Genomic DNA, 57671 nt, shown 5'->3' on the forward strand with positions numbered 1-57671 from the left:
CGTAAAGGTTGCCCACAGGAAATTACTTACTGTCGCACTCATGAATTCACTGTCATCGCACAGAATGATCATTGGACAGGAGGAGAGGGAACCTCTCGCACGGATCGTCTCGTTTAGACGCTCCATTTCCTGCCGCACTTCGGCATAACTCGTAAAAGGGGCTCCCTGGATCGCGACAATGCCGGGCATGATCCATTTGGCTGGCGAGTATCCGGGCAGATCCGTCAAGGCTTCAGGCACCTCTTGGCACAAATCCCTTTTTTTATCCCCGACCGCCGCGAATACGACCTTGCTCCCGGTGTTAAGCCCGGTCCCGGAATAATCGAGTGTATCGATCGTAGTATTGGTCTGAAAATGGATATCCCGGTGCAGATCGATTCGTTCCAATATATAGGCCAAGAAATCCTCGATCTGATGCGTGTCTAAGGTTTGGTTCTCCTCGGCCGCTATGAACAGATACTTGGCTAAACTCAATTGGCCCGTGCCCAATATCCGATTGGCAATCGTGAGAAGCTCAGCCGGCTGTTTCACTTGTTGATAAGGGGTATAGCGTTCGCTGCCGATGGCAAAGAGCAAGGGGTGTACCCCAGCAGCGTCCACCGCATGAACCTCTTTGACACCCGGGATTTCTTGCCGGATGGCCCCGCCAGTCAGCTCATGAATCAGTTCGCCGAAGGACGTATCTTCCTGTGGAGGTCTTCCAACGACTGTAAATGGATAGATCGCCTGTTGTTTGGCATAGACCTTGTGCACTCGCATGACGGGAAACGGATGGACAAGGCTGTAATAGCCTAGATGATCACCAAAAGGACCTTCCGGCTTGGTTTCACCTGGACAGATTTCCCCTGTAATGACGAAATCCGCATCGTGGCTAATGCAGTAACCGTCAACATAGCTGTACCGGAAATGGCGTCCGGACAGCAAGCCGGCAAAGGTTAGCTCGCTCATGCCTTCCGGCAGCGGCATAACCGCTGAAATCGTATGCGCAGGGGGACCCCCGATGAAACAGCTTACTTTAAGTGGCTGCCCCAATTTATTGGCCTTCGCTTGATGGATGCCGATGCCCCGGTGGATCTGGTAATGGATGCCAACTTCCTTGTTTATTTCATATTCGTTGCCTGTGAGCTGCACCCGATACATGCCCAGATTGGAATTCATGACGCCCGGCTTCTCCGGATCTTCCGAATAGACTTGAGGCAGCGTGACAAAAGCACCGCCATCATCCTTCCAGTGCTTAATTAACGGCATATCGGAAATTTGGATTTCCTGAAATCCGGGTGGCAATGCCCCCGTTTTTTTGATAGGTAACGCGGTTTTAGCTGCTAATCCCGTCCCGATATATTTGAACGGATTTTTGAGCGCCTTCATCGGATCGTTGCGCAGCGCGATCACGTCTTGTGTGGATTCGAAGGTTTCCCGAAAAATGAATTTGCTACGCTCGATCGTACCGAACAGGTTGGAGACCGCGCGGAACCTTGAACCTTTAACATTTTCAAATAACAGCGCCGGGCCGCCTGCGGCATAGACCTTCATATGTATGGCTGCCATTTCCAAATGTGGATCAACCTCTTCATGTATACGAACCAAATGGCCATGTTTCTCCAGATCTATGATGCATTCTTCCAGATTATGATATTTCATTACATAGCTCCAATCCCTTGAAGATAGTGAATTTATTCTACTATCTACTATTATCGACAATCTCACAGCACAGGTCAATGATACCTAATATAGACGGGACGAATGGACATATCATAAAAAATCACCCTGTCCCAGAGTGTGAAGCAAAGGACAAGGCGATCTCATCATTTCAATCGAGCTCTTTATTTATTTTGTTTGAACCAGCTAACAATCATTGTTCTTGTCGCGTTCTCTGTTGTATAGCAGCTCAGTTCCTTCCAGGATAAGGTCACATCCATAGGCGGCCCCAATGCTGACAAAATTTAAATTATATCAAAAAGGGCCGCATTTACTTAATTTACTACTGTAATGTCATGTATTCCTGCAATCCCTTCGCAACATGAAAACCCGTGTAATTAGAATCTAACCTTTGGTCTAGATTCGCGATCTAATAAATATAAGCAAACTGAAAAAATCATAGAAGAAAGAGGCGAGGTTCAATTGTTATCAGAAATGGAGCAAGAGGTCGTATCGGCCCAAACGGGTGACCGTGAAGCGTTTATTCGACTCTTGCAAGGAGTAGAATCAACCCTCTATTCCATTGCCCGCTCAATGCTCAGACAAGACGAGGATTGTGCAGATGCGATTCAGGAAACGATGCTGAAAGCCTACAAAGCCATATATGGCTTGAAAAAACCTGCTTATTTCAAAACGTGGATATGTCGCATACTGATCAACCAATGCAACGAGATATTACGACAGAGAGCTCGTACCCAAACGATGGCAGACATTCATGTCCTATCTTCCGATGTCAAAGAGTATGAAAAAATCGATTTGCGCGAAGCAGTTGATCAGCTGGATGAATCCCTTCGAATTGTCGTCGTACTGCACTATCTACAGGATATTCCCATTAAGGATGTCGCCCACATCCTCGACATATCAGTAAACGCCGTAAAAAATCGCCTGTATCGGGCTCGCAATATCCTTCTTGCATCGTTAGATCAATCTCGGGAAAGGAAGTTGAATTATGGAGCGTTTTGAAGTCGAAATGGAAACCTTGAAACGGAAGGAACAAAGTCAAATGCCCGAAATGGTTCGAAACCGGATCGACGAGACGTACCATACCATCGTCAATATGGAGATGCCTGCAAGACGCCGCTATATAAGGAGAGAGAGAGGCCGGGGAGTTAAAATCGCTTTGTTATCCGCTTTGACTGTTGCCGTTCTGGGGTCGACCGTCATCGCATCCGGGTTCATTTCACCAGCCCTTGCGCAATCTCTCCGGCAAATCCCCTTGATCGGCAGTATATTTCAAAATCAGGATGCCGGCTTGCAGACTGCTGAAAGTCAGGGGTTCGTTACGCCGGTCGACATCAAGGATACGCATGATGGGGTTACCATGAAAATTACGAATGTCATATATGACGGAGTACGGGTAGCGATGGTGGCCACCCGTGAATCGAGCAAGAACTTCGAAGAGCCTCTGTATGAACCCATAAGGCCCGAGGGTCATTTTTTTTCATCTCGGGGAATTGAACATTATTACATGGAATATCAAGGAGAGACTCTACCAGCTGGAATGAGCGCTACGGGGGAAAAAGATTCTGTACTGATCTTTACGGAGGATTTGAGTTACGCCGAGGAAAACGCCCCATTCCCCGAAACGTTCCATTTGTCTGTAACATTGATAATTAAAGGAATCAAAGAACCTTTCAATTTCAACGTGCCTGTTGTTAAGAACACATCGAATACCTTTTATGTCGAGGACCCGGGTTTATCCAAAACGCATGACAACCTGAAGTTAACGATCGAAAAAATTGGACTTACTCCCATTACGACTGAAGTAGTTATCAATGTAAAGGCTGACCTAAATCTTGTTCCTGAAAAATATTTGACTACAGGTTTTCTGAATATGGAATATGAACTGGTGGATGATCAAGGTGTTTCCATGAAACCAATCGGTGCCAGAGGCAGCTCCAAGGACCCGAAGAAATACGGCATCTATTCAAAAACAATGTATGAGCCGTTTACACACATCCCGAAGGCAATAACCATAAAGCCTTATATCAGCAACACAAAAAACGGGTTTAAGAAGGAATATATTAAGGAATTAGAAATAACCGTGCCTGTTGAAACCAAAGCTGTAGGCAAAAAATTGAACAATGATTAGCATTTGAATAAATGCAAAACGAAAGAAAGGCCGGTCTACTAGACTCGGCTTTTTCTGTTTCTAACTACACTTGAAATTCCCCTGTAACGGGGGGGATAATCCGAGCATTCGATATGATGCTCATCTTTGTTGGAATAAGCAAAGTCGCACCACGAACAGCGTTGATATGTTTATAATGAGAAATAGCCCCCACCCATGATCTTGGTGTTACTTTTCTTTCTTGCTGTGATTACGCTTTGCAATGTCAGTCTGGCCAAGTATGTAATCAATGCTTACGTCATGGAAATCCGCTAGTTTGATCAATACTGAGCTAGGTACATCCAAATTTCCACTTTCGTATCGAGAGTATGTGGTTTGAGAAATGTGCAAATAATTCGCCATCTGCTGTTGTGTCAGATCTCTGTCTTCGCGTAGTCCTCGAATTCGTTTATACATCATATATCACCCATGCAAAGTTTAGTTTATGCGAAAATTGCATATTGATATTTATGCGTTTTTCGCATAAAATTTATGAGGAAATGGTTGAGGAGTAAAGAAATCTTAGATGGAGAAAAAAACGAAGGCAGCTGATCCCAAAGGGAAGTTAATGATTGATGTTATTCTAAGATCAGAAATTATCGTAGATAGTTATGGGAAACTAACGTATGCAATTAAGGAAGCTATCTCTGTTGGCGAAATAGAGAAGCTAAAACAACTTCATTCCAAGTATCTGTATTTTTTTGAAAATTCACTTAAACGGTTGAATAAGTCTGAGAAGGAATTTATTCGGCGTTGGATCGATGACAAGAAAGGAGCCGTACATGAGCGAATTAACGAGAGCGCAGATCGTTGATCTGGTGACAAGACTGTATAATGGAGAAGGCAGCGAAGAAGAGGTGGAGGAATGGATCGAATTGCTGCAGCGGAATGTACCCCACCCCGACATCAGCAATTTGATTTTTTGGCCGGAAAAAGATCTGACGCCAGAGGAAATCGTTGAAGAAGCTTTCCATTACAAACCGATATACATAAATACATACAGGGGGGACCGCGAATGAGTTGGTTGGACCGGAAAACAGCGGAAGAGTGGCGCGCGGAAGGCAAACGTTATGCCGCCGACGTTAATGAATATGTACGCATAGGGATGGAGACCTATTGGCAGGAGGAACCGCCTGCGATCGAAGAGGATCGGCGCCAGGCCATGGCCCAAGAAGTGGTTAAGATGATCGCTTCCGCCAATGAAGCCGGTGAAACGGCTCTGCTTCGCGAAGAGCTGCCGCCCGCGTCCTGGCCATTGACAGGAGAGTTCAAGGAGGAGACACAGGCGGTGAAGCCCGTATATGCATGGGAAGATGGTCACGTGCTGCTGCAAACTGGAGCTTCATGGGAGCGACGGTTCGCCTATGTCGTAGGTAATGATGGCATAACCGAGTTAACGGGAATCGGCTGTGCAGGAAGTTCCGCAGATGGACAGTACTTGGCAGTAGCCGATGAGAATGGGGTGCGGACGATATTTTTGCCGGATACTTCCTTGAACGGGCAATTGGTTGCGAAGTTTACATGGGAGGATATTTGCAGCCGCCTGAAGGCTGATCTCAAGGATCTTGAATCACTGGCTGACGAAGAGAGACCTTATGATATTCTCGATGAAATCATTCCGTTCAACGATGGGCGGCAGGTTCTGCTCGTTAGCGCGTATGGCATTTACCTGCTGGGAGACTCGAAGGCGCAATTAATGCATCCGGATGCCGGGGAGCTTCGAGAGGACGAGCTTGAAGATACCAGAATCGATATGGCTCACGGCGCAATCTCGCGGGATGGCAGGTGGCTGGCATATGGCAGCCAGTCCAGCGAGCATCTACTGATGGACCTGGAAGGGAAGCAGTTGTACAGAATAGAGCCGCATTCCAGTTATCCGCATTATAGCCTGTTCACGCAGGATGGTCGTTCCGTGTGGTTTAATGCCTGCCATTTTTACAATGGGGATACGATATCTGTACCGCTGGATGCTGTAGAAACGGGAACCTTTGCAGAAGGACTGCCGATAAATGAAGAAATGCGCGTGTACGCCGGTGTCGCGCTGAAGGAGGGAGGCATTCTTGGCGATGCCTATGGATACCTCCGTTATATCAATTATGAGGGTAAAGAAATATGGCGTTACTTTGTAGGAAGTACAATTTCCGGGCTGATCGCGACGCCGGATGAGAATTTCCTGCTGGTCGGCACCTATGGCGGTATGCTGCACCGGATTAACCTGGCAAGCGGCGTCCGGGATGAGTACAGTATTGGCACAGCCCCGATTTGTGAAACCAACCGCTGGATATTCTGGAAGAACTCAGAGCCCTTGTCTTGGTAAGATCGTAAACAATCCTGCGTCATTTACGCGGCTCCAAAAGGGGGAAGAGATGTCCAATATGCTTACGAAACAAGAAATGATTGATCGAATCCTTCATCTGCTTCATAAGACTTCCATGTATGATTCTGAATACGAGAGAGTGGCCACTCTACCTTTTGAAGAAGGTTATATAGGTGATTTGAGTCCGGTTGTTCGGGTTGGAGAGCAGGACTATGAGCTCGCTATGTATGAGAGAGGCGTGCAGATGCTCAGCAAGAGGACCAAGGATACCGATGAAGTGATCTTCTGGATCCTGGAGGATACCATTCATACGATTGCCCATATTAAGCTTCTGCAAAAATACAAGGTGGATAATGTAAACACCCATTTGAAGTATACCAAGGATGAAATCCAAGAAATGACGGATATGATCCATGAATCCTTCCTTCAGATCGGTGGACAGTATGAGGAATGGCATAAGGCGGGCAAGCGGAAAGAGCTGGAGTCGCCTAACCCGGGCAGAAACACAGGCAAAGGCACTGAGCGAAGCTAATGATGCGTGCGTATTGCTCGTATGATAAATAGGAGAGGGGCGCAATATTATTGAAGCGCTTTTCTTGGACGGAACCTTTGCGCGCTGTACGAACTGATCCTATTATTTGTAATCAAAGAGCAGCCGCTTCGCATAGTAGCGAAGCGGCTGCTTTATCGATTCATCAGGTTATTGCTGAACGATGGCAATAATTTCGTCTTCCAGCTCAAGTCGTACTTGTTCGCTGTAAGCGCGGATATTGTACTCGGAGTACAGGTAGCGGAGAATGGCTTCGATGAGGTTAGCCTCAATCAAATATTGATTCCTACCGCTGACCCATACTTCACCTGTATATCCGGTATCTTCATCCCAGCTAAGCTCAAGCGATACATCGGTTGGTTTGACGCCTCTGCGCTCCGCCTGATGAAGGCAGACTGCATTGACGATTTCGTCCATGCTCAAAATCATGGATTAGTACCGATTATTGTTATTGTTGTTGTCGCGAGGTTCGTTTTGTTTACGACGATTCTTCACGGAGCGTACAACAGCCATAACGATCATAATCAAAGCCCAGATAGCGATCAGGTTAATGAGGAGTCCCATGATTTCGCCCATGAAGCCCATACCCCCGAACATGCTGCCGAAGAGCAAACCAGCTAGACCACCGATCATAAGTCCTTTCATCAAGCTGCCGCCGCTGAAGAATCCGCGTTTTGCCGTGCTGCCGGCCGCCCCTGTCGTATTGGAACGGTTGTTCGATTGTTGAACATTATTGTTATTATTCTTTTTCGGAGTGCTGTTGTATGTCTTGGTCCCGGATTTGAAACCTCCGCCGCCTCTGCGGGCATCTGCGGAATCAGGTGTCAGTGCTACAAAGAACAATGTAATCGCTACAAGAATAGTCAATACTTTTTTCATCGTGTTCTGTCGAACCTCCCAGTAAATTTAGAGTAATAAAGAGTAATACGGACGAGTCACGATAAGGTTTCAAAATTTGTACGACCATGTTTTGAGGCTGTTGTGTGCTGCTGCTGTCTCAGTAATTCCAGTACCCAATCACACCATTTCAGCTCGGTCTCAGCCATCATCAACCCTTTGGTAGCGAGTACATAATTGCTGAAAGCCTTGCTTCCAATCTCGCGAGTATCCTCCGGAATTCCCTCTAAAATCTGCTCATAATAACGTTTTTTCTCCAAATACCCAATTCTGCGGTCCTCGAAAATATCGACGGCGATGCCGATCTCCGTCAGCCACAGGCAAAAGGTCCGAAGAGAAAGCTCATCCTTGGTGACTGCAGGCGCGATAGGTTGGTACATCCATTCACGCAGCTTCTGCATGCCTTTTTCTGTAATCGCATAGATTTTCTTGTCCGGTTTATCACTTTGCTGGACCCAGTGCGAGGACAATAGCTGCTTCTCCTCCATGCTGGACAGCAAGGGATAGATTTGACTGTGTTTGGCTTGCCAAAAGGGCTGTATTCGAAGCATCAAATCATATCCTGATGATTCTCTTCTTGCTAGTAAGCCTAACAAGCCGTATGACAACGTATTCATGGACATAACTCCCTTTGAAACGCATATCGTGGACGCTAAAGCGTGGATGGTCATTCGCCTATCGGTCCGGTTGTTAAAAAGTGTACACTGAAACTGTATGGTTTGACAACCGGGGGAGGGGGCTTTCTCTCTGCTTTTGGCAAAATTGTGACTAAAAAAGCACAAACGCGTAAGCGCTTGTGCTTCCATTTGACTTTGATTGAGTTATTCGTTCTCGTAACCTTCTACGACCAGATCCAGCGCGCCGGTGTTGGGGTCGATGACCATGCCATGAACGGGTACGTTTGGAGGAAGAAGTGGGTGATTTTTGATCAGGTTTACGGTATTTTTTACGCCGTCCGTAATGTTATCGAATCCGCGAAGCCATTTGGATAACCGGATGCCGGAGTTTTCCAGCGTGGATAACACTTCATCGGATATGCCGCGGTCTCTCATATGCTGGATCATGTCCTCGGCGTTCAAGGAAGCCATGCCGCATTCGTAGTGACCCACTACGATGACTTCTTCGGCGTGCAGCTCGTACAGTGCAACCATGACGCTTCGCATCACACTTCCGAAGGGCTGTGAAATGATCGCGCCGGCGTTTTTAATGATTTTGACATCACCATTCTTGAAATTCATCGCTTTAGGTAGCAGTTCAACCAATCGTGTATCCATACAAGTGATAATGACGAGTTTCTTCTCAGGAAAACGCCCTGTCAGGTAGGATTCGTACTCTTTATTCTCTACAAAGCTGCGATTGTGTTCCAGAATGCTGTTAAGGTGTTTTTCCATCGATTTTCTCTCCTTTGTATCTATTGTTTATTTGTTGTTCTTATGCTCTGGCATCTAATACTTGAATGTTGGTACCGTAGTTCTGTCCGCTGCTGTCCAGGCGAAAGGAGTAGGTGGCTGGATCGGCGTCGAGCCTCATCTTCTCTTCGAAAAAAACGGCCTGCTTGCGGTTCATGATAAACGGCACCGGGCTGCCTGTCTCGACAGCGATATCTTCCATCGTCGGCTCATCCACAATACGCAGGCCTGGGAAGCCGTTGACGGCACATCCGCATCCCTCCGTGTCATAGATCAGCCTGATTGCGCCCGGTTTGTCCCCAAGTTTCTCCTTCAGCTTCAGCTCTGCTTGCGGGGTGAGTTGAATATTCACGGCATCCTGACACTCCTTTATATGTATATTGTTATTTATTCTTTCTGGAAGTTGATTATATACCTTGTAAAAAGTATCATCAATAGAGTATAGAAGAATCCTATTATTAAAAAAAGAAGGTGTGCCGGAATGGTAGTACAACATTTACCACAATGGGAACAATTTGATCGATTGGTTCGCAAAATCATGAGTTATTACGAAGCTATTGGCCTACTTCACTGGGATTTACGGACGGGTGCTCCACGCAAGGGAACCGAAATCCGTTCGGAAACGATCGGGGTTCTATCCACAGAGGCATTTAAACTGCAAATATCGGAAGAGATGGGACAGCTGTTATCGTTTTTTGCGGAGCCGAAACAGGCAGAACAGCTCGATGACCGCAAACGCCGCATGATTGCCGAAGTACGCAAGGTGTACGATCAGAGCAAATCCATCCCGCCTGAACGCTTCCAGGAGTATTCCATTCTCGCCGCCCAATCTGAAACGAAGTGGGAGGAAGCGAAGAAGAACAACGATTTTGAAGGCTTCGAACCTTACTTAACGAAGATTGTTGCGTTCAAGCAAGAGTTTATTGAATATTGGGGCGTGAAAAATACCAGATACGACACACTCCTTGACATGTACGAGCCGGATTTAACAGTGGAAAAGGTGGATGCCATCTTCGAGCGCCTGAAAGCACGTCTGGTACCGCTAGTTCACGCGATTCAGGAATCGCCCTTCAAGCCGAAAACGGACTTCTTGAAACAGCTGTTCCCGAAAGAACAGCAGGAGAAATTCAGCTTGTTCCTGCTGGAGCAAATGGGCTACGACTTTGAAGCGGGACGTTTGGACGAGAGCGTGCACCCGTTTGCGACGGGCCTGAACCCGGGTGACGTACGCATCACGACCATGTATCTTCCGGATGATGTGTTAAGTGCGGTATTCAGTTCTTTGCATGAGGGAGGGCATGCCCTTTACGAGCAAAATATCGATAAGGAGCTTGCAGGTACGCCGCTCTCCGGTGGTACTTCGATGGGCATCCATGAATCTCAATCGCGTCTGTGGGAAAATATGATTGGTCGAAGCCGTCCTTTCTGGCGCCGTTATTTTGCGGATCTGCAGCAGCATTTCCCTGAACAATTGCAGGACGTGGACATCGAGGATTTCTATTTGGCCGCAAACAAGGTAGAGAACTCTCTGATTCGAATTGAGGCAGATGAGCTTACTTATAACCTGCACATCATCATTCGTTATGAGATCGAGAAAATGCTATTTAACGAAGGGTTGGCGGTGAAGGATCTTCCGGAGACCTGGAACGCGAAGTATAAGGAATACCTCGGCATTATGCCGCCGAACGACGGAATGGGTGTTCTGCAGGACGTTCACTGGTCCGGCGGAGATTTCGGATATTTTGCTTCGTATTCCCTCGGCAACATGTATGCGGCTCAGATGCTTCATACGATGCGCAAAGAACTGCCGAACCTCGATCAACTCATCGAAGAGGGGAACCTGGCTCCGATCAAGGAATGGCTGACGGATAAGGTTTACAAGTACGGAAAGAGCGAGAAGCCGTCCGAGATCATCGTACGCGTCACCGGAGAAGAACTGAATCCGGACTACCTGGCCGATTATCTCGAAGAGAAGTATAAAGAGATTTACAAACTTTAATTATCACTATAAACGACAAACGCAGCCAAAGTGGCTGCGTTTTTTTTGTAGGTAGGACAGTCCATAATGCCACTCAACATCCACCAGCATACTCTATCAGGCATTTAACCTTTGGGCAGGCGCTTGCATATGCTGAAAAGAAACATTGGGTTAATGGGGAATGGAGGGTTACGATGAAGCGTCAAAAATGGTGGGGGCTGGCGTTAACCATGCTGCTTGTTTGCGGAGTGGCGCTTGCCGGGTGCGGTGGCGGCGGATCGGCTACGAAGGTCAAGATTGGCGAAGTGACGCGCTCGATCTTCTATGCGCCGCAGTATGTCGCATTGGAAAAGGGATTTTTCAAGGAAGAAGGGCTTGATGTCGAGCTGCAGACGACCCCTGGCGGAGACAAAACGATGACGGCCCTGCTGTCGGGAGCCATCGATGTGGCACTTGTCGGCTCGGAAACTTCGATTTATGTGTATCAACAGGGCTCTGAAGATCCGGTCATTAACTTCGGACAGGTGACGCAGACGGACGGGACATTTCTGATGGCAAGAGACGGATCGGGTGCTTTTGACTGGAACAACCTGAAGGGTAAAGTATTCCTCGGTCAGCGTAAAGGCGGAATGCCGCAGATGGCAGGCGAGTTTACCTTGAATAAAAAAGGAATCGATCCGCACGCGGACCTGGAGCTGATTCAAAATATCGATTTTGCGAATATCGCCTCTGCCTATGCTTCCGGTACCGGTGAATTTGTTCAGCTCTTTGAGCCGCAGGCATCCATATTTGAAACAGAAGGCCGGGGCAAGGTGGTCGCGTCCTTTGGCGTAGAAAGCGGACGTTTGCCATATACCGTATTCATGACAAAGCAGAGCTATATCGACAAAAACGATGCAACGGTGCAGAAGTTTACGAATGCCCTTTACAAGGCACAGCAATGGGTGGATGCAAGCAGCCCGGAAGATATCGCGGATGCGATCATGCCTTATTTCAAGGATAGCGATCGCGACATCGTGGTGTCCTCCGTTAAACGCTACAAGGAGCAAGGCAGCTATGCAGCCGATCCGATCGTGGACGAGGCGGAATGGAACAATCTGCTGGACGTGATGGAGCAAGCCGGGGAACTGAAAGAACGGGTTGCGCCTGACACAATTGTCAACAACAGCTTTGCCGAGAAAGCGAAACAAGCTAAATAATGAAGTACTCCTAATCCATAGAACGAAAGGAGAGAGCACCAATGGTACCGGTAGTTGAATTGAACGATATCGCTCACGCATATGTCACGGATCGGGAAGCCTCTCTGGCTGTGGAAGGAATTCAATTGAAGGTGGAACCGGGGGAGTTCATCAGCCTGGTTGGGCCTAGCGGGTGCGGCAAGACCACCATCTTGTCTGTCATTGCCGGCTTGCTGCAGCCATCCAAAGGAGCCGCCTACGTGAACGGCAAACCGGTAAACGGACCGTCGCCGGAAGTTGGGTACATGCTGCAGCAGGACTATTTATTTCCTTGGCGCACCATTATGGATAACGCCTTGATCGGCTTAGAACTGACGGAGCGGTTGAATCCGGAAAGCCGAGGCGTGGTACAGAGTTTGCTCAAGGAGATGGGTCTTGCGGACAGCGGTAATCTCTATCCCGCCCAGCTGTCAGGCGGAATGAGACAACGGGTTGCACTCGTAAGGACCTTGGCGACAGACCCGGGACTGCTGCTGCTGGATGAACCTTTCTCCGCACTGGATTATCAGACGAAGCTGCAGCTTGAGGATCTGATCGTGGAGACCTTGAAGGAGCGGGGGAAAACCGCCATTCTGGTCACCCATGATTTGTCTGAAGCGATTGCGATGAGTGATCGTGTCATTCTCCTGAACCGCAACCCGGGGAGGGTTCACCGCATGTTCAATATTCCCGAGAACATACGCCGGGTGCAGCCTTTTTATGCTCGTAAGGAGCCGGGGTTCAACGAATTGTTTCATGAGATCTGGGGCGAAATGCAAACGATCGGGAAGGAGTGAAGCTTATGACAACAAGGGAGGAGCCTTCTGCTTCTTCTTCGAAGGGCTGGCTCCAGGATATTTATGTTCAGCATATGAAGCGAAAGAAAAGCATGCGCACACGCGTGCTGACCGTCCAACTTAGCTTGCTGCTGCTATTCTTTATCTGGTGGGAAGCGGCAGGCAGATTCAAATGGATAGACGTGCTGCTCTTCAGCTATCCGACCAAAATTTTTGCCAACATATGGGGGAATATGATCAGCGGCGAGTTATGGGGGCACTTGGGGATCACGGTAGGAGAGACGGTTGTCGGATTCCTGCTCGGCACGCTAGTAGGAACGCTGCTGGCCGTATTTATCTGGTGGTCACCGTTTCTTAACAATGTTCTGGATCCCTACATGGTTGTGTTCAACAGTATGCCGAAAGTGGCGCTGGGACCCATATTTATCGTGATGTTTGGCGCGGGTTTTACCGCTATTGTCGTCACTACGTTATCCATCACGGTCATCGTGACCACGCTTGTTGTTTACAACAGTTTTCATGAGGTGGATTCCAATCTGATCAAGGTCGTCCGGACCTTTGGCGGAACCAAGCGCCAGGTGTTTCAGCGAGTTATTTTGCCGGCTTCCTATCCGACGATCGTGTCAACGCTTAAGGTCAACGTGGGCATGGCGTGGGTCGGCGTCATCGTCGGGGAATTCCTGGTCGCCAAATCGGGTCTCGGTTACTTGATTATGTACGGCTTTCAGGTATTCAATTTTACGCTTGTGTTGTCGAGTCTGCTCATTATCGCCGTTGTAGCTACAGCTATGTATCAAATGGTGGTATATATAGAAAGGATCCTGATGCGAAGCTAACTGAACTGGGTATTCAACAAGCTGAGAATCTTGCAGAATTTCTCACAGGTAAAGATCGTGATTTTAATAGAGTAGAGAACCCTTCCGACAAGCGGAAGGGTTCTTTGTTTTAATGGGGAATTATGGTATCGTTGTTGAGTTCAGAGCGATACAGAAGGAGGCGCTTATCGTTGGAAGAGGTGTTGGTGACGTTGCCGGAAAAAGGGAAGAAGAGAGAAGACGCAATTACACGATTGAGTCATGTGGAAGCACTCTTTTATCATGCCCACCATGAGAAAGGGAAATGCAAAAAAGCGGCGTTAATGGTCTTGGTTGGGGATACTGTTTAAGAGAGTTATTGTGTACAATTGGAAAGTTTGGAGGTTGACATGTTCTTCACTATTTTGCTAGTATGTATCACGAAATAAATTTTCCTTTAATACAGTCCAGAGAGGCTGAAAAGGGCTACGTGATATTTTTAGGCTAATAATATCTATGTCTTCGCATGCCCTTTTGCCCTCTGTGCAAGAAGGGCTTTTTATTTTGCTTAAGTACCTCTTTTAAAGGGAGTCCTGTGAGGCTTCAAAAGAGAATGGAAAAGTCTTGTGTAATCCATTCCCTCAAACACGCTAAAAGAGAGTTTTATCATCAAGAATTTGGAGGAACGCTAGAATGGATTATCGTAAGAAGACAGTAGTAGCTTCAGTAGCTGGTTTAACGTTGGAAGGAATGGACATTATGTTTGTTTCCTTTGCGATGACAATGATTATTTCAGAATTTAACATTGACTTCGCAACGGGTGGACTGATTTCTTCCATAACGAATATCGGCATGCTGCTAGGCGGTATTATTTTTGGGATTTTAGCTGATAAGTTTGGGCGGGTAAAGGTGTTTGCGAATACCGTCTTGTTGTTTGCAATTGGAACGGCTTTAACGGGATTAGCAGCGAATATTGAACAAGTATATATTTTCAGATTTATCGCAGGTCTTGGCGCAGGGGGCGAATATGGAATTGGTATGGCTCTCGTTGCTGAGGCTTGGCCGAAAAACAAACAAGGAAGAGCTTCCTCGTATGTGAGTGTAGGTGCACAGTACGGAGTTATTTTAGCAGCGTTGCTAAGTGCTGTCATTCTTCCGTTCTTGGGATGGAGAGCTTTATTCTTTGTTGGAGTGGTACCTGTCATTTTCGCCGTTATTGTGCGAAAGAACCTTGAAGAATCTCCAGAGTGGCTGGCTGCCCAAAAAAATAAAGAAACCAACAAACAACATGAAAAAGGCAAGCTGGCTCAACTATTTGAAACGCCTAGAACATCGCTGACAACAATTTCATTGATTATTATGGCAACGGTGCAAATTGCCGGCTACAATGGTTTGATGATTTGGCTGCCATCCATGCTGCAGAAATCTCAAGGTTTATCCGTTTCAAGTTCTGCTCTTTGGACCATTAGTACAGCGGTTGGCATGATTATTGGGATGCTTGCGTTCGGCCTGTTTATGGACCGATTTGGTGCAAAGCGTGCTTTTGGCATCTTCTTGCTTGCCTCTGCATGTGCTGTGTTTTTATACTCCTATGCAGCTGGAAGTGCTGCTATTTTAATCGGTGGCGCGATTGTCGATTTCTTCTCGAATGGCATGTTTGCTGGGTATGGAGCTTTAATTAGCAGCTTCTATCCTGTGCAAATTCGAAGTACGGCGACAAATACGATTTTTAACTTCGGTAGAGCCATTGGAGGGTTTTCGCCAATCTTTGTCGGCTATATTCTTCAAAGTTATGATATGACGGTCGTCATGATCTACTTAGCCGCCTTATACTGTATTTCCCTTATCTTCATGTTGACTCTAAAAAAAGGGCCAAGTGAGGTTTTGCAACCCGTTGAAGTTAAAATAAATTAAAGCATGAAAGAACGATTTCCACACCATAGGAATTCGTTCTTTTTTATGTAAGCCCGGTATGCATATGTACTCCCCTTACCCACCAGATTTATGCGGAGAAGAATTTATCTGTGCTAATTGAAGAACTTCTTAACTTATTTGGCTAGGGAATCGGCTGTGAATTTATCAGTAAAACCATATTTTACCGTGAAGCAAGCCTCCATGTATGGGATAATCTCTTTGAGATCGATTAGGAAAACTTGGAGGAAATGATAGCGATGAAATTTATAATTCGAAAGATGAGAGAGCCGGACGATTTTGCTGCGGTGGCGTCGCTGCTCAATACGGTTTGGCCTGAACCGGTAACGGCGGAACTTTTGAAGGAAGAGGAGGACCAAATCCCTCCGGGTAAGCTGGATTACAATGAGAAGGGCGAGCTGACAGGATGGGATCGTCCCAAATGGGTAGCGGAAGATGAGTCGGGGCAAGTTGTTGCATACGCTATCGCTTGGAGAGCACCTTGGACGGAGCCGGGTGAATTATTCCTCACCCTTGTTGTACACCCGGAAAGCCGTGGAAACGGGGTAGGCAAGGCGATGTACGATACGCTTCACCAATGGGCGGCAGAGGTTAGAGCTTCTCGTCTGACCGTTATTTTGAGAGATGCAGACGCTTCGTCGGCAGCTTTTGCCGAACGTCGCGGTTACATACAGGAGCGCCATATTTTCGAATCTGTTCTGGACCTGGCATCGTTTGACAACGACAACCTGTTTGTTACGGTTGAAGAGGCAGAGCGGGCCGGAATTCAGTTCATTACATTAGCCGATGAGCCGGGAGAAGACGGGGAAAGAAAGCTCTATGAGCTTTACAAGGTCACACAGCCGGATATTCCGGGTTTTTCCGGCGATGTCCCTTGGTTTGAAGAATGGAAGAAATGGAGCATTGGACACAGCAGAGTGCGCCCGGAATGGATCCATATCGCCAAGGACGGTGACCGCTACATCGGTGTCGTCACATTGCAGCAGAACGAGCAGACGCAGGCGATGTATCATGAATATACCGGCGTTCTGCCGGAGTACCGGGGCCGCCGCATCGCGCTTGCATTAAAGCTGCTCGGCATTCAAACAGCACGTGCATGCGGAGTCCCTTATTTGAGAACGCATAATGATTCCATGAACGTCCCGATGCTTCGAATTAACCGTGATCTTATCGGTTTCCGGGCGGAGCCGGGGAATTATCAGATGGTGCTTAAGCTGTAAACATCAACAACTGGAGAAAGAGGAAAACGAAATGGAAATAAAAAAAATCAGGAATCGAAACATTCTGTTTACGTATCGGCAGCCTGCTGGTTGGGATTTAAATGTTCAGCTTATTCTCGGCAATCGGTACAACTACATCATCGATACAGGCTTGGGCTCTTTGAGCATGGAGCCTGTCAAAGAATACATAAAGCATGATTCCAAGCCCATCATCGTCATCAATACCCATTACCATTGGGATCACATCTGGGGAAACAGCTCGTTTCGAAACTGCACGATTTTATCTCACACGAGCTGCAGGGACATGATCGATGTACATTGGGAAGAGATGATGCAGAAATACGGGCATCTTGTTGACGGTGAAGCCGAAAAACTTCTACCCGATCTAACTTTCGAACAAGAGATCTATTTTCCCGATGACCAAATAAGAATCATGTATACACCCGGTCATACCGCGGACTCCATCAGCATTATGGATGAATTGGAAAAGGTCATTCATGTAGGCGATAATATCGGTGACTCGATGGAGGAGCTGGTTCCAAGCCTCTATGGTGAAAAAGATGACTATATCAAGACGCTTTTAAAGTATAAAGAAATGGATATGGAACTTTGTGTGTCAGGGCATAATACGGTTACGGAAAAGCAAGTCTTTGACAAAATCCTGGATCTCTTATAAGGGCCCGCCAACATTTTAACGGAAATAGACACTACGTACGATTTAATCGTTATTCAAAAAGCCGGTTTTCCTCGCTAAGGAATCCGGCTTTTTATATATTCAATGGACACTTGCACGTTCATGTCTAGTGAAAATTTAGTGTCATAATATCTAATGAAGATGGATCATTTTTTTAAAATATTCTATTGGAAAATTTCCCTTACCGTGCAGTTGTACCGCTATCTACACTTCACTCTCTTCCATCGCTCGGATTGACTCGGCGACCTTGGCCATCATCGAGCATTCGATCCGTTTGCGGAACACGTCACAACTAAACTCGTAAATTCCGTTGATGGAACCCGTCGCATGCAAAGCATTGGCAGGGCAGCCGCCACTGCAGTAGAGTTTAGCCCAGCACCCCTTACACTCCGGCTTCGTGTAGCAGTTGCTCTCTTGGAATTGGCATTGCAGCTTAGGACGCGTGATGCCATCCCAGATGTTGCCCATGCTGTACGCTTCATCCCCGACAAACTGGTGGCAAGGGAACAGTTCGCCCCATGGTGTGACAGCGAGATATTCTGTGCCTGATCCACAGCCCGTGATCCGCTTCTGAATGCACGGTCCCTCTGAGAGATCGAGCATGTAATGATAGAAGGTAAACCCTTTGCCTTGTTCAGTGCGCTCAATCATTTCCTTGGCGAGAATTTCGTACTGATTGTATATCTCCGGGAGATCCTTCTCGGTAAGCGCATAAGGTTCCCGTGGATCACAGATGACCGGCTCCATCGAGATTTTGTCAAAACCAAGATCTGCGATATGGAAGATGTCTTTGGTGAAGTCGACATTGTTCCGCGTATACGTTCCCCGTACATAATATTCTTGATCTCCGCGCTTTTGGACGAATTCCTTGAACTTCGGCACGATAGAATCATAGCTTCCCTTGCCGGTAACGGTTGTGCGCAGCCGATCATGTACTTCTTTCCTTCCATCCAAGCTCAAGACGACATTGTACATTTCCTGATTTAAAAACTCGGTAACTTCATCGTTGAGCAGCATGCCGTTCGTTGTGAAGGTGAAGCGGAATTTTTTCTTCCATTCCTTCTCTTTGCTTCGTGCGTACTTTACAATCTCTTTGACGACTTTCCAAGCCATAAGCGGTTCCCCGCCGAAGAAGTCGATATCAAGGTTTCGGTGATGGCCAGAATTTTCCAGTAGATAATCGATAGCTCTTTGCCCGACCTCTACGCTCATAATTGCCCGATCACCATTGTATTTCCCTTGGCTGGCGAAGCAATATTCGCACGACAGATTGCAAGTATGTGCGACATTGAGACAGAGCGCCTTTACATACGTTTTACGTGCTTTTAAATGAATAGATAGATCCTCATAAGCATCCTCTGTAAAAAGCTGCTCATTCTTAATTAGTTCCTCGACCGCTGAGATCGTCTCCTGAATGCTTTCTTCTGAATATTGCTTTTCCATCATGAGCGACAGGATTTGTTCGGGTGTTTCATGTTCATAAAGCGCAATAACTTCATATGCCAGGTCATCAACAACATGGACAGAGCCACTATAGGTGTCGATTACGATGTTGTATCCGTTCAGTTGATATTGGTGAATCATACTGCGAATCAAGCTCCTTTTAACTATAAATTGCAGGCTGCTATTCAGCAGAAACAACTTCGCCGTCCTTGTAAGGACGGCGGTGAGTTTCTTTGCCCATTTGTTATTTGTTCATTGCGTTCTCACAACGCTGATTAGCTACGCCGCAGGAAGTCTTGCAAGCAGATTGGCAAGATGTTTGGCATGCGCCGCATCCGCCGTGTTTTGCAGTGTCCATCAGTTTGCGTGTGCTTAGTGTTACGATTCTTTTCATCATGAATAACTCCTCTACCATTTCGTGAATTCGAATAAACTCGCTACGTTGAACTATGGTAACAACAACTTGGAATACTCAACAATCAAAAAGGTCACACTAATTGGAAAATCTAATGGTCTAGGCCACCCAGGCATGGTTGTTTATGGCATTAAAATAAGCTAGGATGAAGATACCTTATAATATGTAGTCACATGAAAGGTAACATATATAGTCATCATCAACTCGCCTGGAGGCTCTTCATCACATGGGATTTCGTGTCATCAAAACGGCTGCGGCAAGCCTGCTTGCCATCTTAATTACAGATGCCTTGAACATACCGGGGGCTACGTCCGCCGGTCTTCTTGCTATACTCGGCGTTGACGTCACGCGAAAACGGAGTGTGCGCTCCATATCGTCCAGATTGTTCGCTTCATTGCTGGGCCTGGTGCTGGCGTGTATTCTATTTTATTTTCTCGGTTTTCATTATTGGGTACTGGCCATATACATATTGCTTGCATTTCCCGCGATTTCAAAAGCGAACTTTAAGGAAGGCATCGTAACCAGCTCGGTCGTGGTGTTTCGGGTGTTTCAGGGGAAAGAGATCGGAATGGACATTTTGCTAACCCAAATTGAACTGTTGATTATCGGTCTCGGATCGGCCATGCTTGTGAACTTGGTTTATATGCCGAACAGCGAGGGAGCGATGATGGAGATTCGCCGGAAGGTGGACGGGCTCTTCTCTGTCATTTTCCATCATTTCTCGCTTACGCTTCGAGATCCCGAACATATATGGGACGGTAAAGAGTTAATTGAGGCTAACCGGCAAATTGAAAGAGGAATTGAGGAAGCGAAGCGGGCATCGGAGAATCAGATGATTCATCCGGACGGCTCCTGGAACATCTACTTTTATATGCGGAAGGAACAGATGGAGAATATCCAGAGCATGATGCATCAGATATCCCAGGTGTATGAGAGGCTTCCTCATGGCGTGCTGACGGCGGAAATATTCGATCAGTTAAGCAAGGATGTCATTGCCGAAGGATATACGGGCAAGTCCGAAGGACTGCTGATTGAGCTGGAGGACTTGTTTAAAGAGATGGAGCTGCCGACGACCCGCGAAGAATTCGAGGTCCGTTCCGCCATCCTGCAGTTATGCCATGAGCTGGAATACTATTTGAATATTTCAAAGAAGTATAAGGCCCCCACGGCGAAAAAACCGCAGAAGCGCGCGGATTCGGCCGTATAGCTTAGGGATTTGCAAAAAAAAATCTGATATTTTTAGCATCATATGAATTTATTTGGACCACTTCATTCAACATTCGCCCATGTCTTGCATACACATGTATGGAATGATTGTATGGAGGAGGTTCGAAGATGTCATTGAGTCATAAACACCAATGTAGAGAAATCATCACGAAGGCGATCTGCGGCAAGGGTCGTAAATTCTCTACCGTAACACATACCGTGACTCCGCCTAATAATCCGACCAGTATTTTGGGGGCTTGGATTATAAACCATCAATACGAGGCGGTTGCCGCCGGAGACGGAATTGAAGTTATTGGTACTTACGATGTTAACATCTGGTATTCCTATGACAAAAATTCACAGACCGATGTGGCGAAAGAAACGGTATCGTATGTAGAACGCGTGCCTCTTTCTTATCTGGATCCGAAGCATCGTGCATCCACGGTGGAAGTGTCGGCTGAAGCGACACAGGAGCCGAGCTGCGTTGAGGCCAGCGTATCCTCGAATGGCACGAGTGTCATTCTGCGGGTAGAGAGAGAGTACGCGGTGGAGCTGATTGCGGAAACCAAGGTCGTTGTCAAAGTATGCAGCCATCACCATGGCGACTACGAAGACAAAGAATTCGATTACGTCCTGGGAGACGAAGGCGACGATTACGAAGACCTTGATTACGAAGGTCTGGAGGATGAACTGTAAGATAACCCTCCTGTAGGAATGATTCTAATCTTAGCATATGCAGTGAGGGCAGCTTTGCGGAGGGCGGATGCCCTCTTTTTTATTTTTTTTTACAGGGGGACTAGGAGATGGCTCAATTTAAAGTAGAACCAGTTGCTGTAAAAGAATATGTACCATTGAAGGGAGCTGCAGTGCTCCTCGCGCAAGCACGTCTGATCAGATCCGGAATACCATGCTCTCTGGGCTTGAGTACAGTTGAGGAGAAGCATTTCACGGCCAGGTACGCGGTTCATGTCGAGGGGTTGTCCGCAGTCTCGATCCGCTCTTATCAGCTTGGCGGCAGTGAAGTGATATTTGAGCCCGATCCCGAGAACGGGAGGTATGAAGACGGCCTGCATCGGAGATTGGAGAAAGCAGCCCTGCGGTCGCTGTATACGCTGGGTGTGGATGAAGGAGAGGTCATCATCACGGCCCGGCCTGGGCGAAGATATGTAGTCGAAGGTGTCCGCATGAAAGCGGGCCGGAATAAAACCGTTATGAGTGCCAAAGGCCAACAGGCGGCAGGTTTTCACGCGCATAACGAAGACAGTGAGTTTCCTTTGACTCCTCCGCTGCTCATGGGGATGGATCCCGAATTTGTGCTGATGAAGGATAACGGAGATATTGTGTATGCATCCGAATTTATGGAGCGTGGCGGGTCAGTCGGCAGTGACGCCGTTCGTTATCGGGGTGAGGTCATATACCCCATTGCCGAGCTGAGGCCATTACCGAGAGCAAGGCCAAAGGAGTTAGTGATTGAAATGCAAAAAGCTCTGCGTCAAGCCCAGAGCCTAATTACCGATCATTCATTAACATGGAGGGCAGGAGCTCTGCCTTATGGTGATTTCCCGCTCGGGGGCCATATTCATTTCAGTGGGGTACCGCTTTCCCTGTCTCTTCTTCAGACCCTGGATAATTATTTGGCTCTGCCGCTGGCGCTGCTGGAAGACCCCAAGGGGCGTCTTCGTAGGCCCCGTTATGGATATCTGGGGGATTTTCGGAGACAGCCATATGGTGGGTTTGAATACCGTACGCTTCCCAGCTTTCTCGTTTCGCCGCTTGTCGCGAAGGTGTCACTCTATGTTGCCTATCTGGCAGCTCGGTACAGCGACCGCTTGCTAGCGAGGCCATTCAATACGGAACGTTACCATCGCGCCTATTATGAAGGCGACAAGTCCGTGCTTCAAGAATGTATTGCAGGCTGGCATAGGGATTTGTCAGCACTGCCGGAATATTCGGACTTTGCTCGTGAAATCGAACTGGCTCTTGCACACATGGAGGCGGGGCGCGTTTGGGATGAAAGCAGAGATATCAGGCCGCTGTGGAATATTCCCGTGAAGCCGTGATGCCTTGCGATCAATTTCTGTTATAATGGAGGTCAAGCTAGAAGGTAATGGAGGTACGTCATGGCTAAATATACGCCGATGATTGAACAATATTTGAAGGTCAAAGAACAAGCGCGCGATGCGTTTCTTTTTTTCCGCTTAGGCGATTTTTACGAAATGTTTTTTGATGATGCGATCCTCGCATCGAAGGAATTGGAGATTACGCTGACCGGCCGCGAAGGCGGCGGTGCAGAGAAAATACCGATGTGTGGAGTGCCCTATCATTCCGCGGAGGGTTACATCCAGCGGTTGATTGAGAAAGGGTACAAAGTCGCGATCTGCGAGCAGATGGAAGATGCTTCTGTCACCAAAGGCATGGTGCGGCGGGAAATCGTTCGGGTCGTCACGCCGGGGACCATCATGGACGGCAAGGTCGTGCACGACAAATCGAACAATTACATGGTGTGCGTTACGGAAGCGGGCGGATTGATGTCTTTATCGGCATGCGATCTGTCCACAGGTGAGCTTTATGTGACATCAGTGCCATCTTCGGAGGAATGGCTGCGGGATGAGATTGGCCTTTATGAGCCTTCCGAGATCATTGGGGACGCTTCCCTTCTTGATATCATCTCATCTCAGGCGCTTCCAGGCAGCCGCAACATTGTCTATACGGCTTGGGATCGTAGGGAGGACGCATTGGTTCGCTCCCAATTCGGAGAACCGGCCTGGGCCCGCCTGGAAGAGGAGCGAAGAGCCTGCATATCCCTGCTGATCTCGTATTTAAGCGAGACGCAGAAGCGGTCACTGGGACAGCTGACGCAGATTGCTTCCTACGAACCGGGACAATACATGGTTCTGGATCCATTCACCAGACGCAACTTGGAGCTGGTTGAGACAGTTCGTGAGCGTTCAAAGAAAGGTTCGCTCCTGTGGCTTCTGGATCGCACGGAAACCTCGATGGGAGCCAGACTCCTGCGGCGGAGAATCGATAAACCGCTGCTGTCCCGCAGCCGGATTGAAGAGCGGCTGGAGGCTGTTGAGCATTTGTATAACCAGTACATACTGCGTGAAGATCTGCGGATGGCGCTTAAAGAGATATACGATCTGGAACGGTTGGTCGGCCGGATTGCGTTTGGCAGCGCGAACGGACGGGATTTGAACGCGCTCAAGCTGTCGTTAAGACAAATTCCTTCCCTGAAAGAGCTGTGTGCCCATTCGGCTTCCGAGACGCTGCGGCGGGTGGCTGCGGATACGGATATTTGTGACGATCTGTGTGAACTGATCGAGAATGCGATTGTTGATGAACCGCCGGTGTCCGTGCGTGACGGAGGCATCATCAAGCCGGGCTATCACGAGCGGCTGGATGAGTTTCGTGAAGCGAGCACCAGCGGCAAACGCTGGATCGCCGAGCTGGAAGCGAAGGAACGCTCGGCTACGGGGATCAAGTCGCTGAAGATCGGTTACAACAAGGTGTTTGGCTATTATATCGAGGTGACCAAGTCCAATCTGTCTTCCCTGCCGGAAGGCCGGTACGAACGCAAGCAGACGCTGGCGAACGCGGAGCGTTATGTCACGCCCGAGCTGAAGGAGAAGGAAGGTCTGATCCTGGAGGCGCAGGAAAAGATGGTGGATATGGAGTACGCCCTCTTTACCGAGCTCAGGGACAAGCTGAATACCCAAGTAAGCCGGTTGCAGAAGCTCGCTGAGCGCATTGCAGAGATCGACGTCTACCAATCGCTCGCTGCGGTCAGCGCGGAATACCGGTTCGTGAAGCCGGAACTGAGCGAAGGTTATGATTATATCGTTGAAGGCGGTCGTCATCCTGTTGTAGAAGCCGTCATGAAGGATTCATCGTTTATCGCGAACGGAACGGATTTGCGCAAGGACGGCTCCTCGATCCTGCTTATTACCGGTCCGAATATGGCTGGAAAAAGCACGTACATGCGCCAGGTTGCCTTATTATCGATTCTGGCCCAGATGGGCTGTTTTGTCCCGGCAGAGCGTGCGGTTGTCCCGCTGGTCGACCGGATCTTTACTCGCATCGGGGCGGCTGACGATCTGATCGGCGGTCAGAGCACCTTCATGGTAGAGATGGCGGATATTCAGGTCATGACGGAAAAAGCGACGCCCCGCAGCCTGATCATCATTGATGAGCTTGGACGCGGTACGTCGACGAGTGAAGGCATGGCAATCGCACAAGCCGTGATTGAGTATGTGCATGACCATATCGGCTGCAAGGCATTGGTATCAACGCATTTCCATGAGCTTGCCCATCTACAGGAAAGCCTTGGCGGTCTTAAAAATTATTCCATGGCGGTTCAGGAAAGCGGAGACAAAGTGCATTTCCTCCGCAAGCTGATCCCTGGCGCAGCCGACAGCAGCTACGGCATTTACTGTGCGAGATTAGCCGGCTTGCCCGGCAGTATCATTGACCGCGCCTATGGGCTGCTGCAGGGCCTGGAGATGGCTTCGCTGGCCGCGGTGGCATCAGAGCAAGGGGTTGTGATGCAGCGCGAGCAGCCAACTGCCGCACCTCCGTCCGATGAAAGACGAAGCGGACCGGAAGCTGTGTATGAGCATCGAGAAGATACAACGCTGTATACTGAAGGCTTGGGCGGTGCTAACCAGAAAGGCGGCGTGGTGCAGCTCTCCATTTTTGGCGAGGAGGAAGTGCCTGAATCGAGTGCTAAGCCTGGTAAGGATCAGCACTCGATGCCGCAGGAAGCCTCTCAAGATCCTGCGATCAAGAGCCTCATTGATGCTGTTAAGGGCGCGGACGTGATGAATATGACGCCGCTTCAGGCCATGCAGTTCCTGAATGACTTGAAGCTTCAAGCGAAGGATATGTGATTTAGCATAGGAATGAAATGAAACGGAGGTAGGAACGATGGGGATTATTCGGATTTTGGACGAGCATATTGCAAACCAGATTGCTGCCGGTGAGGTGGTGGAGCGACCTGCCTCCGTTGTGAAGGAGCTAGTCGAGAACGCCATTGATGCCGGGAGCACCAAGATTGACGTAACGGTTGAAGAAGGCGGACTGGACAGCATTCGCGTGACGGATAACGGTGCCGGCATTGATCCGGAGGATTGCGAGACGGCTTTTTATCGTCATGCAACGAGCAAAATCGCTGAAGGCCGCGATTTGTTCCAAATCACCAGCCTTGGATTCAGGGGCGAAGCCCTGCCATCCATTGCGGCTGTATCCAAGGTACGTCTGGTTACCTCCAATGCTCAGGATGGGCGGGGACGTGTGATCGAGATCGAAGGCGGTCATCTGCGCGTGAACGAAGAGACGGCCGCACCCAGAGGAACGGATTTCCTCGTGAAGGAATTGTTCTTTAATACGCCGGCAAGGCTGAAATATATGAAAACAATCCAAACGGAGCTGGGGCACATATCCGACTATCTGTACCGTCTGGCCCTCTCCCGGCCGGATATTGCCTTTACGCTTAGGCACAATGGAAACTCGCTGCTGCAGACGCTGGGCAATGGCGATGCCCTTCAGGTCATTGCGGCCATATACGGTACCCAATCGGCCAAAGCGATGCTGCCGTTTGAAGCGGAGAATATGGATTATACGTTAAGCGGATATATCAGCCGCCCGGATTATACGCGAGCAAACCGTAACGGCATGTCGCTCATCATTAACGGGCGGTATATTCGGAATTACGGCTTAATGCAGGCGATTTTGAGAGGTTATCATACGCTGCTGCCGATCAACCGGTTTCCGCTCGTTGTCATTCAGCTGTCCATGCACCCCTCGTTGATCGATGTGAATGTGCATCCATCCAAGCTGGAGGTGCGGTTCAGTAAAGAGCAGGAGCTGTTCGCTTTTGTGGAGGAAGAGATTCGCAAGGTGCTGCAGCAGGAAATTTTAATTCCACGTCCGGCCAAACAAAATATTGGCAAAAGCGACAACGCCTATATCCAGGAACAGCTGCAATTTTCTTCTGCGCAAGGTCGTGTCTCTGCAATCGGTAGCGGTAATGAACGGGATATCGCGATCCCAGGAAGCGGCGAGCTTTCCACTGGTGGAAACATGCCTCTCCATGCGTCACCTGCGTCGACACGGCCGGAGGGTCAGGTATTCACTCAGTCTGAGTCCAATATCAAGCAGACTTATGGGGCCGGAGCAGCAGGAACAGCTGCCACCTCGCAAATGCGGGAAACGGCAGCAGCTTCTTCTTACCGCAATGATTACCGCAATGAGACTAGGGGGAATGCCGGAATTCCTGCCATAACGAAGGAGTGGCTGCAGGCGGCCTCAGGACCGGCTCCCGAGATTCCGCCATTTCCGGAGCTTACGCTGATCGGCCAGCATCACGGCACCTATCTTATAGCGCAGAATGATACCGGGCTGTACCTGATTGATCAGCATGCCGCACATGAGCGGATTAACTACGAGTATTACTATGAACAGTTTGGCAACCCGGCAGACGCATCCCAGGAGCTGCTGCTGCCGATTACGCTCGAATTCACGCCCTCGGAATCGGAGAAGGTGAAGGAACGGCTGCATTGGTTTGAGAAGGTTGGCGTTTATATGGAGTTTTTTGGCGGCCATACCTTCCTGGTTCGTTCCCATCCGTTCTGGTTCCCTAAGGGCGACGAGAAGGCCATTATCGAAGAGATGGCTGAATGGGTGCTGAGCGAACGCAATATTGATATCGCCAAGCTGAGAGAAACCTCGTCGATCATGTGTTCCTGCAAGGCTTCCATCAAAGCCAATCAGAAGCTGACGGAGCAGGAGGCGATGACGTTGATTCAGCGTTTGGGCGCCTGCCGGCAGCCATACACATGTCCGCATGGACGACCGATCGTGGTTTCGTTCTCAGCTTATGATTTGGAGAAAATGTTTAAACGCGTGATGTAACAGCAAGGAGGACCTTCATGATTATAACAACTGGAGAAGCGGAAGCGCCGGACATTGTGGAGCGCGCGAGGTGTTTAGCCCAAGAAATCGGCTGCCGTTATGTCCAGCGCGGCGGTCATTCATTGCGAAAATTAGCCCGCAGGTTCGGAGACGATGACGTGCTGGTCGTACTGAACGGACATGTACGTCTAAGCGGACCGGATGGGGCGGTCATGGAATTTCATCCGAGTATGGGGTTTGTCCGATTGAAACGCGTGCTGAGCGGAAAACCCGATCCCATGCTGGAGGCTTCCGGAATGGAGGAAGGGGATTCCGTACTGGACTGTACGGCCGGGCTTGGAGCCGATTCCCTGGTATTCTCGGGCAAGGGCGGGGCCAGCAGTCAAATCACTGCCCTGGAGAGCTCACTGCCCTTGTATGCGCTGCTGAAAGAAGGGCTGCGGACCTATGAAAGCCATCTGGAGGCCAGTGATCAGGCGATGAGGCGAATCGTGGTCAGGCACAGCCATCACCTGGATTATTTGAAATCGTTGCCGGACCGGAGCGTAGACATTGTTTATTTTGATCCGATGTTCCGTGAACCGATCGCCGAATCGGCTTCGATCCATCCTCTAAGACATTATGCAAATGGGGAGCCGCTGGAAATGGAAAGTGTGAGAGAAGCGGTTAGGGTCGCGCGCAAAACCGTCGTGATGAAGGAAGCGCGATCCAGCGGAGAGTTTGAGCGGCTTGGCTTTACATTGCCTGAACGGGGAAAATCGAAAATAACGTACGGAGTGATTTCCATTGACAGATGAAACCAAACCGAAACTGCTTGTTCTCATCGGACCAACAGCTGTAGGTAAAACCAAAATGAGCATTGAGATCGCGAAGAAATTCGGATGTGAGATTATCTCCGGCGATTCGATGCAGGTATACCGGGGCATGGATATCGGAACGGCCAAAATTTCCGTGGAGGAAATGGAAGGCGTTCCTCACCATCTCATTGATATTCACGAGCCCGATCACCCCTATTCGGTAGCCGAATTTCAGGAGCAGAGCCAGAGGCTCATTACGGAGATTACGCAGCGGGGGAAACTTCCTTTTATTGTTGGGGGAACCGGGCTTTACGTGGAGTCGGTGTGTTACGGCTATCAGTTTAGCGAGACGGGAGCGGATGAAGTTTTTCGGGAAGAGCAGTTCCGCTATGCCAACGAACATGGAGCCGAGGCTCTTCATCAAAAATTGGCAGAGGTTGATCCTGAAACAGCCGAGCGGCTTCACCCTAATGACCTACGTCGGGTCGTTCGTGCTTTAGAAGTATTTCATGTGACCGGCGTCCCACTTTCGACCCAACTGGCACCTCAAACCAAGCAATCTCCCTATGACTTATGCTTGGTCGGTTTGACAATGGACAGGCAAATGCTATATAACCGTATTGAAGAGCGAATTGATCTTATGCTGAGCCAGGGACTTGTTGATGAGGTGGCGGCGCTCATGAACAAAGGGTTCGCTCCGGGGCTTGTATCCATGCAAGGGCTGGGTTACAAGGAAATCGTTTCGTACCTTAGCGGGGAGTTCAGCTACGAGGAGGCCGTCGTGCTGCTTAAGCGCGATACACGCCGTTTCGCTAAGCGGCAGCTATCTTGGTTTCGCCACATGAAGGACATCGAGTGGGTAGACGTCACCGACTCGGGAAATTTTTCTGCGAACTATCAAAAAATCCGTGCTATAATAGCAGGAAAGTTTCACTGAAATCTTGAATATATTTTCAAAACAATCTAAATGAACCATTGGGGGTACGGCTAATGAACAAGTCCATTAACATCCAAGACACGTTCTTGAACCAACTGCGCAAAGAGAACATTCCGGCCACGGTATACCTTACAAACGGCTTTCAGATCCGTGGAACGATCAAAGCTTTTGACAATTTTACCATCGTGATTGACAGCGACGGCCGTCAGCAAATGGTGTACAAGCATGCTATCTCCACGTTCATGCCGCAGCGTAATGTGTCCCTGATGCAGGATAACAGCAGCGAACAATAGATTTTAGAATGGATTTATAAAGAGCAGAATCATACCGTAAATGATTAATTTGAAACTTTTTGGCTTATATTTCGTTTAGCTTATAAGGAGTGCAGAGAGCAACCTGAGAAGGTTGTTCTTTTCTTTCCGAGGCATGACTTGAGTCAGAAGGCTTGATCCCGCAAGGGAGTAAGGAGGGGGACAAATGGCTGGAAAAGATAATCAGATGTCACGGTTGAACAAAAACAAAGACAACCCGAAGACATCCAAAACCACGAAACCGAATGCGAAGAAGAAAAAAGGCAAAGGAAAGCGAATTGCATGGGCATTGTTTTTTACGGCTGTCATTGCGATCTTCTGTGCACTTGCAGGTTATTTGTTCATCTTGATCAGCGGTGAAAAGCTGCTGGAGCAGAATCAGGATAAGCTGACCGCTTACGGTACTTCCAAGGTATATGACCGTAATGGCACACTGATGGGCGAACTGTCCCTTCAGAAGAGTGATCCTGTGAAGTACGAGGATATTCCGGAGCTGTTGGTACAAGCATTTATTGCAACAGAAGATAAACGGTTCATGGAGCATAACGGCGTAGACATGTGGTCGATCGGCCGCGCAGCGGTAAAGGATGTCATGGCCCGTTCCATGGTCGAAGGCGGAAGTACGATCACGCAGCAGCTGGCGAAGAACATATTCCTGACAAGGGATAAAACATTCTTCCGGAAGGCGACTGAAATGTCGATCGCGCTGGCGCTTGAGCGTAAGCACAGTAAACAGGAAATTATTGAGATGTACTTGAACCGGATTAACTTCGGGGGGCCTTATTACGGCATTAAAGCCGCGTCCGAGCGTTATTTCGGCGAATCAGATCTGAAAAAACTGGAGATATGGGAAATAGCAACACTGGCGGCAATGCCGAAGGGGCCGTCCCGATATAATCCGCTCAAGAACCCGGAGCTCTCCAAAGAGCGTCGTGCGGTGGTATTGACTTTGATGGAACAGCAGGGTTATATCACGGCCGAAGAGGCGGCGAAAGCCAAGAAAGTGGACTATGCGTATACACCGCCTGAAAGACAACAGAAATATACAGCGTTTATCGACTATGTAATGGAAGAAGCCGAAGAAAAATGGGGCCTCACCGAGGACGATGTTAATATTGGCGGTTATCAGATTTACACAACGATGGACGTGAATGCCCAGACGGCAATGGAAGAAGAGTTCAAGAATCCGGAAAACTTTGAAAAAGGTCCTGATGACGTACCCGTTGAGGGCTCCATGGTCATCATTAACCAGGAGACCGGCGGTATCGTAGCGATGTCGGGTGGACGAGAATATACCCGCGGCGGGTTTAGCCGGGCTACCGACAGCCGTCGTCAGCCGGGCTCCGCCTTGAAGCCGATTGTATCGTACGCACCGGCGCTGGAATCCGGGAAGTTTACGAAGGACTCCAGATTGAGTAATAAACAGCAATGTTTTGGCACCAACTATTGCCCAAGAAACCTGCACGGATATTCAGAGACGATTGGTATGCCGGAAGCGATTCAGCGTTCCGAGAACATTCCGGCCGTATGGCTGTTGAACCAAATCGGCGTAAAAACCGGATTCGAGTTCGCTCAGAGTCTCGGCATCAAGATGACCGAAGGCGACGCGAACTTATCCCTGGCCCTCGGCGGAATGAATACCGGTACGAACACATTCGAGATGGCACAAGCTTTCAGCGCCTTTGCTAATGGCGGAGAATTTAAAGAGGCTTTTGCAATCAAACAGATTAAAGATAACAAAGGCAAGGTTGTGCATGAGAACAAAGGCAGCAAAGGGAAGCGCGTGATGAGCGCTTCGACGGCTTCGCAAATGACAGACATGATGAAGCGCGTTGTAGAGGACGGAACGGGTAGAAATGCCCGGATCAGTCGTCCGGTAGCCGGTAAGACCGGAACCACGCAGAGCGGCTATAAGGGCGTCAGCTCAAACCGCGACGTATGGTTTGTCGGATATACGCCGGAGTTAACCGCAGCTGTGTGGATGGGCTATGATAACCCAGACCGGCAGCATCTGCTGAAACGAAGCAGTTCGATCTCAGCTTCCTTATGGGGCAAAGTGATGGAGAAGGCTGTTCAAGGCTATGAAGCGAAGAGCTTCCCGAGTACCGAGCCGGTAAAGCCGCCTGTTGAAGAAACGACATTAACCGCAGTCAGCGGTTTGACGGGCTCCTATAACGGAGAGACTCAGACCGTATCACTGAGCTGGAATCCGGTTCAGGGCAACGTGCAATACCGCGTGTATCGTAAGGAAACGTCGGAATCGGAATACACCCCGATTCTCGATGCCTTAATTGGTACGTCCATTGAGGATTTGAGTGCAATGGAGGGATTGACCTATGATTATTATGTGACTGCTATAGACCCGTCTACGAGCCAGGAGTCGGCACCTTCGAACCTCCTGCAGATTGTGGCCGTTTCCGAGGAATTGCCGCCTGAGGATCTTGAACCCGATCCGGGGGACATCCAGGAACCGCCTCCGGTTGATGAAGGTGACAACGGAGCAGGCAATGAGTTCCCTCCTGGGAATGAGAATGGCAACGGGAACGGAAATGGCAACGGTAATGATAATGGTAATGGCGAGCCAGGCAATGGGAATGGTGAAGGCCCAGGCAATGGCAATGGTAACGGTAATGGAACGAACCCTCCTGACAATGGAAACGGAGCCGGGAATGGCCAAGATGGTCAAAATCCTGGCAATGGATCTGATGGCTCAGGAGATGGATCTAACCATGGTGACACAGGCACTGGAGGAACCGACAGTGATTCGGGTGATATTCCTACGGTACCGGGAACCATTGTGGATCCGTCAGATCCGGTTGATGGTTCTGACCAGTTCCAAGATAGTCCATAATGAACTTGAGAGCCTCCGCATGATTGCGGAGGCTTCTTTGTTTTGAGTGTGATACCCAAATGTGGTAAGCTGGGAATACGAATGGGGAGGAAAAGTTCCATGAAACGTAAATTCGGAGATCGGGCGAATTGGCGCCGTATCACCCGCCGGCACTTCACTTCCCGGTATGTGGAATGTGAGCAGTTTACAGGGTATCTCACGTTATATACCATATATGGCCTGAAAGAACCGTTATGGAAGACGTATGGCCGTCATACTTACCGAATCGCGGACAAAGGCTATTCATGGCTGCAGTATTATCCGAAGGACAGCCATTTCATCGTGACCGCCATGTTTGATGACAAACGCAATATTGTTCAATGGTACATCGATATTTGCAAGAAACAGGGGGTAACCGATCAGGGTGTTCCTTGGTTTGACGATCTGTATTTGGACGTTGTGGTCGTCAAGAATGGTGAAGTGTTCTTGCTGGATGAAGATGAGCTTGAGGATGCCCTAGGGCGGAATGACATTACCCGGGATGACTACAGGCTGGCCAAGGTGACCGCACGGAATCTGCTTCGGGCCATCGACGCGCATGAATTCCCTTACTTTATGATGTCTCTGAAGCACCGCGACCAGTTATTTCATAATGGAGAGTTCAGGAGGAAGAAATAATGCGTCAGGAAATACATAAGAGTCTGTCTCAAACAGGCACGAAGAAGAGAGCATGGTATCGGCGAGGGATGATTACCCTGCTCTCTCTCGTTGTTCTTGGAGTGCTATGGTCAGGTTATGCATATTGGAAGATCGAAAGTGCCGTCAGCAGTCCGTCGGAGAAAGCGGATGTCGGCATTATCCTGGGCGCTTCCATGTGGGGAGATCAGCCAAGTCCGGGGCTTCGCGAGCGGCTCGAGCATGCGCTAGTTGAATACCATGCAGGCCGTTTTGATACCTTCATCGTTTCTGGCGGCCTCGATAAGCCGGGGTATCCATATACCGAAGCCGAAGGAATGCGAAATTTCTTGGTTGACGCGGGCGTACCGGAGGAACGGATCTTCCTGGAGAACGAAGCAACGAGCACTTACGAGAATTTGCTCTTCAGCCAAGCGATTATGGAGGAGCATGGGTGGAACACTGCCATTATAATAACCCATGACTATCACGGGACGAGAGCGATGGAGGTTGCAACAACCCTTGGTTACGATCATCCTTCTATGTCGCTGACGGAATCTATCGTTTTGCCGATGGCTAAACACAAGTCTAGAGAAGTGCTGGCTTATACGAAATGGACGGCCGATCGGCTGTTGATCGCCATGGGTGTCCTATGAGGACGAAACTTCTAATAAGCAGGCTGTAAATAGAATACATTGGAATAGATAGTCAGCCCTTTGGTAAAGAGGTGAGGAGCAATGAACGGGCGTGTAACGGCCGCTAACGGCCGATCTGAAGGACGGCCATCCAGGCAGATTAATGTCGTGCTCCGCAGCGCGGAACCTCCACTCATCAGCAGTGCGGTTCCGGAACGCGAACCGGCCCCTTCGCCAAACCCTGTTTCCCAGCACAGTCTATTCCAGGAAATACAGAAAGAGCTGGATCAACTGGTAGGTCTCGAACAAATCAAAGACCTGGTATTTGAAATCTATGCATTGCTTCAAGTGGCCCAGATGCGTTTGGAAGCAGGCTTATTAAGTGGCGGTCATGTGTACCATATGATTTTTAAAGGAAACCCCGGAACTGGGAAAACCACAGTCGCTCGTATCGTGGCAAAGCTGTTCCAGAAGATGGGCGTGCTTAATAAGGGTCATCTAGTCGAAGTGGAGCGGGCCGATCTCGTAGGTGAATATATCGGTCACACGGCACAAAAGACCAGAGAATTGGTCAAAAAAGCGCTTGGAGGAATTCTGTTCATCGATGAGGCTTACAGTTTGGCGCGCGGTGGTGAGAAGGATTTTGGCAAGGAAGCGATCGATACGCTGGTTAAGGCGATGGAGGATCATAAAAACCAGTTCATTCTTATTCTGGCAGGCTATAGCGATGAGATTGATTTTTTTATGGATTCGAATCCCGGCCTGTATTCCCGTTTTCCGATCCAGATGGACTTCCCGGATTACAATTTGGATCAATTGATCCAGATTTCGGAGCTGATGGCAAAGGAGAGGGATTATATCTTGATGCCGCAGTCGCTGAGCAAGCTCAAGGAACACCTGCAGATGGAGAAGGATCATGGACTGCACGCCTTCAGTAATGCGCGTTATGTACGGAATGTCATCGAGAAATCGATAAGGAATCAATCGGTTCGGCTGCTAAATCAGTACGTAACCGGAAACCCCGGCAAGCTTGAGCTTATGACCCTGCGGCCGGAGGACTTTAAGTTAAATGGAAAAATACAATGATTTTAAGCTTGTCTTCGAACATAATGAAGGGGTAACGCTGCTTTCTTTGGATCATAATGTGTATTGCAGGCAGCAGCGGTTAGTTAAATTAGGAGATGTAATGATAGAAGGAGTTGGCTATATGACAAATATAACGCATGATACCCGGACAGAGATCGAAGATAAAGCCGTTTTGGTCAGTTTGGTGACGGATGCAGTTAAACGTACAGGAATTAATCCGGAACACTCGCTGCAGGAGCTGGTTCAGCTAGCTGAAACCGCTGGAGTGGAGGTGCTGGATGTCATTACGCAGAATCGCGAAGTTCCGGATTCCAAGTGGTTTATCGGCAAAGGGAAGGTCGAAGAACTGCGCATGGCGATTGATGGGTTGGGCGCAACAACAGCCATATTTGATCAGGAATTATCCGGCGCACAAGTACGAAATCTGGAAGAATCACTCGATGTGAAAATTATCGACCGTACTCAATTGATACTGGATATTTTCGCTCAACGTGCGAAGACCCGTGAGGGGATTATTCAGGTGGAGTTAGCACAGCTTACTTATTTGCTCCCGCGGTTGTCGGGACATGGTAAGAATCTGTCCAGGCTCGGGGCGGGGATCGGGACACGTGGACCAGGGGAAAGTAAACTCGAAACCGACCGCCGGCATATTCGTGACAGAATCAGCGACCTGAAGCGGCAGCTGGATGAAGTCACAAGGCATCGTACGCTCCATCGGGAGCGGCGGAAGAAGAGCGGTGCCGTACAGGTTGCTCTAGTCGGTTATACCAATGCCGGCAAGTCAACATTGTTAAACCGGTTAACGGCCGCAGATGTTTATATCCAAGATCAATTATTTGCTACGCTGGACCCCACTTCGCGCGTGTTGGAGCTGCCTAGCGGCAAGGAAGTTGTGCTAACGGATACCGTGGGATTTATACAGAACCTTCCTCATGATCTGGTAGCCGCGTTCCGTGCGACGCTGGAAGAAGCCAACGAAGCCGATCTGATTCTTCATGTCGTAGATGCTTCGTCCCCGATGCGGGACGAACAGATGGCTGTCGTTCAATCCATACTTCAGGATCTGGGGGCGGCGGATAAACCGCAGATCGTTCTGTTTAACAAGAAGGACGCATGTGAACCGGATCAGCTAGAGATGCTGCCTACAGGGGATGGTCAATTAAAGATTAGTGCGTATCAAGATCAGGATTTGGAAATGGTTCGTGAAGCGATTCAGGACCAGCTGTCTGGAGGGAACGTGACGTTCCGGATTCCGGCAGACCGTGGCGATCTGAACTCGGTTGTATACCGTGTCGGAGACGTGCTGGAGCAGTCTTTTGATGAGAATGATATCCTCTATGAGGTGCGAATCAATAAAGCGGATTATGAGAAAATGGGTTACTTGCTCCATGATTACGTCCAGAACGGATCTTAGGTACCAATAGGAATCGTAGTGTAAGCCCCTGTATGGGGCTTATATTGCGTGTTCAGGGTGCTCAAGCATTGCGAGTTCTATGAAATAAAAATATGTGTTAAGATGTGAGACATCATGTGTAAAAGAGGAGAGAGCAGTTGGTCATGGCAAGATTTTCGCAAGATATACTTGAATTGAGCAGTGAGATTGAGTCCAAAATCGGACAGCGTTTACGGGAGATCGATAATATCGTTGATTTTAATCAGTGGAAGGTGATCGATGCTTTCCAGAAGTTTCAGGTGAGTGATTTTCATTTTGCGGCTTCAACCGGGTATGCATACAATGATCGCGGCCGTGAAGTGCTGGATGAAGTCTACGCAGACGTATTTGGAGCCGAATCTGCCCTGGTCAGGCCGCATTTTGCTTCCGGTACCCATACGATCTCAACCGCACTGTTTGGTGTGTTAAGACCGGGAGATGAGCTGTTGTATATTTCGGGTCGTCCCTATGACACCCTCCATAAAGTGATAGGCGAACCCGGGGACGGCAGCGGATCCCTTCGAGATTTTGGAATCGGTTATCAGGAGGTTGCGCTAACAGAACAAGGGGAAATCGATTGGGAGCGGGTAGAGAAGGCAATCACGTCTTCAACCAAGGTTATTGGTATCCAGCGTTCCCGTGGATATGATTGGCGTTCTTCGTTCACGGTATCCCAGATTGGTGACATGGTAAACCGGATTCGGTCCATTCGCCCGGATTTGATTATTTTCGTTGATAACTGTTACGGTGAGTTTACGGAGCGATTGGAACCGACGGAGGTTGGCGTTGATCTGATGGCGGGGTCGCTTATCAAAAACCCTGGCGGCGGCATTGCCGAAACCGGCGGTTACATATGCGGTAAAGCAGCCTATGTGGATAAGGCAGCCTATCGGCTGACTGCTCCCGGCATCGGACGTGAAGTAGGGGCTATGCTGGGAACGACCAGAGGCATTTATCAGGGATTATTCCTGGCACCATCCACGGTTGGCCAAGCGGTCAAGGGCAGCATTTATGCCGCCGCGATGTTTGAGGCAGTGGGGTTCACAACCAAGCCGGGCTGGCAGGATGAGCGGACCGATTTGATTCAGGCCGTATCGTTTACCGGAGCGGATCATCTGATCGCTTTTGTACAGGGGATTCAGCGGGCGGCGGCAGTCGACAGTCATGTGGTGCCAGAGCCTTGGGATATGCCTGGATATGAACATCCTGTAATTATGGCGGCAGGTACGTTCATCCAGGGAGGAAGCCTCGAATTATCCGCGGATGCGCCAATCCGATCACCTTATATCGGGTATATGCAAGGTGGCTTGACCTACTCTCATGTTAAATATGGTGTGCTTATGGCACTCCAAAGCATGAAAGATCGTAATTTGTTGTGAGTTATCCTTACATGCGGTTGACGTGGTTGATCAGGAAATGTACAATAAGATCAGAATAGACCACTTGGAAGGTTGATGAGATATGGGTGATGAGATTCGGAGGAATATGGCATTATTTCCGATAGGCATTGTTATGAAGCTTACGGATTTATCCGCCAGACAAATTCGCTATTATGAGCAGCATAACTTAATTGTCCCAGCCCGTACGTCGGGCAACCAACGCCTGTTTTCCTTCAATGATGTGGAGCGACTGCTAGAGATTAAGGCTTTGATTGAAAAAGGTGTTAATATCGCCGGCATTAAGCAGGTAATGAACCCTGTCACGAAAGAGTCTGAAGAGGCTACTGTCATTACTCCTGATACCGAGAACAGACGCCGTGAGATGTCGGAGTCCCAGTTGCGACGTTTGCTGAAGCAGGAATTGATTACCGCTAGAAGACCGGGTCAGGTTTCATTGATTCAAGGGGAATTATCCCGGTTTTTTAATAAATAAGGATTGCCATGCTGTAATTCTTCATTAATTCTAGTTTTTTATTTAAAAAGGAGAGGATAAAGTGAGTTATACCAGAGAGGACATTCTACGTATTGCCAAAGAAGAAAATGTTCGATTTATCCGCTTGCAATTTACAGATTTGCTTGGAACGATTAAAAATGTTGAGATTCCTGTAAGCCAGCTGCCTAAAGCGCTTGATAATAAAATGATGTTCGACGGTTCGTCCATCGAAGGTTATGTACGTATTGAAGAATCCGATATGTATCTGTACCCGGATCTGGATACCTTCATGATCTTTCCATGGGTATCCGAGGATCGTGTCGCACGTCTGATCTGCGATGTCTACATGCCTGACGGCACTCAGTTCGCAGGAGATCCGCGCGGCATTCTGAAGAGAGCGCTGAAAGAAGCTGAAGAGATGGGCTTCACTTCTATGAATGTCGGTCCGGAGCCAGAATTCTTCCTGTTCAAAACCGATGAAAAAGGCAACCCTACCCTGGAGCTTAATGACCAAGGCGGATACTTTGACCTTGCGCCTACGGATCTTGGCGAGAACTGCCGCCGCGATATCGTACTGACACTGGAAGAGATGGGCTTTGAAATCGAAGCTTCTCACCATGAAGTTGCTCCTGGCCAGCACGAAATCGACTTCAAGTATGCCGATGCGATCAAAGCAGCTGACCAGATTCAAACATTTAAATTGGTAGTTAAGACGATTGCTCGTCAGCATGGACTGATTGCAACATTTATGCCAAAACCGCTATTCGGCGTGAACGGCTCTGGTATGCACTGTAACCAATCGCTCTTCAAAGGAAGCGAGAACGCGTTTGTCGACGAGAGTGATGAGCTTGGCTTGAGCGTAACGGCTCGTAACTATATGGCGGGTATTCTTAAGCATGCACGCGCGTTTGCTGCGATCACGAACCCAACGGTGAACTCGTACAAGCGTCTCGTGCCTGGTTACGAAGCACCTTGCTACGTAGCATGGTCTGCAAGTAACCGCAGCCCAATGATTCGAATTCCTGCATCCCGTGGCCTTAGCACGCGTATTGAGGTGCGTAACCCGGATCCGGCGGCTAACCCGTATCTGGCTTTGGCTGTCATGCTGAAAGCAGGTTTGGATGGCGTGAAGCGCGAGCTGTCGCTCCCGTCTCCAATCGACCGTAACATCTATGTGATGACGGAAGAAGAGCGTATTGAGGAAGGCATCCCTAGCTTGCCGGCAAACCTGAAAGAAGCCATTAACGAGTTGATTCGCAGCGAAGTCATTTCCGATGCGCTCGGGGATCATGCGCTGGCTCACTTCTACGAGCTGAAAGAAATCGAATGGGACATGTACCGCACGCAAGTTCATCAGTGGGAACGCGATCAGTACATTACAATGTATTAATAGAGGAATCCCTTGCGCCGTAAGGCGTGAGGGGTTTTTGTTTTTCCAATGAATATGATCAAACAGGCATATGGAATATTAGTCAGGTTTCATATAAAGTTAGTGGAGTAGGGGAAATGCTGCTGTGGTAAGTGGAACAACGAAGGAGGCCCGTAAATGGCAACTCTAAGTGACCACGAAGAGAAGGGAACTCGGGCAGTGTTCGCGTTTATATCTCGTATTCCTGGTGAGGATGAAGGATGCCAGATCAATTTTAAGTTTTTTCAGGCTAACCGAATCATTTATGATTTGAATTTTGGGTGGACGAATTTGACAATCCGGAATTATATTTCGGTAACTGCTGAATTTCCGCTTGAGTATTTAAATGGTTTTAAATTAGATGGTTTATTTATGTCTTTCGAAAAACATTTATACCAGCTGAGCTGGGAGCCAAAGGAACAAGAAGGAATCTATCAGTTGCATTTTTACGGATCGGAACAGGATTTTCAGTTAACCGCCGACATAGAATCCATTCGAAGATTTGGTTCTCAATTTAAACAGGCCTGGGATGAGGCTCCGTTAGTTTAGTAGCAATGGCAATAGATTTTGGTTTATGATTTTGGAGAACCGTTCAGGAATGCAGCCAATACAGAATCGCCCTCCATAAAAGGGAAGATTCTTTTTTTATTTTTCGAAAAAAGGGAACCTTTACTCACTTCCATGACTCTAATTAGACGAGGTGAATCGGTTGGAGCTGGAATACTTGAAGCAGATGACGGTGATGGACACCCAGACACTGGATAAAATCATGAACTTATACGGAAATGATATCTGGAATTACGCTTATTTTCTGACCAAACAGCAAGCACTGGCTGACGATATTGCTCAAGAGGTGTTTATTAAAGCTTATTTTGGCATACATACCTTTCGCGGTCGGGCGACGCTAAAAACGTGGCTGCTTACAATTACAAGACATACCGCGTTTCGATATAAACAGACTTTTTTCTTTCGGAATGTGACCCTTAAGGACAGACTGCACACAGATGCGTCAAGTCGGTCCGCGGAATTGGAATATCTGGACGGGCAGTTCACGGATGAAATATGGGCCATGATTATGACCTTACCCAGGAAGTTCAGGGAGGTGTTGATCCTGGATCTTTACTATGAGATGTCAATAAATCAGATTGCGGAGTTCCTTAACCTAGCGGCGGGTACCGTGAAATCCAGACTGTATCGGGCAAGGAAAAAAGTACAGAACCTGTTGAAGGAGAATGGCGATGAATGAGGATAAACCAGACTGGTATTCCCGGGCTAAAAAAACTCCCTTTTCAGATGAAAAGTTCACATCTGAAATGAAAAAAAACGTGCATAGGTCCGTGATTTTCACCGACAGCAAGCCTAAACGTCGAAAGCACTTACAAGTTGGATTTGCTGGAGGGTTAATGCTTCTGATTATTTTAATTGCCTTTCAATTACCTTTTGGCAGAGAGGAACAACAGAGAGCAGGGACTTTACCTCCTGGTACGGAAGAGACAATCCGGGCACAAGGCGTAACGGATGAAGGAAGGTTAAGGGTTATTGCAGTTGGACAGGAAAAAATAACGACATTGGGAGCACCGAGCTGCTTCGGTATCGAAACGGATATGTCGTTTACCGGAAACTACAGCGTACAGTATAGTACTAACCAAGTTACAAATGAAGTAACTACGCTGGGGGATCTTACTTTTATTCAACCAACATCTGCTCCGGTTGATATGATTCGCCTGCCGTTTCAAGCTGCCGATGTATTTATACTCGCACCGCAATATAGGGACTGTCATGGTATACAAATCTATGCGTTCGCAGTGGAGCATGAAACGGGTAAAGCCGTCCAGCTCCGATTTCAGGATGAATCCTTGGTATCCTACTTTTCATATTATAGACCAGGTACTACTCCCATGGTTAAAGATAATAAGCTTGTTCTAGAGTCCACGGAGGGGCCGGGTGGGGAAGGTTCGCCGGATTATAAACCTAAGCGGATGTATCGACTGGATCTTAAGCAAGGCGTTATGGTGTTGGCAAACTAGCTAGGATCATGTTTCATTATCTATATAGAAAAAGCAATAGGTTACCATCCAATTAAGGGAGGTAACCTATTCTTCATAGATAGATATATGAAATTAGTGGACATCCCGGAAGAGTCCGATTACTTTACCGAGAATCGTAACATGGTTCAGGCGCAGTGGCTCGTAGGTAGGATTCTCCGGTTGCAATCGTACATGATCCTTCTCCTTATAGAAGGTCTTCACAGTTGCTTCGTCTTCCTCTGTCATCGCTACGACAATGTCGCCATTGTCTGCAGTTTGCTGCTGGCGAACAATGACATAGTCGCCGCTGTGAATGCCAGCTTCGATCATACTGTCACCAATAACCGACAACATGAACACCTTATCGTCGCCTACATAATGCTGTGGGAGTGGGAAGTAATCCTCAATGTTCTCCATGGCTGTAATAGGAACACCTGCAGTGACTTTTCCGACAACAGGCACTCTGGCAATGGTGTGAGTAAACAGGCTTGCGCTTTCGGACTCTTCTTGGCCAAGCAGTTCGATTGCTCTTGGTTTCGTAGGGTCACGGCGAATGAGGCCTTTCTTCTCCAAGCGGTCAAGATGTCCATGGACCGTTGAACTGGAAGCTAGTCCGACAGCCTCGCCGATTTCCCGGACAGAAGGCGGGTAACCCTTGCTACGAACTTCGTTGCGGATAAACTCTAAGATCGCCAGCTGGCGGCTGGATATTTTCGACATGCCGTATCAACCCCATTTAGTAACGTTTGGGAAAATTATAACATAGAACTTCCGTTCGTACAAACATAAGTTCTAAATAAAAATAGAACAAATGTTCTTTTTGGTATTGAATCAAACAAGTGTTCGTGTTAATATGAATCCATAAGAGAACACTTGTTTGGGAGATGATGATTCCATGTTGAAATACAGTACATACCGTAGCATTTATGAGAACGTTCCAGTGCAAACGAAGTCCTCCGAGACTTGGATCGATCAATTGAAGTCGAGAATGGCATCCATTCCTTTTATAAAGCTTTTATTCGTTCTGTTAATCGTAGCATCCTGCTGGACAGGGGCATATTCCGTTTTTGCCGGGGGGATGGATAAACCCACGGGGGAGAAGCAGGTTATTGTTCAATATGGCGATAGTTTGTGGCGGATTGCTTCCCTTCATAAACCGACAGATATGGATACGCGAGTATACCTGGATAGCATCCGAAGAATGAATGGATTGAAGGGTCCGGATATACAGGCAGGAGAGGTGTTGTCTTTACCGGTCTGGTAATGGGATGACACTACGAGAAACTCTTTCCTTATATATGTCCCTATTTCTCGCTTCATATTTGTAGGTTTGCCTGACGATGTGATTTCACGCAGTATAAGCGTGTTTATAATAGAAGATTATTGATTTCTTGACATAGAGGACTCATTTATAGGCATCATATGTTCATATTTGTTATTAATCAGAGTTTGCAAGGGTGCAGTTGCCTTGACAAGCTCTTTTTCACATGTTTAAGTTATACATGATATCGGAATTGGAGGAGAAGTCATGGACATCGATACTTTGGTTGAACGCATCAATGTGCTAGCAAGAAAACAGAAAAGTGAGGGATTGACCGCGGAAGAGCTCAAGGAACGGGCAGAGCTTCGGGAAATATACCTTAATAATATTCGAGGTAACTTTAGACAACAGCTGGAATCGATCGAATGGGTTGATGAAAATGAACAAAAAGGCGGCCCGCGATTAAAGCATTAGCCGATCAACTGGAACATGGATCTACAACCAGTGATTCATGACCAGATAGTAGGATAGAATTATAATACTTGGGGTGCCGATTATTCGAGGGAATCGAATACGGTTACCCCAAGTTTATATGGATTGGTAATATATTGAAATTTAATCCAGGGGGAACCATATGTCACGATCATGGGAAAGAAAAGTCAACAAAAATATGTCACAGCTCAACAAGCAGCGTAAGAAGCAGGGGCTGACCTCGTACCAAGGCTCTGCCGTTACTGATAAGCATGATGTATTTAAGGGACGTAAATATGTACTTCCGTTAGTGCTTGTTGCATTGGCTGGTGTGTATGCACTTCTTGGAACGGCGACGTCCGAGGCTGCAGGTGGAAGCAACGATGTACTGAACTGGGTAGGTGTCAGCTTGTACATTCTGTTAGCGCTTATGATTTTCTTACGCAAGCCTTATTTGAAGATTGAGCGTGCTTCCGTATCCACCATGAAGTTCAATCGGGAACGTCGACTGGCTGTATCGGATATCGAGAAGATCAAATTGGCTTCGGGTTCCGTCGTGATCCAGGGCAAGGGGAAAGCAGGCAACTGGGTATTCTCGCGTATGATGAATCTTTATGATACGAAAGCGATGGGCGAAAGATTAGAAGAGTTCGCAAAAACTCATCAAATTCCAGTTGAGCATAATTAACAAATAGAATAGATCACAGTGTATATGAGGAGTGGGAGAGACATGCCGATAGCTGCGGTTTTGTTTGATTTGGACGACACGTTATTGTGGGATGAACGTAGTGTGGAAGAAGCGTTTGAAGTGACATGCCAGGCCGGAGCGAACGAGACCGGCATTGATGCCAAAGCACTTTTGGCCGCAGTACGGGAAGAAGCTAGAGCATTATATGAGTCATATGATACTTTTGCTTTTACCAAAATGATCGGAATTAACCCTTTCGAAGGCTTGTGGGCTAATTTCACGGCTGGATCACAGCCTGAATTCAGAAAGCTGCAGGAGCTGGCACCCGTATACCGCAAGGAATCATGGCGACGCGGACTTCAGCGCCTGGGAGTTGATCATGAAACATTGGCCGAAACGTTGGCTGCACAATTCGCTGCTGAACGCAGAACAAGACCCTATGTATATGAAGAAACGTTTGAAGTTCTGAAGGAATTGCAGGGAAATGTAAAGCTGCTGCTTCTCACGAACGGAAGTCCGGATCTGCAGCAGGAGAAGCTGGACGGTGTTCCAGAACTGGTTCCTTATTTTGATCATATCATCATCTCCGGTGATTTTGGCAAAGGGAAGCCGGATGTTTCCATCTTCCAGCATGCTCTGGATTTGTTGGGTGTTGAGGCGGATCAGGCCGTAATGGTGGGAGATAAGCTGACCACAGACATTAAAGGCGGGAATGCGGCAGGACTGCATACGGTTTGGATCAATCGGGTAAACCGACCTCACGATCCGTTCATTCAACCGAAGTTTGAGATCAAACATTTATCGGAGCTGCATGCCATCGTCGCATCCTTGTAAACTACGCAATGAAGGACTCACTCACACCCGAATAATGGGTGCGCAAACGTACATAGGAACAGCCCTAACAGCAGATTCTGCGGTTATGGGCTGTTTTTTGTTGGTTACACAATTGGACTTGAGCCGTGCATTTGGCAATGATAAACGTCACACAATTGTAAGCTGCATGAGATAGAAGTAAAAGAATAATGCGATATAATGGATTAGGTAACTTAACGAGGTTTGGTAATGACCATTACGTGAATGAACCATACATAGCCCTATTCTGTAAAAGAGGTGTAGAGAATGACCCGAAAAAAGATAGCCTTACTTGCAGCCATGGTGCTGATGGCGGTTGCGCTTGCCGCATGTAATGACAGCAAAGCGGAATCCGGAGAAGATGTGATGGCGGAACCCATTATTGTCGAGCTGTCTTTGACGCCGGAGAGCATTAAGGCTGGTGAGAAGGTGCTGATCGAAGCGAAGGTAACGCAAGCAGGCAGTCCGGTCGAAGATGCGAACAATGTGGAATTTGAAGTGACGCTGGAAGGCGGAGGCGTTCAGGCAAAGGTCCCGGTTAAGCATGATCAGGACGGGGTTTACAAAATGGAGAAAACCTTCGATGAGGCTGGAACCTATCGCATCGTTTCCCATGTCACGGCGAGAGGACAGCATTCCATGCCGTTGAAGGAACTGAAGGTAACGGAGTAACACATCGCAAAATAAATAAGGCAGCACATGGTCCGCAAGGCGGATCGATGCGCTGCCTTATTTCGTCTTCCTATTCAATCTGCCCGCAGGCTTATTGGAATTGAGGATCTTCTACCGGTGTAGCAACCCAGCCGTTCTCTTCAATGAAAAGACGAACAGCGATGATCTGCTTGTTCTCCATCAATGTGAAGAAGTGAGGTGTATTTTCCGGTACGGAAATGACATCGCCTGGCTCAAGCTCAACATTAAAGTAACCGACATCGTCGGAGCCCTTAATAATGAAGATTCCTTTACCGCCGACAATCGCACGGATTTCATCTTCCGCGTGGGTGTGAACCTCTTCGAATTTTTTCAGCAGGTCCTCGATATTGGGCGTGGACTCGGAAAGTGTGATGACATCCCAAATTTTGTAGCCGCGTCTTGCAGCCAAGTCACGAATTTCTTCATCATAGATGTCCAAAATGCGCTTCTTATCGTCATCACTAAGCTTGAAATTTTCTTGAAGCGCTGCCGGGAGTTTTTCCATATTCCAGTGCTCGTAAACAACCTCTTGGTTACTCAGGAATTCCCGAACATTTTCTTCTCCAGTAATGCGTTCGTTCGTGTTGCGAATCACAATCTCTGCCATAGCTTTAACCCTCTTTCTCCCGTTGGATTAATATGTATTATAGCCCCCCTCACAGCATTTGTCATCTGCAAATGTTGATTTGTACCCATTGCAACGCAATATTTCGGCTTTTCTATTGAAAAATATTCTGATACACTAAGATTTAACGTTTTCGGGGGAGGTTTATGAGTTGAACAAGCCTAGCTTACAAGAAGTACTTAAAGAACGAATATTAATTCTTGATGGTGCCATGGGCACAATGATCCAGCAGGAGGACCTCTCAGCTGAAGATTTTGGCGGCCCGGACCTTGATGGCTGTAATGAAATGCTGGTCATTCATCGACCGGATGTCATTCAAAAAATACATGAACAATATCTTGAAGCAGGTGCCGACCTGATCGAAACCAATACGTTTGGCGCAACCTCCGTTGTGCTTGCTGAATACGATATTCCTGAGCTTGCCCGGGAGATCAACCTGAAAGCGGCTCACTTGGCCCGCGCAGCGGTTGAAAAATATTCCACGCCGGACAACCCGCGCTATGTGGTAGGAGCCATGGGTCCGACAACCAAGACGTTATCGGTTACCGGTGGTGTGACCTTTGCCGAATTGATCGAGAGCTACGAGGAGCAAGCCGTTGCTTTGATTGAAGGCGGGGTTGATGCGCTTCTGCTCGAAACATCGCAGGATACATTAAACGTGAAGGCCGGGAGCATTGGGATTCGCCAAGCGTTTGATAAAACGGGCGTCACGCTTCCAATTATGATATCCGGTACGATCGAACCGATGGGAACGACGCTGGCCGGACAAAATATAGAAGCATTCTACATTTCTTTGGAGCATCTGAATCCCGTATCGATTGGCCTTAACTGTGCAACGGGCCCGGAATTCATGCGTGACCATATTCGCTCCTTATCCGAAATGTCGAGAAGTGCCATCAGCTGTTATCCTAACGCGGGTCTCCCAGACGAGAACGGGCAGTACCATGAATCCCCTGAATCGTTGGCTCAAAAGATGGGGGCTTTTGCTGAAAAAGGCTGGCTTAACATCGCCGGCGGATGCTGTGGGACAACACCCGACCATATTCGCGCTTTAAAACAAACGATGGATGGCTTCTCCCCGCGACCGCTGGATGGTGGGCATTTGCCGGCATTATCCGGTATCGAGCCGGTATATATTGAGCAGGAAAACCGACCTTATATGGTAGGGGAGAGAACGAATGTTCTGGGTTCCAGAAAGTTTAAGCGTTTAATTGTAGAAGGTAAATATGAGGAAGCCTCCGAGATCGCTCGTGCCCAGGTCAAGAATGGTGCGCATGTCATTGATGTTTGCGTACAGGATCCGGATCGTGAAGAATCGGAAGATATGATTAAGTTCCTGGAGCTAGTAGTTAAAAAGGTTAAAGTGCCGCTCATGATCGATACCACGGATCCGGCCGTTATTGACCTGGCTCTGCAATATTCGCAAGGGAAAGCGATTATTAACTCGATTAACCTTGAAGACGGTGAAGAGAAATTTGAGCATGTGATCCCGTTGGTGCATAAATACGGTGCCGCGGTTGTCGTTGGAACCATTGATGAGACCGGTCAGGCTATCCATCGTGACGACAAGCTGAAGGTGGCCCAGCGTTCTTATGATCTGTTGGTCAACAAATATGGCGTTTCGCCTGAAGACATTATTTTCGACACGCTTGTATTCCCGGTAGGTACAGGGGACGAGCAGTATATCGGATCAGCCAAGGAAACGATTGAAGGCATCCGTATAATAAAAGAAGCCATGCCAAAAGTGCATACGATTCTCGGAATCAGTAACGTTTCCTTCGGATTGCCGGAAGCGGGCCGTGAAGTCCTGAACTCCGTGTATCTGTACGAGTGCACAAAAGCCGGATTGGACTACGCAATCGTAAATACCGAGAAGCTGGAGCGTTATGCCTCCATTCCCGAAGAAGAGCGTCGCCTGGCCGAGGATCTGATATACAGAACCAATGATGAGACGTTGGCGGCTTTTGTCGCGGCATTCCGGGATAAAAAGATAGAGAAGAAGGTTAAGGTATCCAATCTGACACTCGAGGAGCGACTAGCATCCTATGTAGTGGAAGGTTCTAAGGAAGGCCTCATTCCGGACTTAGATATAGCATTGACCAAATATGGCGCGCTCGAGATCATTAATGGACCACTGATGGCCGGGATGACCGAGGTTGGACGTTTGTTCAACAACAATGAACTAATTGTCGCGGAGGTGCTGCAAAGTGCCGAAGTAATGAAGGCATCCGTAGCGTATCTGGAATCCTTTATGGAGAAAAACGAGACGTCGGTCAAAGGGAAAATCATGCTTGCCACCGTGAAGGGGGACGTGCATGATATCGGTAAAAATCTGGTGGAGATCATCTTGTCCAACAATGGTTATCAAATCATTAATTTGGGTATAAAAGTACCACCGGAGCAAATTATCGAGGCATACCGCCGTGAGCAGCCTGATGCTATCGGCTTGTCCGGTTTGCTGGTGAAGTCAGCCCAACAGATGGTATCCACCGCCCAGGATTTGAAAAACGCAGGCATTAGCGTTCCAATCATGGTAGGGGGGGCGGCTCTGACACGGAAATTCACGAAGACCCGCATTCGTCCCGAGTATGACGGCATGGTGCTCTATGCCAAGGACGCCATGGATGGTCTTGCGTTGGCCAACCAGCTCAGCGATCCGGTGCAGCGGACGAGAATAGCGGAAGAGATTAAGGCAGAGCAGGAAGCTGATGCTGCCGCTCCGCAAGTGGTTAAAGTGATGCCGAAGCTGTCAGAAGGACTGCGATCCAAAATTTCGACCAATGCTCCTGTATATTTACCGCCGGATATGGAGCGGCATGTGCTCCGGAATTATCCGATTTCGCACATTCTGCCTTATATCAACATGCAGATGCTGTTAGGACATCATTTAGGCCTGAAAGGCTCAGTGGAACAGCTGCTGAAAGCCAATGACCCGAAGGCGGTATCGCTTAAGGAAACCGTTGATGGTATTCTGGAAGAGGCCGTTCAATCGGGGATCATACAGGCGCATGCAATGTACCGTTTCTTCCCGGCACAGTCAAGAGGAAATGATATTCTAATATACGATCCAAAAGATACAACAAAAGTATTGCATCCCTTTACGTTTCCAAGACAGCAGGTTGAGCCGTACCTGTGCTTGGCGGATTTCCTGAAATCCGTAGATAGCGGGGTTATGGATTACGTTGGATTCCTTGTCGTTACAGCCGGCCACGGCGTCGGAAAATTGTCCGGGGAATGGAAGGACAAGGGTGACTATTTGCGCTCCCACGCACTTCAATCGGTCGCACTGGAAACGGCAGAAGGGCTGGCGGAGCGGATTCACCATATGATGCGGGATTCGTGGGGATACCCCGATCCGGCAGACATGACGATGAAACAGCGCTTGGGTGCGAGATACCAAGGCATTCGCGTATCTTTCGGGTATCCGGCCTGTCCGGATCTGGAGGATCAGGAACCGTTATTTAAATTGATGCAGCCAGAAGATATTGGCGTTCATCTGACCGAAGGTTTCATGATGGAACCTGAGGCATCGGTATCCGCCATGGTGTTCAGTCATCCGGAAGCTCATTATTTTAACGTAGATAAAGCTTAACATTTGAATACCGGTACAGCCGGTTTGAAATCCTCCGAATGTTTCGGGGGATTTCTCCGGTTTACAACCGAAAGGGGAGAAGAGGGATGGAACTCTATTTTCTAGGAACAAATGCGGGGGTTCCTACGCTGCAGCGTAACGTAACCTCGATTGCACTGCGTATGCTGGAAGAACGAAGAAGTTTGTGGCTGTTTGATTGTGGAGAAGGTACGCAGCATCAAATATTGAAGTCCCCGCTCAAGCTGTCCAAGCTTGAAAAGGTATTCATCACCCATATGCATGGTGATCATGTATTCGGTTTGCCGGGTTTGCTGTCCAGCCGTGGTGCCCAAGGGGTAACTTCACCCCTGACGATATATGGTCCCCCTGGTATTAAGGCCTTCATTGAAACTACGTTGAACATTAGCCAATCGCGCGTTCCTTATACGATGGAGGTCATTGAACATACCGGAGGCGTGCTGTTTGAGGACGATAACTTCCTCGTGGAATCGGCAAAGCTGGATCACAGGGCCGAGAGTTATGGCTACCGTATCGTGGAGAAGGATCTTCCCGGCAGCCTGGACCTGAAACGGTTGGCGGACTATGGACTCAAGCCAGGGCCGCTTTATGGCAAACTGAAAAGAGGGGAAAGCGTAGAACTCGGCGACGGCCGATGGATTCATGCCTCTGAGGTGCTCCTGACACCGAAAAAAGGGAGAGTGGTCACGATCCTCGGGGATACAAGGCCATGCCCTGGAGTGGAGACTCTGGCCAAAGACGCCGATCTTTTGGTCCATGAAGCCACTTTCATGGAGGATCTGTCGGAGCTCGCGCACGAATACTATCACAGTACGGCTAAACAGGCGGCGGAAGCAGCGAAACGGGCTGGAGTAAGAACGCTGTTCCTGACCCATTTTAGCTCCCGGTATAAGGATATGGAGCATTTGCAGCCGCTGCTCAAGGAAGCGCAGGAGATTTTTGAGAATACACGCTTGGCAGAGGATTTCGGATTGTACCCAATCCAGCGCAAATCATAAGCCAATAGAGCTGCTATTTACAGGGAAATATCGAGTGATGGAGTGAATTATTTTCCGGGAAAGCGCAGGAAATGACAAACCGGTTGATAATCACTAATGCTTGGACACTCTTCGATTTCTTTCGACTGATTAGCTATCGGGCTGAAGTACTAGCCATGAGCCTTGCAACCGGAAGTAGCCTTCTTTACAATAATACTAACTGGGGTTTCTACGTAAGTATGCTTCAGGGTAGTGTATGAACCGAGGTTATACATATTTATACCGATATATGACGATGAATGACGATCACAGCGATGCCGAGAAAGCTCATACTTTAGCCGATGAATCATTTATGGCGTGAAGGAAAGAAATAAAGAAGGTGCTATCAATTCATGGAAAAACCAAAACCAAAAGGATTACTGATTGACCTGGATGGAACGCTTTATCATGGCCGTCATCGAATTGAGGGGGCAGACCTTCTCATCGAACGGCTGAAGGAATTGCAGATTCCGTTTCTGTATGTAACGAATAATTCATCACGAACACCCGAGCAGGTAGCGGCGCATCTGATGGAGATGGGGATACCTGCCTTGCCGGAGGAAGTCTGCACCTCTTCCTTGGCTGCAGCAAAATATATCGCGGAGAAGTCACCGGGTGCCCAAGTGGCGATGCTGGGAGAAGTGGGGCTCCGTGAAGCCCTCTTGTCTGCGGGTCTAAATATCGTGGAGCAGTCCCCTAAATATGTGATTCAAGGAATCGACCGTTCGTTCGATTACGAGAAGTTAACCCGTGCCGTTCGCTGGATTCAGGAGGGAGCCGTGTCGATATTGACCAATCCGGATTTGCAGCTTCCATCAGATACCGGTTTGATGCCAGGTGCAGGTTCGCTGGGTGCTGCGATCGAAGCCGCTTCCGGAGTGAAACCGACGGTCATCGGAAAGCCGTCCTCGATTTTAATGAAATTTGCTTCGGATCGCCTCGGTTTGGCCCCGGAGGACACTTATGTAATTGGAGATAATATACGTACGGATATCGCGGCCGGCGCGTATGCCGGCTGTAAGACGGTGCTCGTTATGACCGGAATCACGACCGATCTGAATATGGAGGCACATATGGAAGCCACGGGTATCACACCGGACTTTATATGCCGAGATTTGAGCGAAGTGATCAACCTGCTGTGCTCATAATGAGCGAAAGTGTACATTAACTTTTGTGATTGACGAAAGGGAAGATGAATGATGCCGGAACTGCCGGAAATGGAAAATTACCGAAGATTGTTATCGCAGAGCATTTTGAATGTGCCGATCACGAATGTTGTCGTGAACCGTGAAAAATCACTGAATGTGACGGTTGACGAGTTTACTTCCGAGTTAAAGGGAAGCAAGGTCATTTTTGTGGAGCGTAGAGGCAAACACCTCATATTCCATCTGCATAACGGAGGCAGATTGCTGCTTCACCTCATGCTGGGCGGCATTTTGTATTTAGGGCATAGGGATGAGGAGCGTCCCTCAAGGTCGACCCAGGTCGAGATCACATTTGGTGAACAGGTGCTGTATTTTATCGGTTTGCGTCTGGGTTACTTGCATTTCTTAACAGCCAGAGAAACGGAAAATGCGCTTAAAGAGCTTGGTCCTGAACTTCTGGATCGGCGAATGACCAAAGCGCGCTTCGTTGAACGGATTGGAAAACGGCGGGGCGCTTTAAAAACAACGCTGGTTAATCAGCAGGTTGTCGCCGGAATTGGCAACTGTTATGCGGATGAGATTTCCTTTGATGCTCACATTCACCCGCTATCCAAAATTCAGGATTTATCGGAGCAGTCTTTAGAGCAGTTATACGAGAGTGCCGTTAAAGTGATGCACGAGGCGACGGATGGTGGCGGATATATGGAAATGCCGTTTCAGGAAGGGGATACTCTGACGGGAGCTTATAACGACGAGTGTAAAGTTTATGATCGCGAAGGAGAGCCCTGTGTTCGCTGTGGCACGCCGATCGTGAAGGCGGAGCATACCTCGCGCAAAGTGTTCTTTTGTCCAAATTGTCAGCATGAAGTCTAAAGTCCGGATTGGAAGTCATGTCAGCACACGAGGCGGATTTCTCGCAGCAGCTCAGCACGCAGCCGGCATCGGTTCACTCGCCTATCAGTATTTCCCGAAAAATCCGCGCAGTCTTCATTTGAAGACGCCGGATGTCCGCAATGCCGCCGTATGCTCAAAGTTTTGTCAGGAACAAGGACTCGTTTCGATCGCGCACACACCATATCCGACGAATATGGCGGTTGGCTTAACGCGGGGAGAAGAGTTTTACCAGTTGACCGTAGATTCCCTTAAGAATGATCTCATGATTGCCGAGGCTTGCGGATCGCTGGGTATTGTGGTTCATTTTGGGCATCTCAAGAGCCAGGATATCCTTGAAGGGTATCAGAATATTATTCGCTGTTTGAATGATGTGTTGGCTTCCTGGACGGGAAGGGCCAAGCTGCTGATCGAGAATCAGGCGGGAGACCATGGGTCCATGGGGATGACGCTTGAAGAGAGTGTAAAGGTTAGACAGCTTGCTGATGATCCGGAAAAAATAGGCTTTTGCCTGGATACCTGCCACTTGTTTGCTGCCGGAGGCTGGGACATTTCGAATACGGATGAGCTCCTTGCCAGAGGCAAGGAGCTAGCCTATTGGGAATCCACCGTTGCCGTTCATCTGAACGATTCGAAATATGGGGCCGGTTCAAGAAAAGATCGCCACGCCCGCATCGGACAAGGTATGATAGGCACAGAAGCCTTGAAGCGTTTGGTTCTGGCACCGGAACTTGCGGGCAAGGCATTTGTTCTGGAAAGTGAAAAAGGGGCTGACGGCACACATCGGGAAGACATCGCTAAGGTGCTGTCCTGGTCCTGATTAAGGGAGAGAGTAAAATGATTCATCTGTATTTAGACGACTGGCGCCCCAATCCGAAAGGATTTGCGCTGGCTCGAAACGGGGAAGAGTGCTTGTTGATGCTCCGTGAATGCGAAGTGGATGTTCTGTCGCTTGATTTTGAATTGGGGCATGGCCAGATGAACGGCGGCGACGTGGTTGCAGCCATGATCGCCGAAAACCTGCAGGCCAGGGAAATATACTTGCATACCTCAAGCCCGTCGGGCAGAAGAAAAATGTATGAGCTGCTCTATGAGCACATGCCGGAAAGCGTCCAGGTTCACAATGGGCCGATGCCGGAATCCGTTCTGCGGGAAGTTGCCCAGGGTTCAAGATGATTGAGGTTACACAGCGTGAATTGACAGAGAGGCTTGAATGGCACGAGCGCCTGACGAAACGAGATGCGAATGCAGAGCCTGTCATCGTATTTTTACATACGCCATTATGCGGCACATGTGCCGCTGCGCGTAAGATGATCGACATTGTGGAACATGTGGTGCCGGATGTACAGCTGCTCGAAGCCGATGTTAACTTTCTACCGGGCATTGTGGAACGGTATCAAATTCGCAGCGTTCCTGCATTGCTGGCTATTCAGTCGAGTCCCCTCGCCGCGCCGGAGGTGCTGTACCGGATGGGTTCCGTGCAGGATATCGTAAGTTTTGTTAGGAGTGTGAGGCCGTGATTTCGTTACAGCATGTGTCGCTCGTCAGAGGGAGCCGTCATATTCTGGATGATGTTAGTATCGAGATGAAGCCGGGACAGAACTGGGCCATTTTGGGCAGGAATGGATCAGGCAAAACGACGCTGCTGGAAATGATGACAGGATATATGTTTCCTTCCCGTGGGCGTGTTGAGGTCCTGGGTCATGTTTACGGACAATGCGACGTTCGGGAGGCCCGGAAGTCCATTGGCTATATTAGCCAGTCATTATTAGAGAAATTGACCCTGAGCGACCCAGTCTGGGAGGTTGTGGCAACAGGGGCGTATGCCTTTTTGCGCTTCTACCAGGACATTCCGGAAGAGGCCAGGAATCTAGCCTATTCCCTGCTGAACGAAATGAATTTCGGCCATCTGGCGGAGCAGCCTCTCGGGACATTGTCCCAAGGTGAACGGAAAAAGGTGATGTTGGCACGCTCCCTCATGGCCGATCCGAAGATTCTGATTATGGATGAGCCTTGTGCCGGCCTGGATTTGTATGAACGGGAGAAGATGCTGCAGGAGATTCACAACCTGAGGCAGCGCGAAATTACGGTTGTGTACGTCACGCATCATATCGAGGAGATTGTCCCTTTATTTACTCATGTGGCGCTCATGAAAGACGGCCGCTTAACGGGTGCGGGAACAAAAGAAGAAGTATTAAACCATGTACTTATCAAACAAACTTATGATATCGACGCTCAGCTGGAATGGGATGGCGGACGTCCCTGGATCAAAGTTATTTCTGGAGGTTAATCCGTTTGGATGAATTAAATGTGATGCAAGAGCATGAGGAACAGAATCAAAATCACCGGGATTTTCACAGCAAGTGGGTATGCACAGCAAACCATGGTTTTGCTCCCTACGCCCAAGAAGAGCTGCGCCGGATGTTTGGCAGTTTAAAGAGCACGATGATGATGCCGGGCGAGGTGTTTTTGGCGACACTCGGCCATTCCGAAGAGGAGGCGAAGCGGCTAATTACGTCTTCCCCGCCAATTTTTCTGCGGCATTTGTTTCCGGTACATCTGGAGGTAGCGGCCGATACCGCTGCCGAAGCATTGCATGCGGTCGATGAGCATGTCATGAAGCAGGAGGAGATCGGCAGCAGCCGTGTATCCATCCAGATCCGAAAGACGGAGAACAGCTCGTGGAAGGAAAACCCGGCGGCGCTTCGAGATGAATTACAGCATCGCTTGGCTGCGCTAGAAATTGAATACACGGTTCAGGCACCGGAGTGGATTATTTCACTATTCGCTGCTGACAGCGTCTGGTATGTTGGCGTGTCGCGGCCGGAGGACAACCTGTCGGATTGGAACGGAGGCGCCGTCCGCTTTCAACGGGAAGAGGGACAAATCTCAAGAGCCAAATTCAAGCTCCTTGAGGCGGAGAAACAGTTCGGGATTCCGTTTGATTCCTTCCGCAAGGCAGTTGATATCGGAGCAGCGCCTGGCGGATGGACATCCTTTCTATTGGAGCGCGGCCTGCAAGTTACGGCAGTTGATCCGGCAAAAATGCATCCATCACTCGATGGTCATAAAAACCTCCGCGTGATTCACAAGAATGCAGCGGACGTATCGTTTAGAGATTCTGAGTTTGACTTGTTGGTGTGTGATATGAGCTGGAGTCCTAAACAAATGGCCAGAATGGTGACCGGGCTGCTGCACAGCCTTCAAACGGGAGGTACTGCTGTCATTACGGTGAAGCTGCTGACTAAGAAACCGATGGCGCTGGTAAAAGAAATCATGTCGGTGTTTGAAGAGTCCAGAATGCAGATTCAGGGAGCGAAGCAGCTGTTCCATAATCGGGACGAGATTACGCTATATATGATTAAGTATTAAAAAAGTCTTTACAAGTGAATGTAACTTGTTCTATAATGATTCCAAAATTAACCAACGACAACATTAGGGAAAGCATCCCGCTATTCATCACAATTGAGTGATGAGGCGGAGTGCTTTCCTTTTTTTTGTTGTGCTTGTAAGTCAGAGGAGAGGGCGTTGACATGAATCAGCCTTGCAGATTGGTACATGGGGAAGTGTTGGGCGAGCGTTACGTGATTGACCGCGTGATTGGTGAAGGGGGCATGAGCTGTGTATATCTAGCCGAGGATCAGAAACTGCCCGGGAAGAAATGGGCAGTGAAAGAGAGCTTGTCTGAACCTTGTATGCAGCGCGCCGTTCAGGATGAGGCACAGCTTCTGATTAAACTCAGTCACCCGCGGCTGCCCCGTATTGTCGATTTTTTTCATGTTCAGGATACCGGCTACACCTATTTAGTTATGGATTATATTCAGGGCATGACATTGGAGAAGTACTTCCGAGGATATCGGGGAAATGTGAATCCGGACTTCATTATGGAACTGATCGAGCAATTGCTGGATGTTCTGGAGTATCTCCATAATCACGAACCTCAGGTTATATTCCGAGATTTAAAGCCATCGAACATTATGCTGACCGATCAGCTGCAGGTTAGACTCATCGATTTTGGAATCGCGAGAAGTTATAAACAGGAGAGTGGCGAGGATACGGTCAAGCTAGGCACGGTTGGATTTGCAGCGCCGGAGCAATACGGAGGAAGGCAAAGCGATGCGAGATCGGACCTGTATGGACTTGGTGCGCTTCTGCTTTATCTCTCAACCGGAGGCAAATTCAGTGAATGGATAACGGGCGTGGAGCGACATATTCGTGGCGATTTACCAAGAGAGCTTGTGCCCGTTATCCGAAAGCTGCTGCAGTATGCTCCGGAGCACCGATATCAATCCACAGTAGAGGTTCGTTCAGCACTAAACAGGCAGCAGTCGATTACTGCGAATATTGCGGGTGTTCAGTCCAACACGCTAGCCGGGACGCTTGTGACGGCCGTATTGGGGACATCGTCCGGTGTAGGAACAACGCATAGCTGTATCGCATTTGGTCATTACTTGGCATCAAGGTACGGGAAGGTAGCGATCGTGGAAATGAGCGCAAAATCCACCGCCTTTACCCGGATTCAGGAAATTGCCGAGGGCGGGAAGCTTGGATCTATCCGAAAATTCGAAATCAACGGGATTCATTTCTGGCGGCAAACGGCCAGAACGGAAGTTATTTCGCTGCTCGGAGGCAGCTACGATGCAGTTGTGTTGGATTTGGGAGCATACCGGGACAGCGAACGGCTTGAGGAGTTCCTTCGGGCCGATCTGCCTATCGTTATCGGATCAGGAGCGGAGTGGCGACAGCATGATGTGGTGACGCTGGCCCGGATGCTGTTAAGACACCCACAGGCGGCAAGGATCTATGCACTGCCTCTTGCA

General features: G+C 48.6%; 59 protein-coding genes (2 of these 59 only partly in view). 48 read left to right on the forward strand and 11 right to left on the reverse strand.

Annotation, left to right across the window (positions count from 1 at the left end; translation table 11 throughout):
• Positions 1–1641 carry the 5' portion of a UbiD family decarboxylase gene (locus tag MKY48_RS12635; RefSeq protein WP_339293045.1) on the reverse strand. It extends 198 nt beyond the left edge of the window, so only the first 1641 of its 1839 coding nucleotides appear in the window; it begins with the start codon at positions 1639–1641; its stop codon lies off the left edge, out of view.
• Positions 1642–2121: 480 nt separating this feature from the next.
• Between MKY48_RS12635 and MKY48_RS12640 the strand changes: the two genes are divergently transcribed.
• A complete protein-coding gene (locus MKY48_RS12640) occupies positions 2122–2661 on the forward strand; it encodes a sigma-70 family RNA polymerase sigma factor (RefSeq protein ID WP_339293046.1) in 540 nt (179 codons plus the stop codon).
• The gene (locus tag MKY48_RS12645) at positions 2648–3790 is read left to right on the forward strand and encodes a DUF4179 domain-containing protein (protein ID WP_339293047.1); all 1143 of its coding nucleotides are present in this window, start codon (positions 2648–2650) and stop codon (positions 3788–3790) included. The genes MKY48_RS12640 and MKY48_RS12645 overlap by 14 nt, the downstream gene beginning before the upstream one ends.
• Before the next feature lie 207 nt (positions 3791–3997).
• On the opposite strand, the gene MKY48_RS12650 is transcribed toward MKY48_RS12645, so the two are convergent.
• Complete coding sequence (locus tag MKY48_RS12650) at positions 3998–4225, reverse strand: helix-turn-helix transcriptional regulator (RefSeq protein ID WP_076321108.1); 228 nt, start codon at positions 4223–4225, stop codon at positions 3998–4000.
• A gap of 109 nt (positions 4226–4334) precedes the next feature.
• Between MKY48_RS12650 and MKY48_RS12655 the strand changes: the two genes are divergently transcribed.
• Genes MKY48_RS12655 through MKY48_RS12670 form a run of 4 tightly spaced genes read left to right on the forward strand, consistent with a single transcriptional unit; the run spans position 4335 to position 6657 of the window.
• Positions 4335–4622, forward strand: a complete 288-nt coding sequence (locus MKY48_RS12655) for a hypothetical protein (RefSeq protein WP_339293048.1) — start codon at positions 4335–4337, stop codon at positions 4620–4622.
• The gene (locus tag MKY48_RS12660; protein ID WP_339293049.1) at positions 4591–4827 is read left to right on the forward strand and encodes a bacteriocin immunity protein; all 237 of its coding nucleotides are present in this window, start codon (positions 4591–4593) and stop codon (positions 4825–4827) included. Before MKY48_RS12655 ends, MKY48_RS12660 begins: the two co-directional genes overlap by 32 nt.
• On the forward strand, positions 4824–6125 hold the full coding sequence (locus MKY48_RS12665) for a PQQ-binding-like beta-propeller repeat protein (protein ID WP_339293050.1): 1302 nt from the start codon (positions 4824–4826) through the stop codon (positions 6123–6125). The genes MKY48_RS12660 and MKY48_RS12665 overlap by 4 nt, the downstream gene beginning before the upstream one ends.
• Positions 6126–6174: 49 nt before the next feature.
• The gene (locus MKY48_RS12670; protein WP_339293051.1) at positions 6175–6657 is read left to right on the forward strand and encodes an immunity 63 family protein; all 483 of its coding nucleotides are present in this window, start codon (positions 6175–6177) and stop codon (positions 6655–6657) included.
• A 168-nt stretch (positions 6658–6825) separates the two neighbouring features.
• On the opposite strand, the gene MKY48_RS12675 is transcribed toward MKY48_RS12670, so the two are convergent.
• The 5 genes from MKY48_RS12675 to MKY48_RS12695 form a co-directional block, all read right to left on the reverse strand.
• Positions 6826–7104, reverse strand: coding sequence for a YxcD family protein (locus tag MKY48_RS12675; protein WP_076321113.1), 279 nt, complete (start codon positions 7102–7104; stop codon positions 6826–6828).
• A gap of 3 nt (positions 7105–7107) precedes the next feature.
• Positions 7108–7554, reverse strand: a complete 447-nt coding sequence (locus MKY48_RS12680; protein ID WP_076321114.1) for a hypothetical protein — start codon at positions 7552–7554, stop codon at positions 7108–7110.
• Positions 7555–7610: 56 nt separating this feature from the next.
• Positions 7611–8189 carry a PadR family transcriptional regulator gene (locus MKY48_RS12685; protein ID WP_113056814.1) on the reverse strand — a complete coding sequence of 193 codons (579 nt, stop codon included), beginning with the start codon at positions 8187–8189 and terminating at the stop codon, positions 7611–7613.
• Positions 8190–8393: 204 nt separating this feature from the next.
• Positions 8394–8963, reverse strand: coding sequence for a carbonic anhydrase (locus MKY48_RS12690; RefSeq protein ID WP_090911712.1), 570 nt, complete (start codon positions 8961–8963; stop codon positions 8394–8396).
• Positions 8964–9003: 40 nt separating this feature from the next.
• A complete protein-coding gene (locus tag MKY48_RS12695) occupies positions 9004–9333 on the reverse strand; it encodes an iron-sulfur cluster biosynthesis family protein (protein ID WP_076321117.1) in 330 nt (109 codons plus the stop codon).
• A 129-nt stretch (positions 9334–9462) separates the two neighbouring features.
• On the opposite strand from MKY48_RS12695, the gene MKY48_RS12700 reads away from it, so the two are divergent.
• From MKY48_RS12700 to MKY48_RS12735, 8 genes are all read left to right on the forward strand, one after another.
• Complete coding sequence (locus MKY48_RS12700; RefSeq protein ID WP_339293052.1) at positions 9463–10980, forward strand: carboxypeptidase M32; 1518 nt, start codon at positions 9463–9465, stop codon at positions 10978–10980.
• Between the two features lie 173 nt (positions 10981–11153).
• Complete coding sequence (locus MKY48_RS12705; protein ID WP_339293053.1) at positions 11154–12158, forward strand: ABC transporter substrate-binding protein; 1005 nt, start codon at positions 11154–11156, stop codon at positions 12156–12158.
• Between the two features lie 41 nt (positions 12159–12199).
• Positions 12200–12973 carry an ABC transporter ATP-binding protein gene (locus MKY48_RS12710; protein ID WP_339293054.1) on the forward strand — a complete coding sequence of 258 codons (774 nt, stop codon included), beginning with the start codon at positions 12200–12202 and terminating at the stop codon, positions 12971–12973.
• A gap of 5 nt (positions 12974–12978) precedes the next feature.
• On the forward strand, positions 12979–13809 hold the full coding sequence (locus MKY48_RS12715) for an ABC transporter permease (RefSeq protein ID WP_339293055.1): 831 nt from the start codon (positions 12979–12981) through the stop codon (positions 13807–13809).
• Between the two features lie 170 nt (positions 13810–13979).
• The gene (locus tag MKY48_RS12720) at positions 13980–14138 is read left to right on the forward strand and encodes a hypothetical protein (protein ID WP_339293056.1); all 159 of its coding nucleotides are present in this window, start codon (positions 13980–13982) and stop codon (positions 14136–14138) included.
• A gap of 322 nt (positions 14139–14460) precedes the next feature.
• Positions 14461–15681 (forward strand): MFS transporter, encoded by a 1221-nt coding sequence (locus MKY48_RS12725; RefSeq protein WP_339293057.1) that lies wholly within the window; start codon positions 14461–14463, stop codon positions 15679–15681.
• 257 nt (positions 15682–15938) lie between these two features.
• Positions 15939–16919: a GNAT family N-acetyltransferase gene (locus MKY48_RS12730; RefSeq protein ID WP_339293058.1), complete on the forward strand. Its 981-nt coding sequence runs from the start codon at positions 15939–15941 to the stop codon at positions 16917–16919.
• A 31-nt stretch (positions 16920–16950) separates the two neighbouring features.
• Complete coding sequence (locus MKY48_RS12735) at positions 16951–17595, forward strand: MBL fold metallo-hydrolase (protein WP_339293059.1); 645 nt, start codon at positions 16951–16953, stop codon at positions 17593–17595.
• Between the two features lie 222 nt (positions 17596–17817).
• Here the strand turns inward: MKY48_RS12735 and scfB are convergent, their stop codons facing one another.
• Both scfB and scfA read right to left on the reverse strand, forming a co-directional pair.
• A complete protein-coding gene (gene scfB / locus MKY48_RS12740) occupies positions 17818–19197 on the reverse strand; it encodes a thioether cross-link-forming SCIFF peptide maturase (protein ID WP_339293060.1) in 1380 nt (459 codons plus the stop codon).
• A gap of 103 nt (positions 19198–19300) precedes the next feature.
• The gene (scfA, locus tag MKY48_RS12745; protein WP_076321126.1) at positions 19301–19450 is read right to left on the reverse strand and encodes a six-cysteine ranthipeptide SCIFF; all 150 of its coding nucleotides are present in this window, start codon (positions 19448–19450) and stop codon (positions 19301–19303) included.
• 247 nt (positions 19451–19697) lie between these two features.
• On the opposite strand from scfA, the gene MKY48_RS12750 reads away from it, so the two are divergent.
• The 19 genes from MKY48_RS12750 (at position 19698) to MKY48_RS12840 (ending at position 41599) form a co-directional block, all read left to right on the forward strand.
• Positions 19698–20678, forward strand: a complete 981-nt coding sequence (locus tag MKY48_RS12750; protein WP_076321127.1) for an aromatic acid exporter family protein — start codon at positions 19698–19700, stop codon at positions 20676–20678.
• Positions 20679–20806: 128 nt separating this feature from the next.
• Complete coding sequence (locus tag MKY48_RS12755) at positions 20807–21373, forward strand: outer spore coat protein CotE (RefSeq protein ID WP_076321128.1); 567 nt, start codon at positions 20807–20809, stop codon at positions 21371–21373.
• A 107-nt stretch (positions 21374–21480) separates the two neighbouring features.
• On the forward strand, positions 21481–22737 hold the full coding sequence (locus tag MKY48_RS12760; protein WP_339293061.1) for a hypothetical protein: 1257 nt from the start codon (positions 21481–21483) through the stop codon (positions 22735–22737).
• Between the two features lie 60 nt (positions 22738–22797).
• Positions 22798–25566 carry a DNA mismatch repair protein MutS gene (mutS, locus tag MKY48_RS12765; protein ID WP_339293062.1) on the forward strand — a complete coding sequence of 923 codons (2769 nt, stop codon included), beginning with the start codon at positions 22798–22800 and terminating at the stop codon, positions 25564–25566.
• 37 nt (positions 25567–25603) lie between these two features.
• A complete protein-coding gene (mutL, locus tag MKY48_RS12770) occupies positions 25604–27589 on the forward strand; it encodes a DNA mismatch repair endonuclease MutL (protein WP_339293063.1) in 1986 nt (661 codons plus the stop codon).
• A gap of 17 nt (positions 27590–27606) precedes the next feature.
• Positions 27607–28386 (forward strand): class I SAM-dependent methyltransferase, encoded by a 780-nt coding sequence (locus MKY48_RS12775; RefSeq protein WP_339293064.1) that lies wholly within the window; start codon positions 27607–27609, stop codon positions 28384–28386.
• Positions 28376–29323, forward strand: coding sequence for a tRNA (adenosine(37)-N6)-dimethylallyltransferase MiaA (miaA, locus tag MKY48_RS12780; protein ID WP_076321133.1), 948 nt, complete (start codon positions 28376–28378; stop codon positions 29321–29323). The genes MKY48_RS12775 and miaA overlap by 11 nt, the downstream gene beginning before the upstream one ends.
• Before the next feature lie 53 nt (positions 29324–29376).
• Positions 29377–29616, forward strand: a complete 240-nt coding sequence (hfq, locus tag MKY48_RS12785) for an RNA chaperone Hfq (protein ID WP_076321134.1) — start codon at positions 29377–29379, stop codon at positions 29614–29616.
• 184 nt (positions 29617–29800) lie between these two features.
• On the forward strand, positions 29801–32485 hold the full coding sequence (locus tag MKY48_RS12790) for a PBP1A family penicillin-binding protein (RefSeq protein WP_339293065.1): 2685 nt from the start codon (positions 29801–29803) through the stop codon (positions 32483–32485).
• A gap of 99 nt (positions 32486–32584) precedes the next feature.
• Positions 32585–33142 (forward strand): DUF402 domain-containing protein, encoded by a 558-nt coding sequence (locus MKY48_RS12795; protein ID WP_071218240.1) that lies wholly within the window; start codon positions 32585–32587, stop codon positions 33140–33142.
• Positions 33142–33795: a YdcF family protein gene (locus MKY48_RS12800; protein WP_339293066.1), complete on the forward strand. Its 654-nt coding sequence runs from the start codon at positions 33142–33144 to the stop codon at positions 33793–33795. Before MKY48_RS12795 ends, MKY48_RS12800 begins: the two co-directional genes overlap by 1 nt.
• 81 nt (positions 33796–33876) lie before the next feature.
• Positions 33877–34860: an AAA family ATPase gene (locus MKY48_RS12805; protein ID WP_076321137.1), complete on the forward strand. Its 984-nt coding sequence runs from the start codon at positions 33877–33879 to the stop codon at positions 34858–34860.
• Between the two features lie 121 nt (positions 34861–34981).
• Positions 34982–36274 (forward strand): GTPase HflX, encoded by a 1293-nt coding sequence (gene hflX / locus MKY48_RS12810; RefSeq protein ID WP_339293067.1) that lies wholly within the window; start codon positions 34982–34984, stop codon positions 36272–36274.
• A gap of 143 nt (positions 36275–36417) precedes the next feature.
• Positions 36418–37671 (forward strand): methionine gamma-lyase family protein, encoded by a 1254-nt coding sequence (locus MKY48_RS12815; protein ID WP_098743223.1) that lies wholly within the window; start codon positions 36418–36420, stop codon positions 37669–37671.
• Positions 37672–37753: 82 nt separating this feature from the next.
• The gene (locus tag MKY48_RS12820; protein ID WP_076321140.1) at positions 37754–38164 is read left to right on the forward strand and encodes a MerR family transcriptional regulator; all 411 of its coding nucleotides are present in this window, start codon (positions 37754–37756) and stop codon (positions 38162–38164) included.
• Between the two features lie 61 nt (positions 38165–38225).
• Positions 38226–39554, forward strand: coding sequence for a type I glutamate--ammonia ligase (gene glnA, locus MKY48_RS12825; RefSeq protein ID WP_339272365.1), 1329 nt, complete (start codon positions 38226–38228; stop codon positions 39552–39554).
• A 156-nt stretch (positions 39555–39710) separates the two neighbouring features.
• The gene (locus MKY48_RS12830) at positions 39711–40121 is read left to right on the forward strand and encodes a hypothetical protein (protein WP_339293068.1); all 411 of its coding nucleotides are present in this window, start codon (positions 39711–39713) and stop codon (positions 40119–40121) included.
• Positions 40122–40281: 160 nt separating this feature from the next.
• A complete protein-coding gene (locus MKY48_RS12835; protein ID WP_339293069.1) occupies positions 40282–40818 on the forward strand; it encodes an RNA polymerase sigma factor in 537 nt (178 codons plus the stop codon).
• Positions 40811–41599: a hypothetical protein gene (locus MKY48_RS12840; protein WP_339293070.1), complete on the forward strand. Its 789-nt coding sequence runs from the start codon at positions 40811–40813 to the stop codon at positions 41597–41599. Before MKY48_RS12835 ends, MKY48_RS12840 begins: the two co-directional genes overlap by 8 nt.
• A gap of 93 nt (positions 41600–41692) precedes the next feature.
• On the opposite strand, the gene lexA is transcribed toward MKY48_RS12840, so the two are convergent.
• Positions 41693–42319 carry a transcriptional repressor LexA gene (lexA, locus tag MKY48_RS12845; RefSeq protein WP_076321144.1) on the reverse strand — a complete coding sequence of 209 codons (627 nt, stop codon included), beginning with the start codon at positions 42317–42319 and terminating at the stop codon, positions 41693–41695.
• Between the two features lie 175 nt (positions 42320–42494).
• Here lexA and MKY48_RS12850 point away from each other — a divergent pair, with 175 nt between their 5' ends.
• The 5 genes from MKY48_RS12850 (at position 42495) to MKY48_RS12870 (ending at position 45543) form a co-directional block, all read left to right on the forward strand.
• Positions 42495–42863 (forward strand): LysM peptidoglycan-binding domain-containing protein, encoded by a 369-nt coding sequence (locus tag MKY48_RS12850; protein ID WP_076321339.1) that lies wholly within the window; start codon positions 42495–42497, stop codon positions 42861–42863.
• Positions 42864–43127: 264 nt separating this feature from the next.
• The gene (locus tag MKY48_RS12855; RefSeq protein ID WP_076321145.1) at positions 43128–43334 is read left to right on the forward strand and encodes a DUF896 domain-containing protein; all 207 of its coding nucleotides are present in this window, start codon (positions 43128–43130) and stop codon (positions 43332–43334) included.
• A 160-nt stretch (positions 43335–43494) separates the two neighbouring features.
• Entirely contained in the window at positions 43495–44019 is a 525-nt protein-coding gene (locus tag MKY48_RS12860; RefSeq protein WP_076321146.1) for a hypothetical protein, read from the forward strand.
• Between the two features lie 42 nt (positions 44020–44061).
• Positions 44062–44853, forward strand: a complete 792-nt coding sequence (locus MKY48_RS12865; RefSeq protein ID WP_339293071.1) for an HAD family hydrolase — start codon at positions 44062–44064, stop codon at positions 44851–44853.
• A gap of 285 nt (positions 44854–45138) precedes the next feature.
• Positions 45139–45543 carry a FixH family protein gene (locus tag MKY48_RS12870; RefSeq protein WP_076321148.1) on the forward strand — a complete coding sequence of 135 codons (405 nt, stop codon included), beginning with the start codon at positions 45139–45141 and terminating at the stop codon, positions 45541–45543.
• A gap of 91 nt (positions 45544–45634) precedes the next feature.
• On the opposite strand, the gene MKY48_RS12875 is transcribed toward MKY48_RS12870, so the two are convergent.
• Entirely contained in the window at positions 45635–46171 is a 537-nt protein-coding gene (locus tag MKY48_RS12875) for a cupin domain-containing protein (protein WP_076321149.1), read from the reverse strand.
• A gap of 169 nt (positions 46172–46340) precedes the next feature.
• Here MKY48_RS12875 and metH point away from each other — a divergent pair, with 169 nt between their 5' ends.
• The 10 genes from metH to MKY48_RS12925 form a co-directional block, all read left to right on the forward strand.
• Positions 46341–49781 carry a methionine synthase gene (metH, locus tag MKY48_RS12880; protein ID WP_339293072.1) on the forward strand — a complete coding sequence of 1147 codons (3441 nt, stop codon included), beginning with the start codon at positions 46341–46343 and terminating at the stop codon, positions 49779–49781.
• An 86-nt stretch (positions 49782–49867) separates the two neighbouring features.
• Positions 49868–50797 (forward strand): ribonuclease Z, encoded by a 930-nt coding sequence (gene rnz / locus MKY48_RS12885; protein WP_076321151.1) that lies wholly within the window; start codon positions 49868–49870, stop codon positions 50795–50797.
• Positions 50798–51168: 371 nt separating this feature from the next.
• Complete coding sequence (locus MKY48_RS12890; RefSeq protein WP_339293073.1) at positions 51169–51963, forward strand: TIGR01457 family HAD-type hydrolase; 795 nt, start codon at positions 51169–51171, stop codon at positions 51961–51963.
• A gap of 51 nt (positions 51964–52014) precedes the next feature.
• Positions 52015–52833, forward strand: coding sequence for a DNA-formamidopyrimidine glycosylase (mutM, locus tag MKY48_RS12895; RefSeq protein WP_339293074.1), 819 nt, complete (start codon positions 52015–52017; stop codon positions 52831–52833).
• The gene (locus MKY48_RS12900; RefSeq protein ID WP_339293075.1) at positions 52823–53671 is read left to right on the forward strand and encodes a deoxyribonuclease IV; all 849 of its coding nucleotides are present in this window, start codon (positions 52823–52825) and stop codon (positions 53669–53671) included. The genes mutM and MKY48_RS12900 overlap by 11 nt, the downstream gene beginning before the upstream one ends.
• A 17-nt stretch (positions 53672–53688) precedes the next feature.
• Positions 53689–54027, forward strand: a complete 339-nt coding sequence (locus MKY48_RS12905) for a cyclic-phosphate processing receiver domain-containing protein (protein WP_076321155.1) — start codon at positions 53689–53691, stop codon at positions 54025–54027.
• A complete protein-coding gene (locus MKY48_RS12910; protein WP_098743275.1) occupies positions 54024–54371 on the forward strand; it encodes a thioredoxin family protein in 348 nt (115 codons plus the stop codon). Before MKY48_RS12905 ends, MKY48_RS12910 begins: the two co-directional genes overlap by 4 nt.
• A complete protein-coding gene (locus tag MKY48_RS12915; protein ID WP_339272386.1) occupies positions 54368–55141 on the forward strand; it encodes an ATP-binding cassette domain-containing protein in 774 nt (257 codons plus the stop codon). The genes MKY48_RS12910 and MKY48_RS12915 overlap by 4 nt, the downstream gene beginning before the upstream one ends.
• A 5-nt stretch (positions 55142–55146) precedes the next feature.
• Positions 55147–56223 (forward strand): SAM-dependent methyltransferase, encoded by a 1077-nt coding sequence (locus MKY48_RS12920; protein ID WP_339293076.1) that lies wholly within the window; start codon positions 55147–55149, stop codon positions 56221–56223.
• Positions 56224–56384: 161 nt separating this feature from the next.
• On the forward strand, positions 56385–57671 hold the 5' portion of the coding sequence (locus tag MKY48_RS12925; RefSeq protein WP_339293077.1) for a serine/threonine-protein kinase. Its footprint extends 180 nt past the window's final position; only the first 1287 of its 1467 coding nucleotides appear in the window; the start codon lies at positions 56385–56387; its stop codon lies beyond the right edge, outside the window.

The sequence above is a fragment of the Paenibacillus sp. FSL W8-0187 genome (assembly GCF_037969755.1).
Classification (GTDB): domain Bacteria; phylum Bacillota; class Bacilli; order Paenibacillales; family Paenibacillaceae; genus Paenibacillus_AQ.

What these genes read in the sequence shown, in the direction of transcription:
- MKY48_RS12645 (WP_339293047.1), top strand. Translation starts at nt 2,648, where the DNA reads ATGGAGCGTTTTGAAGTCGAAATGGAAACCTTGAAACGGAAGGAACAA.
- MKY48_RS12650 (WP_076321108.1), bottom strand. Translation starts at nt 4,225, where the DNA reads ATGTATAAACGAATTCGAGGACTACGCGAAGACAGAGATCTGACACAA.
- MKY48_RS12655 (WP_339293048.1), top strand. Translation starts at nt 4,335, where the DNA reads ATGGAGAAAAAAACGAAGGCAGCTGATCCCAAAGGGAAGTTAATGATT.
- MKY48_RS12660 (WP_339293049.1), top strand. Translation starts at nt 4,591, where the DNA reads ATGAGCGAATTAACGAGAGCGCAGATCGTTGATCTGGTGACAAGACTG.
- MKY48_RS12665 (WP_339293050.1), top strand. Translation starts at nt 4,824, where the DNA reads ATGAGTTGGTTGGACCGGAAAACAGCGGAAGAGTGGCGCGCGGAAGGC.
- MKY48_RS12670 (WP_339293051.1), top strand. Translation starts at nt 6,175, where the DNA reads ATGTCCAATATGCTTACGAAACAAGAAATGATTGATCGAATCCTTCAT.
- MKY48_RS12675 (WP_076321113.1), bottom strand. Translation starts at nt 7,104, where the DNA reads ATGATTTTGAGCATGGACGAAATCGTCAATGCAGTCTGCCTTCATCAG.
- MKY48_RS12680 (WP_076321114.1), bottom strand. Translation starts at nt 7,554, where the DNA reads ATGAAAAAAGTATTGACTATTCTTGTAGCGATTACATTGTTCTTTGTA.
- MKY48_RS12685 (WP_113056814.1), bottom strand. Translation starts at nt 8,189, where the DNA reads ATGAATACGTTGTCATACGGCTTGTTAGGCTTACTAGCAAGAAGAGAA.
- MKY48_RS12690 (WP_090911712.1), bottom strand. Translation starts at nt 8,963, where the DNA reads ATGGAAAAACACCTTAACAGCATTCTGGAACACAATCGCAGCTTTGTA.
- MKY48_RS12700 (WP_339293052.1), top strand. Translation starts at nt 9,463, where the DNA reads ATGGTAGTACAACATTTACCACAATGGGAACAATTTGATCGATTGGTT.
- MKY48_RS12705 (WP_339293053.1), top strand. Translation starts at nt 11,154, where the DNA reads ATGAAGCGTCAAAAATGGTGGGGGCTGGCGTTAACCATGCTGCTTGTT.
- MKY48_RS12710 (WP_339293054.1), top strand. Translation starts at nt 12,200, where the DNA reads ATGGTACCGGTAGTTGAATTGAACGATATCGCTCACGCATATGTCACG.
- MKY48_RS12715 (WP_339293055.1), top strand. Translation starts at nt 12,979, where the DNA reads ATGACAACAAGGGAGGAGCCTTCTGCTTCTTCTTCGAAGGGCTGGCTC.
- MKY48_RS12725 (WP_339293057.1), top strand. Translation starts at nt 14,461, where the DNA reads ATGGATTATCGTAAGAAGACAGTAGTAGCTTCAGTAGCTGGTTTAACG.
- MKY48_RS12730 (WP_339293058.1), top strand. Translation starts at nt 15,939, where the DNA reads ATGAAATTTATAATTCGAAAGATGAGAGAGCCGGACGATTTTGCTGCG.
- MKY48_RS12735 (WP_339293059.1), top strand. Translation starts at nt 16,951, where the DNA reads ATGGAAATAAAAAAAATCAGGAATCGAAACATTCTGTTTACGTATCGG.
- scfB (WP_339293060.1), bottom strand. Translation starts at nt 19,197, where the DNA reads ATGATTCACCAATATCAACTGAACGGATACAACATCGTAATCGACACC.
- scfA (WP_076321126.1), bottom strand. Translation starts at nt 19,450, where the DNA reads ATGAAAAGAATCGTAACACTAAGCACACGCAAACTGATGGACACTGCA.
- MKY48_RS12750 (WP_076321127.1), top strand. Translation starts at nt 19,698, where the DNA reads ATGGGATTTCGTGTCATCAAAACGGCTGCGGCAAGCCTGCTTGCCATC.
- MKY48_RS12755 (WP_076321128.1), top strand. Translation starts at nt 20,807, where the DNA reads ATGTCATTGAGTCATAAACACCAATGTAGAGAAATCATCACGAAGGCG.
- MKY48_RS12760 (WP_339293061.1), top strand. Translation starts at nt 21,481, where the DNA reads ATGGCTCAATTTAAAGTAGAACCAGTTGCTGTAAAAGAATATGTACCA.
- mutS (WP_339293062.1), top strand. Translation starts at nt 22,798, where the DNA reads ATGGCTAAATATACGCCGATGATTGAACAATATTTGAAGGTCAAAGAA.
- mutL (WP_339293063.1), top strand. Translation starts at nt 25,604, where the DNA reads ATGGGGATTATTCGGATTTTGGACGAGCATATTGCAAACCAGATTGCT.
- MKY48_RS12775 (WP_339293064.1), top strand. Translation starts at nt 27,607, where the DNA reads ATGATTATAACAACTGGAGAAGCGGAAGCGCCGGACATTGTGGAGCGC.
- hfq (WP_076321134.1), top strand. Translation starts at nt 29,377, where the DNA reads ATGAACAAGTCCATTAACATCCAAGACACGTTCTTGAACCAACTGCGC.
- MKY48_RS12790 (WP_339293065.1), top strand. Translation starts at nt 29,801, where the DNA reads ATGGCTGGAAAAGATAATCAGATGTCACGGTTGAACAAAAACAAAGAC.
- MKY48_RS12795 (WP_071218240.1), top strand. Translation starts at nt 32,585, where the DNA reads ATGAAACGTAAATTCGGAGATCGGGCGAATTGGCGCCGTATCACCCGC.
- MKY48_RS12800 (WP_339293066.1), top strand. Translation starts at nt 33,142, where the DNA reads ATGCGTCAGGAAATACATAAGAGTCTGTCTCAAACAGGCACGAAGAAG.
- MKY48_RS12805 (WP_076321137.1), top strand. Translation starts at nt 33,877, where the DNA reads ATGAACGGGCGTGTAACGGCCGCTAACGGCCGATCTGAAGGACGGCCA.
- hflX (WP_339293067.1), top strand. Translation starts at nt 34,982, where the DNA reads ATGACAAATATAACGCATGATACCCGGACAGAGATCGAAGATAAAGCC.
- MKY48_RS12815 (WP_098743223.1), top strand. Translation starts at nt 36,418, where the DNA reads ATGGCAAGATTTTCGCAAGATATACTTGAATTGAGCAGTGAGATTGAG.
- MKY48_RS12820 (WP_076321140.1), top strand. Translation starts at nt 37,754, where the DNA reads ATGGGTGATGAGATTCGGAGGAATATGGCATTATTTCCGATAGGCATT.
- MKY48_RS12830 (WP_339293068.1), top strand. Translation starts at nt 39,711, where the DNA reads ATGGCAACTCTAAGTGACCACGAAGAGAAGGGAACTCGGGCAGTGTTC.
- MKY48_RS12840 (WP_339293070.1), top strand. Translation starts at nt 40,811, where the DNA reads ATGAATGAGGATAAACCAGACTGGTATTCCCGGGCTAAAAAAACTCCC.
- lexA (WP_076321144.1), bottom strand. Translation starts at nt 42,319, where the DNA reads ATGTCGAAAATATCCAGCCGCCAGCTGGCGATCTTAGAGTTTATCCGC.
- MKY48_RS12850 (WP_076321339.1), top strand. Translation starts at nt 42,495, where the DNA reads ATGTTGAAATACAGTACATACCGTAGCATTTATGAGAACGTTCCAGTG.
- MKY48_RS12855 (WP_076321145.1), top strand. Translation starts at nt 43,128, where the DNA reads ATGGACATCGATACTTTGGTTGAACGCATCAATGTGCTAGCAAGAAAA.
- MKY48_RS12860 (WP_076321146.1), top strand. Translation starts at nt 43,495, where the DNA reads ATGTCACGATCATGGGAAAGAAAAGTCAACAAAAATATGTCACAGCTC.
- MKY48_RS12865 (WP_339293071.1), top strand. Translation starts at nt 44,062, where the DNA reads ATGCCGATAGCTGCGGTTTTGTTTGATTTGGACGACACGTTATTGTGG.
- MKY48_RS12870 (WP_076321148.1), top strand. Translation starts at nt 45,139, where the DNA reads ATGACCCGAAAAAAGATAGCCTTACTTGCAGCCATGGTGCTGATGGCG.
- MKY48_RS12875 (WP_076321149.1), bottom strand. Translation starts at nt 46,171, where the DNA reads ATGGCAGAGATTGTGATTCGCAACACGAACGAACGCATTACTGGAGAA.
- rnz (WP_076321151.1), top strand. Translation starts at nt 49,868, where the DNA reads ATGGAACTCTATTTTCTAGGAACAAATGCGGGGGTTCCTACGCTGCAG.
- MKY48_RS12890 (WP_339293073.1), top strand. Translation starts at nt 51,169, where the DNA reads ATGGAAAAACCAAAACCAAAAGGATTACTGATTGACCTGGATGGAACG.
- mutM (WP_339293074.1), top strand. Translation starts at nt 52,015, where the DNA reads ATGCCGGAACTGCCGGAAATGGAAAATTACCGAAGATTGTTATCGCAG.
- MKY48_RS12900 (WP_339293075.1), top strand. Translation starts at nt 52,823, where the DNA reads ATGAAGTCTAAAGTCCGGATTGGAAGTCATGTCAGCACACGAGGCGGA.
- MKY48_RS12905 (WP_076321155.1), top strand. Translation starts at nt 53,689, where the DNA reads ATGATTCATCTGTATTTAGACGACTGGCGCCCCAATCCGAAAGGATTT.
- MKY48_RS12910 (WP_098743275.1), top strand. Translation starts at nt 54,024, where the DNA reads ATGATTGAGGTTACACAGCGTGAATTGACAGAGAGGCTTGAATGGCAC.